This window comes from Ferrimicrobium sp. (assembly GCF_027364955.1).
Lineage (GTDB): Bacteria > Actinomycetota > Acidimicrobiia > Acidimicrobiales > Acidimicrobiaceae > Ferrimicrobium.
This window is the reverse complement of sequence record NZ_DAHXOI010000006.1, coordinates 69,451-127,121: the sequence shown is the minus strand read 5'-3', so window position 1 is coordinate 127,121 and position 57,671 is coordinate 69,451. Positions and strand designations below refer to the sequence as shown.

At 58.1% G+C, this 57,671-nt stretch carries 51 protein-coding genes, 1 tRNA gene and 2 pseudogenes (2 of these 54 only partly in view); 27 read left to right on the top strand and 27 right to left on the bottom strand.

The genetic code is table 11. The features are described from left to right. The 4 genes from M7Q83_RS14220 to sdhA form a co-directional block, all read right to left on the bottom strand. On the bottom strand, positions 1-144 hold the beginning of the coding sequence (locus M7Q83_RS14220; protein WP_366526378.1) for a recombinase family protein. 297 nt of this gene lie to the left of the window's left edge; only the first 144 of its 441 coding nucleotides appear in the window; its start codon is at positions 142-144; the stop codon falls past the left edge of the window. 97 nt (positions 145-241) lie between these two features. Further along, on the bottom strand, positions 242-580 hold the full coding sequence (locus M7Q83_RS06050) for a hypothetical protein (protein ID WP_298336401.1): 339 nt from the start codon (positions 578-580) through the stop codon (positions 242-244). Continuing rightward, positions 567-1,313 carry a succinate dehydrogenase iron-sulfur subunit gene (locus M7Q83_RS06045; protein WP_298336399.1) on the bottom strand — a complete coding sequence of 249 codons (747 nt, stop codon included), beginning with the start codon at positions 1,311-1,313 and terminating at the stop codon, positions 567-569. The genes M7Q83_RS06050 and M7Q83_RS06045 overlap by 14 nt, the downstream gene beginning before the upstream one ends. After that, complete coding sequence (gene sdhA, locus M7Q83_RS06040) at positions 1,314-3,065, bottom strand: succinate dehydrogenase flavoprotein subunit (protein ID WP_298336397.1); 1,752 nt, start codon at positions 3,063-3,065, stop codon at positions 1,314-1,316. It abuts the gene before it with no gap. Positions 3,066-3,133: 68 nt separating this feature from the next. Between sdhA and M7Q83_RS06035 the strand changes: the two genes are divergently transcribed. The 5 genes from M7Q83_RS06035 to M7Q83_RS06015 all read left to right on the top strand — a co-directional run bounded on the left by M7Q83_RS06035 (position 3,134) and on the right by M7Q83_RS06015 (position 9,477). Next, on the top strand, positions 3,134-4,519 hold the full coding sequence (locus tag M7Q83_RS06035; protein ID WP_298336395.1) for a sigma 54-interacting transcriptional regulator: 1,386 nt from the start codon (positions 3,134-3,136) through the stop codon (positions 4,517-4,519). Then, the gene (locus M7Q83_RS06030) at positions 4,512-6,464 is read left to right on the top strand and encodes a hypothetical protein (RefSeq protein WP_298336393.1); all 1,953 of its coding nucleotides are present in this window, start codon (positions 4,512-4,514) and stop codon (positions 6,462-6,464) included. The genes M7Q83_RS06035 and M7Q83_RS06030 overlap by 8 nt, the downstream gene beginning before the upstream one ends. 95 nt (positions 6,465-6,559) lie before the next feature. Further along, positions 6,560-7,453: an aldose 1-epimerase family protein gene (locus tag M7Q83_RS06025; RefSeq protein WP_298336391.1), complete on the top strand. Its 894-nt coding sequence runs from the start codon at positions 6,560-6,562 to the stop codon at positions 7,451-7,453. Continuing rightward, positions 7,450-8,868, top strand: coding sequence for a glucose-6-phosphate dehydrogenase (locus M7Q83_RS06020; protein WP_366526375.1), 1,419 nt, complete (start codon positions 7,450-7,452; stop codon positions 8,866-8,868). Before M7Q83_RS06025 ends, M7Q83_RS06020 begins: the two co-directional genes overlap by 4 nt. A gap of 207 nt (positions 8,869-9,075) precedes the next feature. After that, positions 9,076-9,477, top strand: coding sequence for a DUF488 family protein (locus M7Q83_RS06015; protein ID WP_298336386.1), 402 nt, complete (start codon positions 9,076-9,078; stop codon positions 9,475-9,477). A 95-nt stretch (positions 9,478-9,572) separates the two neighbouring features. Here M7Q83_RS06015 and valS read toward each other — a convergent pair whose 3' ends face one another. Then, on the bottom strand, positions 9,573-12,188 hold the full coding sequence (valS, locus tag M7Q83_RS06010) for a valine--tRNA ligase (RefSeq protein ID WP_298336384.1): 2,616 nt from the start codon (positions 12,186-12,188) through the stop codon (positions 9,573-9,575). Between the two features lie 78 nt (positions 12,189-12,266). Here valS and cysS point away from each other — a divergent pair, with 78 nt between their 5' ends. Then, entirely contained in the window at positions 12,267-13,661 is a 1,395-nt protein-coding gene (gene cysS, locus M7Q83_RS06005; RefSeq protein WP_298336382.1) for a cysteine--tRNA ligase, read from the top strand. A gap of 57 nt (positions 13,662-13,718) precedes the next feature. Beyond that, complete coding sequence (locus M7Q83_RS06000; protein WP_298336380.1) at positions 13,719-14,933, top strand: acyl-CoA dehydrogenase family protein; 1,215 nt, start codon at positions 13,719-13,721, stop codon at positions 14,931-14,933. An 11-nt stretch (positions 14,934-14,944) separates the two neighbouring features. Here the strand turns inward: M7Q83_RS06000 and M7Q83_RS05995 are convergent, their stop codons facing one another. Further along, positions 14,945-15,364, bottom strand: a complete 420-nt coding sequence (locus M7Q83_RS05995) for a DCC1-like thiol-disulfide oxidoreductase family protein (protein ID WP_298336378.1) — start codon at positions 15,362-15,364, stop codon at positions 14,945-14,947. On the opposite strand from M7Q83_RS05995, the gene M7Q83_RS05990 reads away from it, so the two are divergent. From M7Q83_RS05990 to M7Q83_RS05965, 6 genes are all read left to right on the top strand, one after another. Continuing rightward, entirely contained in the window at positions 15,365-16,561 is a 1,197-nt protein-coding gene (locus tag M7Q83_RS05990; protein WP_298336376.1) for a PDZ domain-containing protein, read from the top strand. A 9-nt stretch (positions 16,562-16,570) separates the two neighbouring features. Then, a complete protein-coding gene (locus M7Q83_RS05985; RefSeq protein ID WP_298336374.1) occupies positions 16,571-18,883 on the top strand; it encodes a hypothetical protein in 2,313 nt (770 codons plus the stop codon). Between the two features lie 10 nt (positions 18,884-18,893). Continuing rightward, a complete protein-coding gene (locus M7Q83_RS05980) occupies positions 18,894-21,758 on the top strand; it encodes a UPF0182 family protein (protein WP_298336372.1) in 2,865 nt (954 codons plus the stop codon). A gap of 30 nt (positions 21,759-21,788) precedes the next feature. Continuing rightward, positions 21,789-21,865: transfer RNA gene (locus tag M7Q83_RS05975), tRNA-Met, on the top strand. Positions 21,866-22,121: 256 nt separating this feature from the next. Then, positions 22,122-22,583, top strand: coding sequence for a MarR family transcriptional regulator (locus M7Q83_RS05970; protein WP_298336370.1), 462 nt, complete (start codon positions 22,122-22,124; stop codon positions 22,581-22,583). Next, positions 22,580-23,395, top strand: coding sequence for an NAD-dependent epimerase/dehydratase family protein (locus tag M7Q83_RS05965; RefSeq protein WP_298336367.1), 816 nt, complete (start codon positions 22,580-22,582; stop codon positions 23,393-23,395). The genes M7Q83_RS05970 and M7Q83_RS05965 overlap by 4 nt, the downstream gene beginning before the upstream one ends. A 35-nt stretch (positions 23,396-23,430) precedes the next feature. Here the strand turns inward: M7Q83_RS05965 and M7Q83_RS05960 are convergent, their stop codons facing one another. Both M7Q83_RS05960 and M7Q83_RS05955 read right to left on the bottom strand, forming a co-directional pair. Beyond that, entirely contained in the window at positions 23,431-23,652 is a 222-nt protein-coding gene (locus M7Q83_RS05960; RefSeq protein ID WP_298336365.1) for a hypothetical protein, read from the bottom strand. A gap of 62 nt (positions 23,653-23,714) precedes the next feature. Beyond that, positions 23,715-23,951, bottom strand: coding sequence for a hypothetical protein (locus tag M7Q83_RS05955; RefSeq protein ID WP_298336363.1), 237 nt, complete (start codon positions 23,949-23,951; stop codon positions 23,715-23,717). A 335-nt stretch (positions 23,952-24,286) separates the two neighbouring features. Between M7Q83_RS05955 and M7Q83_RS05950 the strand changes: the two are divergent. Beyond that, positions 24,287-25,487 (top strand): annotated as a pseudogene (locus M7Q83_RS05950) (IS110 family transposase). Positions 25,488-25,516: 29 nt separating this feature from the next. Beyond that, positions 25,517-26,236, top strand: a pseudogene (locus M7Q83_RS05945) (Fic family protein); the annotation flags it as partial. A gap of 82 nt (positions 26,237-26,318) precedes the next feature. Here M7Q83_RS05945 and M7Q83_RS05940 read toward each other — a convergent pair. After that, the gene (locus M7Q83_RS05940) at positions 26,319-27,242 is read right to left on the bottom strand and encodes a cation diffusion facilitator family transporter (RefSeq protein WP_298336361.1); all 924 of its coding nucleotides are present in this window, start codon (positions 27,240-27,242) and stop codon (positions 26,319-26,321) included. A 477-nt stretch (positions 27,243-27,719) separates the two neighbouring features. On the opposite strand from M7Q83_RS05940, the gene M7Q83_RS05935 reads away from it, so the two are divergent. The 7 genes from M7Q83_RS05935 to M7Q83_RS05905 are packed head-to-tail and all read left to right on the top strand — an operon-like array spanning position 27,720 to position 35,174. After that, a complete protein-coding gene (locus tag M7Q83_RS05935; protein WP_298336360.1) occupies positions 27,720-28,127 on the top strand; it encodes a metalloregulator ArsR/SmtB family transcription factor in 408 nt (135 codons plus the stop codon). A 7-nt stretch (positions 28,128-28,134) separates the two neighbouring features. Beyond that, positions 28,135-28,617, top strand: a complete 483-nt coding sequence (locus M7Q83_RS05930; protein WP_298336358.1) for a hypothetical protein — start codon at positions 28,135-28,137, stop codon at positions 28,615-28,617. Next, positions 28,614-30,557 (top strand): proton-conducting transporter membrane subunit, encoded by a 1,944-nt coding sequence (locus M7Q83_RS05925; protein ID WP_298336356.1) that lies wholly within the window; start codon positions 28,614-28,616, stop codon positions 30,555-30,557. The genes M7Q83_RS05930 and M7Q83_RS05925 overlap by 4 nt, the downstream gene beginning before the upstream one ends. Beyond that, on the top strand, positions 30,554-31,492 hold the full coding sequence (locus M7Q83_RS05920) for an NADH-quinone oxidoreductase subunit H (RefSeq protein WP_298336354.1): 939 nt from the start codon (positions 30,554-30,556) through the stop codon (positions 31,490-31,492). Before M7Q83_RS05925 ends, M7Q83_RS05920 begins: the two co-directional genes overlap by 4 nt. Next, complete coding sequence (locus M7Q83_RS05915; protein ID WP_298336352.1) at positions 31,489-32,136, top strand: hypothetical protein; 648 nt, start codon at positions 31,489-31,491, stop codon at positions 32,134-32,136. The genes M7Q83_RS05920 and M7Q83_RS05915 overlap by 4 nt, the downstream gene beginning before the upstream one ends. Continuing rightward, the gene (locus tag M7Q83_RS05910; protein WP_298336350.1) at positions 32,133-33,599 is read left to right on the top strand and encodes a proton-conducting transporter membrane subunit; all 1,467 of its coding nucleotides are present in this window, start codon (positions 32,133-32,135) and stop codon (positions 33,597-33,599) included. The genes M7Q83_RS05915 and M7Q83_RS05910 overlap by 4 nt, the downstream gene beginning before the upstream one ends. Before the next feature lie 3 nt (positions 33,600-33,602). Continuing rightward, complete coding sequence (locus M7Q83_RS05905; RefSeq protein ID WP_298336348.1) at positions 33,603-35,174, top strand: NADH-quinone oxidoreductase subunit C; 1,572 nt, start codon at positions 33,603-33,605, stop codon at positions 35,172-35,174. A 150-nt stretch (positions 35,175-35,324) separates the two neighbouring features. Here M7Q83_RS05905 and M7Q83_RS05900 read toward each other — a convergent pair whose 3' ends face one another. From M7Q83_RS05900 to M7Q83_RS05870, 7 genes are all read right to left on the bottom strand, one after another. Continuing rightward, positions 35,325-35,618 (bottom strand): DUF167 domain-containing protein, encoded by a 294-nt coding sequence (locus M7Q83_RS05900; protein WP_298336346.1) that lies wholly within the window; start codon positions 35,616-35,618, stop codon positions 35,325-35,327. 160 nt (positions 35,619-35,778) lie between these two features. Next, positions 35,779-36,135 (bottom strand): hypothetical protein, encoded by a 357-nt coding sequence (locus M7Q83_RS05895; protein ID WP_298336344.1) that lies wholly within the window; start codon positions 36,133-36,135, stop codon positions 35,779-35,781. 36 nt (positions 36,136-36,171) lie between these two features. Next, a complete protein-coding gene (gene arsA / locus M7Q83_RS05890; protein WP_298336342.1) occupies positions 36,172-37,965 on the bottom strand; it encodes an arsenical pump-driving ATPase in 1,794 nt (597 codons plus the stop codon). Then, positions 37,958-38,413, bottom strand: a complete 456-nt coding sequence (arsD, locus tag M7Q83_RS05885) for an arsenite efflux transporter metallochaperone ArsD (RefSeq protein ID WP_298336340.1) — start codon at positions 38,411-38,413, stop codon at positions 37,958-37,960. Before arsD ends, arsA begins: the two co-directional genes overlap by 8 nt. 461 nt (positions 38,414-38,874) lie before the next feature. Then, positions 38,875-39,858 carry a malate dehydrogenase gene (locus tag M7Q83_RS05880; RefSeq protein ID WP_298336338.1) on the bottom strand — a complete coding sequence of 328 codons (984 nt, stop codon included), beginning with the start codon at positions 39,856-39,858 and terminating at the stop codon, positions 38,875-38,877. Positions 39,859-39,953: 95 nt separating this feature from the next. After that, positions 39,954-41,150 (bottom strand): NADP-dependent isocitrate dehydrogenase, encoded by a 1,197-nt coding sequence (gene icd / locus M7Q83_RS05875; RefSeq protein ID WP_298336336.1) that lies wholly within the window; start codon positions 41,148-41,150, stop codon positions 39,954-39,956. Positions 41,151-41,280: 130 nt separating this feature from the next. After that, positions 41,281-42,714, bottom strand: coding sequence for a zinc-dependent metalloprotease (locus tag M7Q83_RS05870; RefSeq protein ID WP_298336334.1), 1,434 nt, complete (start codon positions 42,712-42,714; stop codon positions 41,281-41,283). Between M7Q83_RS05870 and M7Q83_RS05865 the strand changes: the two genes are divergently transcribed. The 3 genes from M7Q83_RS05865 to M7Q83_RS05855 are packed head-to-tail and all read left to right on the top strand — an operon-like array spanning position 42,705 to position 44,379. Further along, positions 42,705-43,214 carry a molybdenum cofactor biosynthesis protein MoaE gene (locus tag M7Q83_RS05865; protein ID WP_298336332.1) on the top strand — a complete coding sequence of 170 codons (510 nt, stop codon included), beginning with the start codon at positions 42,705-42,707 and terminating at the stop codon, positions 43,212-43,214. The two genes, M7Q83_RS05870 and M7Q83_RS05865, sit on opposite strands and share 10 nt — an antisense overlap. Then, positions 43,207-43,398 carry a hypothetical protein gene (locus M7Q83_RS05860; RefSeq protein ID WP_298336330.1) on the top strand — a complete coding sequence of 64 codons (192 nt, stop codon included), beginning with the start codon at positions 43,207-43,209 and terminating at the stop codon, positions 43,396-43,398. The genes M7Q83_RS05865 and M7Q83_RS05860 overlap by 8 nt, the downstream gene beginning before the upstream one ends. Continuing rightward, a complete protein-coding gene (locus M7Q83_RS05855) occupies positions 43,399-44,379 on the top strand; it encodes a rod shape-determining protein (RefSeq protein WP_298336328.1) in 981 nt (326 codons plus the stop codon). It begins immediately after the preceding gene. Here the strand turns inward: M7Q83_RS05855 and M7Q83_RS05850 are convergent. The 4 genes from M7Q83_RS05850 to M7Q83_RS05835 are packed head-to-tail and all read right to left on the bottom strand — an operon-like array spanning position 44,370 to position 47,256. After that, positions 44,370-44,951 carry a HEAT repeat domain-containing protein gene (locus M7Q83_RS05850; protein ID WP_298336326.1) on the bottom strand — a complete coding sequence of 194 codons (582 nt, stop codon included), beginning with the start codon at positions 44,949-44,951 and terminating at the stop codon, positions 44,370-44,372. The two genes, M7Q83_RS05855 and M7Q83_RS05850, sit on opposite strands and share 10 nt — an antisense overlap. Further along, complete coding sequence (gene rlmB, locus M7Q83_RS05845; RefSeq protein WP_298336324.1) at positions 44,941-45,675, bottom strand: 23S rRNA (guanosine(2251)-2'-O)-methyltransferase RlmB; 735 nt, start codon at positions 45,673-45,675, stop codon at positions 44,941-44,943. Before rlmB ends, M7Q83_RS05850 begins: the two co-directional genes overlap by 11 nt. A gap of 10 nt (positions 45,676-45,685) precedes the next feature. Next, on the bottom strand, positions 45,686-46,765 hold the full coding sequence (ispF, locus tag M7Q83_RS05840) for a 2-C-methyl-D-erythritol 2,4-cyclodiphosphate synthase (protein ID WP_298336322.1): 1,080 nt from the start codon (positions 46,763-46,765) through the stop codon (positions 45,686-45,688). A gap of 11 nt (positions 46,766-46,776) precedes the next feature. Beyond that, entirely contained in the window at positions 46,777-47,256 is a 480-nt protein-coding gene (locus M7Q83_RS05835) for a CarD family transcriptional regulator (RefSeq protein ID WP_298208510.1), read from the bottom strand. An 85-nt stretch (positions 47,257-47,341) separates the two neighbouring features. Between M7Q83_RS05835 and M7Q83_RS05830 the strand changes: the two genes are divergently transcribed. Next, positions 47,342-48,115, top strand: coding sequence for a Crp/Fnr family transcriptional regulator (locus M7Q83_RS05830; RefSeq protein ID WP_298336320.1), 774 nt, complete (start codon positions 47,342-47,344; stop codon positions 48,113-48,115). Here the strand turns inward: M7Q83_RS05830 and disA are convergent. From disA to M7Q83_RS05815, 3 genes are all read right to left on the bottom strand, one after another. Next, entirely contained in the window at positions 48,023-49,126 is a 1,104-nt protein-coding gene (gene disA, locus M7Q83_RS05825; RefSeq protein WP_298336318.1) for a DNA integrity scanning diadenylate cyclase DisA, read from the bottom strand. The two genes, M7Q83_RS05830 and disA, sit on opposite strands and share 93 nt — an antisense overlap. 4 nt (positions 49,127-49,130) lie before the next feature. After that, entirely contained in the window at positions 49,131-50,405 is a 1,275-nt protein-coding gene (locus M7Q83_RS05820; RefSeq protein WP_298336316.1) for an ATPase domain-containing protein, read from the bottom strand. Between the two features lie 84 nt (positions 50,406-50,489). Then, positions 50,490-52,979, bottom strand: coding sequence for an ATP-dependent Clp protease ATP-binding subunit (locus M7Q83_RS05815; RefSeq protein WP_366526377.1), 2,490 nt, complete (start codon positions 52,977-52,979; stop codon positions 50,490-50,492). Between the two features lie 534 nt (positions 52,980-53,513). Between M7Q83_RS05815 and M7Q83_RS05810 the strand changes: the two genes are divergently transcribed. After that, positions 53,514-54,548: a polyprenyl synthetase family protein gene (locus M7Q83_RS05810; RefSeq protein ID WP_298336312.1), complete on the top strand. Its 1,035-nt coding sequence runs from the start codon at positions 53,514-53,516 to the stop codon at positions 54,546-54,548. Between the two features lie 109 nt (positions 54,549-54,657). On the opposite strand, the gene lysS is transcribed toward M7Q83_RS05810, so the two are convergent. The 4 genes in view from lysS to M7Q83_RS05790 are tightly spaced (at most 16 nt apart) and all read right to left on the bottom strand, a layout consistent with a single transcriptional unit that may run on beyond the window. Further along, positions 54,658-56,121, bottom strand: coding sequence for a lysine--tRNA ligase (gene lysS / locus M7Q83_RS05805; RefSeq protein WP_298336310.1), 1,464 nt, complete (start codon positions 56,119-56,121; stop codon positions 54,658-54,660). 16 nt (positions 56,122-56,137) lie between these two features. Beyond that, on the bottom strand, positions 56,138-56,959 hold the full coding sequence (locus M7Q83_RS05800; RefSeq protein WP_298336308.1) for a type III pantothenate kinase: 822 nt from the start codon (positions 56,957-56,959) through the stop codon (positions 56,138-56,140). Positions 56,960-56,974: 15 nt separating this feature from the next. Then, positions 56,975-57,505, bottom strand: coding sequence for a 2-amino-4-hydroxy-6-hydroxymethyldihydropteridine diphosphokinase (gene folK, locus M7Q83_RS05795; protein WP_298336306.1), 531 nt, complete (start codon positions 57,503-57,505; stop codon positions 56,975-56,977). Continuing rightward, positions 57,502-57,671 carry the 3' end of a dihydroneopterin aldolase gene (locus M7Q83_RS05790; RefSeq protein WP_298336304.1) on the bottom strand. Its footprint extends 220 nt past the window's final position, so only the last 170 of its 390 coding nucleotides appear in the window; the start codon falls outside the window, past its right edge; its stop codon occupies positions 57,502-57,504. Before M7Q83_RS05790 ends, folK begins: the two co-directional genes overlap by 4 nt.

Sequence of the window (57,671 nt, the reverse complement as noted above, 5' to 3'; positions counted from 1 at the left end):
TCTCGCTACCTGTCTGTCTAGGTCTTGTTTTTGGTCAGAAGACGAGACTCGTGCATGGATCACCGATGACCCATGTTTCGGTTCTTCGGACTCCAGAACACCAACCAGAATTAGCTTTCCAACCTTACGGGCAGGGACGGGCATCTTCCCTGTTCGATACCACCCATACGCCGTCTGAGGATGCATACCTTGGGAAAGCGCCCAATCACGTAAATTCATTACTACTCGTTATAGCACATCCCTACGACAACTGTTGTAACCCCCTCGCGGCAACCGCCTCGCGCAGGAGCCTTGACTGTTCTTGGAGCAGCGAAGCACCCTTGAGAATACGGATATCACCCTCTCGCAGTAACGCGTCTACCGTTAGCGTACTCCCCCGTGGCGCCAGAATCTCTACGGTCGACACAGGATCGACCTGTTCAGCATCCAACGACGGGAGTTCGATGATCGACGCATCCTCACGTAGCCCCAGAACTCTGTCGACATCGGCGATCGACGAACGCAACACCAGAAACAACACGATATCGACATCACCACTGGCGCGCTGATCCCGGAGCACCCTTGTGTCAGGATCGGTCATACAGAATTGCTCTCTTCACCTCTTCAATCGCCTCCGTGACCTTGATGCCTCGCGGACATGCTTCCGTGCAGTTAAAGGAGGTTCGGCACCGCCATACCCCACTCTTTTGGTTCAGAATGTCAAGACGCTCGTTCTTCGCCTGATCACGCGAATCGAAGATAAATCGATGAGCATTCACAATGGCCGCAGGGCCGATATAGGTTCCATTCGCCCAATAGACAGGGCACGAGGTGGAGCAAGCCCCGCAGAGGATGCACTTGGTGGTATCGTCAAAGCGCGCACGGTCCTCGGGGGATTGATAGCGTTCCTTGTAGCCAGGATCGTCATTGGCGATGAGATAAGGAAGGACGCTACGATACTGAGCGAAGAACGGCTCCATATCGACGACAAGGTCCTTGATCACCGGTAGGCCGCGAACCGGCTCGATGACCAGATCAGTGCCAATCGTCGAGATCAGGTTCACACACCCCAAACGATTCTCGCCATTGATCATCATCGCGTCAGAGCCACAGACTCCGTGAGCGCAACTACGCCGAAAGCTCAGCGTGCCGTCGATCGTGCTCTTCACCGCAATCAACGCATTGAGCACCGTATCTGAGTTCTTGAGCTTGAGATCATATTCACGCCAATGCGGACGCACATCGGTTTCTGGGTTAAAACGTTTGATGGTGAGGTGGACATCCACCTCTTTGATCAGAGAGATCTCTTCTGCAGGTTGTACGGTAGTCGTCATTTAGTACTTTCTCTCCATCGGCTCATAGCGGCCCTGAACCACCGGCTTGTAGTCCAGGCTAATTGTGCCCGACTCATCCCGATAGGCGAGGGTATGCTTCATCCAGTTTGCATCGTCCCGGGTCGGGAAGTCGTCACGCCAATGCGCACCTCGGCTCTCTTTGCGTGCATCTGCTCCCAAGACAAGAACCTCGGCGATATCAAGGAGACTGCCCAGTTCTAATGCCTCGGTGAGATCGTAGTTGAAGACCGAACCCTTGTCATCGATGGTGACCTTCTCGTAGCGGTCCCTGAGCTCGTGAATCACCCGTAGCGCCTCCTGCAATGATTCGCCCGTTCGCACAACCGAGGCGTCGCGCATCATGGCCACTTGGAGCTCTCCGCGGATCGCGCCGACCTTCTCACTACCGGTCGAGTTCATCATCATATCGATACGCTCTCGCGTCGGGTCGACAACTGATCGTGGAAGATCAGGATGATCGACTCCCTGGACATACTCGACCATCGCTCGTCCACCACGACGTCCAAAGACATTGATGTCAAGAAGGGAGTTCGTGCCCAACCGGTTTGCTCCATGGACCGAGACACAGGCACACTCGCCCGCCGCATAGAGTCCGGGGAGCACCGTATTGTCTCCATCGATCACTACCTCACCGTGGATGTTGGTGGGGATGCCACCCATCGCATAATGGGCCGTCGGCTGGATAGGAATCGGGTCAGTCTTTGGCTCAAGCCCAAGGTAGGTCCGCACGAAACCACTGATGTCAGGGAGCTTCGCATCGATCTGTTCTGGTGGAAGATGCGTGAGATCAAGGTAGACGTAGTCCTTATCGGGGCCGGCCCCTCGACCTTCCTTGATCTCGGCATGAATAGCTCTCGCCACCATATCACGAGGAGCTAGATCTTTGACCGTAGGCGCAACACGCTCCATGAAACGTTCCCCAAGGCCATTGCGTAGGATCCCTCCTTCACCTCGCGCGCCCTCCGTCAGGAGAATGCCGATTCCATAGATGCCGGTGGGGTGAAACTGATAGAACTCCATATCCTCTAACGGAATACCACGATGGAACAGGACTCCTGGGCCATCCCCGGTGAGCGTATGGGCATTCGAGGTGATCTGGAAGATGCGCCCGTAGCCACCAGTCGCGAAGAGGACGCCCTTGGAGATAAATACGTGCAGATCGCCGGTTGCAAGCTCGTACGCCACCACTCCAGCAGCACGACGCGAGGCACCCTCTCCGTCAAAGAGCACATCAAAGACCTGGAACTCATTGAAGAAGTTCACGTCAGCGGCAACACACTGCTGATAGAGTGTCTGCAAAATCATATGACCGGTTCGATCAGCCGCATAACAGGCCCTGCGCACCGGCGCTTCGCCGTGATTGCGCGTGTGCCCACCGAAACGGCGTTGGTCAATCCGACCCTCAGGAGTCCGAGAGAAGGGCAGGCCGAAGTGTTCCAGGTCGATCACGGCATCGATCGCCTCGCGACACATGATGTCGATAGCATCCTGATCGCCAAGGTAATCGCCCCCCTTCACGGTATCAAAGGCGTGCCACTCCCAATAATCTTCCTCGACATTTGAGAGGGCTGCGCACATTCCACCCTGGGCTGCTCCCGTATGGGAACGCGTGGGGTAGAGTTTGGTGATCACCGCGGTGCGCACCTTGCCAGCCGTTTCGAGGGCGGCCCGAAGGCCAGCGCCACCGGCACCTACGATAACTGCGTCATAACTGTGGTAGTGAACGTTCACACCTAACAGTTTTGCATGAAATCTGCGAGTTCATGAAATTTCGCGCGATTTCCCTCTAGCATTTTCCTATGGACTTCCCAACAAACCTCGGTGACCTGGTGGACAGTGGCTACAAGCCAAGAACCGTGCGAGAGGAGATCCGAGCGAACGTCTTTGCGAGACTTCGGGCACATGCGCCAGTGATCGATGGGTTATTTGGCTACCAAGACACCGTCTTGCCAGAGCTTGAGCGCGCGCTCGTCATCGGACACGACATCATCTTCCTCGGTGAGCGGGGTCAAGGCAAAACCCGGATGATTCGAACGCTCTACGAACTGCTCGACGAATGGATACCGGTGGTAGAGGGTTCGGTACTCAATGAGGATCCTCTCCATCCGATCCTGCCAAGCACGAGAGAGCACCTCAAGCACGAGGGGCCCAAAGCCCCAGTCGCATGGATCAACAGAGCCACACGCTTTAGCGAAAAGCTAGCCACCCCCGATACCACGATCGCCGACCTCATCGGCGAGGTTGACCCGATCAAAGTCGCAGAAGGGCGGTATCTCGGCGATACCGACACGATTCACTATGGGCTTGTCCCGCGCACCAATCGGGGTATCTTTGCCATCAACGAGCTTCCTGATCTCCCAGAACGCATTCAAGTCGGCCTGCTGAACGCTCTCGAGGAACGTGACATTCAGATCCGCGGCTACAAGATCGCCCTCCCTCTTGACATCCTCTTTGTCGCGTCAGCCAACCCAGAGGATTACACGAGCCGTGGGCGATTGATTACCCCTCTCAAGGACCGCTTCGGTACCCAGATCACGACGCACTACCCGGAGGTGGTCGAGGACGAGATCGCCATTGTGACTAGCGAAGCCAGACTGCCATCCGACCTTGTGGTCGTCTCTCCGCCACCGATCCTGCTGATCATCGCCACCATGGCTCAGCTTGCCAGACACCATTCAAGTATCTCCCAACACTCGGGAGTCTCAGTTCGTGCATCGATCGCGGCCTATGAGGCGGTCACCGCAGCCGCACTCGTACGATCGATTCGCAATCAAGAGTCGCCAGCGGTGATCCGCGTGACCGACCTTGAAGCCGCCCTTCCAGCTTTTGTCGGGAAAATCGAGGTGGAGTCGCTTGACCCTCGGGAAGGCATGAAGATCGGCGTTGCCCTCCTACGCCAAGCGATAGGCGCCGTGTTCACCCAATACTACGGAAGCCAGGATGCGACTGCCTTGGTCGAAGAGGTGAATCGATCACCGCTCCAGATCGAGGCTGACCAGTCAGCCACTGCGTACCAAACCCTGCTAGCCAGCTATCCAGAACTCCTCGCGTTTGTCGGGTCCTCACCAACGAGTGAAGAACTCCCTTGTTATGTTGACCTTGTCCTTGAAGGTCTTGTCGCGACGCGACGGCTCTCGCGCCACACCTCCGTCGACCGCACTACCTTCGGGTCGAGCCGTGCCTAAGCGTTATCGCTATCATGACTATGATCCCGCGCTCGACACGACGACCCAAGCCGACGAGATTCTGGATGCACTCGCCGACTCACTCACCTATCACGGCAATGTCTCTGAGGCGCTCCGGGAGTTACTCGCACAAGGTTTTGGAGCGACACCAGGGCTCGCAGAATTGTTGGAGCGGCTGCGGAGACGTCGCGATGAACTGCTTGCCCATTACGATCCCAACGGTCTCGTTGCACAACTCAACACCGAACTCGATGCCATTATCAGCCAAGAACATACCACGCGTTCCCAAGCGTATGCTGCCAGCGGTGACGAGCAGCACCTCCTCGCGGGGCTTGAGCTCGATGCTCTCCCAGCGGGGCTTGGCGACCGTATCCGAGAACTAACCAACTACGAATTTCTTGATGAAAGGGCCAAAGAGCGTTTTGGTGACCTCGTCGAATCGCTTAGGTCCTCCATGTTGCGCGAACAGGTGCAGCAACTACGAGATGCGCTCACCACTGCCGATCCCGAGTTGACGGCACAGATGATGAACGAGTTGGCAGAGCTCATAGAGCGCTTTCGCAACGGTGAAGACGTCGAGGCCGACTTCGCCAGTTTCAAACAACAATACCCAGGTATCGCCGGTGATGACGAGGAGTTTGAAGACTTCTTGGCACGGATGGTGGAATCAGCCAGGTTGACGCAGTCTCTCCTTGGCTCGATGGATGCGGCGACCCGTGCAGAGCTCATGGACCTCATGTCCGTCCTCTCGGAGTCACCTGAGCTCGGCCAAGCGATGTCACGTCTTGGCTCCGCCCTTGGCCCCTGGACAAATACCGACGCGGCGGGTTATGGCTTTCACGGGGATGTTCCCCTTGGTCTTGGGGAGCTTGAGGAGGTCATGAGCACCCTTGGTCAACTCGACGAGCTCGAAGGTGCCCTAAAACAGGCCTCAAGCCCCGAGCGACTCTCCGAGCTCGATAGCGCCCAACTTGAGGAGTTACTCGGTTCCGATGCTGGTGACGCCGTCAGTCGCCTCAAACAACTCGCCGACCAACTCAGCGACGCCGGGTTGATCGACCGTGACGGTGGAAAACTCGAGCTCACCGGCAACGCCATCAACAAGCTCGGCGACATCGTCCTCCATCGGCTCTTTCCCGCGGGACAGGCGCGCCTCCTTGGCAATCATGAGTCACGACGGATCGGCCATCAGGGAACGGATCTGAGCGGCGAGACGAAGCCATACGAATTTGGAGACCCGTTCCGACTCGCTCTACGCGAGACCATGACCAATGCACTCGCGCGGCAGGGTGGAGGAACTCCGCTGCAACTTGCACCCGAGGACTTCGCCATCGAACTGACGGAGGAGCGGACGCGGGCCGCCACCATGTTAGCGCTCGATCTTTCGCTCTCCATGCCATTGAACGATACCTTCCTCCCCGCCAAACAGGTCGCACTCGCACTCTCTAGTCTGATCCACTCCCGTTATCCACGGGACTACCTCGGTTATGTCGTCTTTTCCGAGGTGGCGCGCGAGGTCGATCTTGCTCACCTACCTAGCGCGCAGTGGGACTATGTCTATGGCACCAACATCGAGCACGCACTGCTCCTGTGTCGTACTAGATTACGGAATCAACCTGGGTACCGACAGATCTTGCTGGTGACCGACGGAGAGCCAACCGCGCATATCGACCCTGATAATCATGAGGTTTTCTTCGCGTACCCACCGTCACCCGAGACAATCCAACGGACACTCGCCGAGGTCCTGCGGTGTACTCGAGAGGGAATCACGATCAATCTTTTCATTCTCAACCCAGATACTGGATTACGCAGCTTCGTCAACAACGTACTGGCCATCAATCATGGACAGGCGTTCTACTCCTCAGGGACCACGCTCGGCTCCACGCTCGTACAGGAGTACGTCGATGACAGAGTGCAACGAGCCAGTCGTCGCCCTACTTCATGACAGCACGATACCCAGTCCTCGCACCGGAGAAGCTCGTCTGAAGAGCTCGAATGGGCGGGGTGCACAAAGCCTGCTAACCTCAGAGACAAATGCAGATGATCCCGACCGAGCCTCCTTCGGGGAAGCAGTATCACCTGGCCTTCGAGGGGTACCACGCCGTCATCGTGGAAGTCGGTGGCGGTATCCGGTTCCTTGAACACCGTGACCGGCCAGTACTAGAGTCCTATGATGAGAGTGCCATCTGTGACGGTGCCCATGGGGCACATCTCTTGCCATGGCCAAACCGCGTATTCGGTGGAAGGTATCGATTCCACGACCAAGACTATCTGTTGCCCTTAACTGAGGTCGAAGCGGGCAACGCAATACATGGTCTCATACGTTGGCACCCGTTTGACGCCACACGACTCACACAGAGTTCTGCAACGTTGCAGACAACCCTGCACCCTGCACCGTGGTATCCATTCCGTCTCTTCGTCCAATTGCATTACCAGCTGTCGACCGAAGGACTCACGATCACCACCGAGGTGTCCAATCGTAGCTCCGAAGCCTGTCCGTTTGCCCTCGGTCATCATCCCTACCTCTCCCCGGGCAAAGACGAGATCATCGACCGAGCGATCTTCTCCGCTACGGCTTCTGATATCGAGAGTCTTGCCAACGATGAAGATAGCTCCGCTGCAAATCTTGCGCTGCCACGGCCCATCGGGGAACGCGTGCTCGACACGACCTTCGCCGTTCACTCAACTGATGATGCCACAAGTTGGGCGCGTCTACAGGGGACCGACGGCCGAACCGTCGAGCTTTGGGCAGACCAAAGCTACCGCTACCTCCAAGTCTTTACTGGCGATACACTACCGAGTTGGCGCCGTCGTCGAGCACTAGCGGTCGAACCGATGACCGCGCCACCCAACGCACTACAGAGCGGCCAGGATCTGCTAATCCTTGAACCGAAAGAGACACGTACAACACAATGGGGAGTTCAACTGCAATGACCACGACATCTACAACCACAGGCGGACACAACGACGATCAATCGGTGGAGGTCTTCGTCATCTTCGGCATCAGCGGTGACCTCGCCAAGAAGATGACGTTCCCATCGCTCTATCGCCTCGAAGAGAACGACAAACTGACCTGTCCCATCATCGGTGTCGCCATGGACGACTGGACCACCGACGGACTCATCAAACACATGCGAAGCTCGATTGCCAGCACCATCAAGGATCCTGACACCAAGGTGATCGACCGACTCGCGAACCGACTGCAGTATCTGCGAGGAGACTTCACCTCGGACAGCACCTACCATGCACTCGCTCAGCTGATGGGCTCTGCCCAGCGCAAGCTTTATTACCTTGAAATTCCTCCCGTTCTCTTTGCGCCAGTCGTCGAGGCGGTGGCAAAGAATGGGCTGGCCAAAGATGCCTTTTTCCTGATCGAAAAGCCATTTGGCCATGATCTCGCCTCGGCGAAGGAGCTCAATGATCGCCTACATGCTGTCATCGATGAGCAACAAATCTTGCGGATCGACCATTTCCTTGGCAAACAACCGGTGCTCGATCTGTTCTATTTACGATTCGCCAACTCGCTCCTTGAGCCTCTCTGGAACCGCGACCACGTCTCCGCTATTCAAGTCAACATGACCGAGGACTTTGGGGTAGAGGACCGGGGTGCCTTCTACGACCCGGTTGGTGCCCTTCGCGATGTGGTCCAAAACCATCTGCTGCAGGTCCTCGCGCTCGTGCTGATGGAGGCGCCGAGCCAGGCCGGTGATCGTGCCCTCTGGGATAAAAAAGCCGACGTTTTTCGCGCCATGGCGACGGTTGACCCTTCGCAGGTGATCCGTGGTCAGTATGAGGGATACCAGGACGTGCCGGGGGTCCAACCAGGATCCAAGACGGAGACCTTCGTCGCACTGCGCCTCAGTGTGAACAACTGGCGATGGGAGGGCGTGCCGATCTTCCTCCGCGCCGGCAAAGCACTCAAAGCCACCGCAACCGAGGTCCGACTCATCTTCCGCCATCCGCCAAAACTCAACTCGCTTGAATTGCCAACCCATGTCGCACCAAACCAAGTCATTCTCAGGATCGATCCTGAGCCAGGGTTGCGGATGACGCTCTTCTCGAAGGCGGCCGATAGCACCGGTTCCGACGAGGTCCACCTTGATCTGCCCTTCGCTAAGGAACTGGGGCGTGCTCCCGAGCCTTACCAACTGCTCATCAGCCATGCACTCGAGGGCAATCATTCACTCTTTACTCGCGAGGATGTCGTCGAGGAGACCTGGAGAATCCTCGATCCACTTGTCCACAGCACCACGAAACCAGAGACCTATGCGCGCGGCACATGGGGACCAGACTCCGCGGTCGATGTCGTTCGAGGTCATCTCGCCTGGCAGGTTCCTTGGACCGATTGACCACAAAGGCTGCAAGGCTCCTCGACCCAGGAAGTTAGGAGGTACCGATGACACATGACGAAATCGACCCAATTGACCCTGTCGGCGACCCTGCGTGCTGGCTCTCTCGTGTCTGCCCCGCCTGCGGAGCAATCGCCTCCGAAGATCAAAGCGATCACTGCCGAATGCCGAATCCCGTACCAGCAGATTGTATGAGGCTCGCACCCGATGACAGAATCCGTCGATGAGCTGACGATCGCTGCCAATATCGTCGTCCAGCGAATCTATGCTGCGCCATCGCTACACCCAGGCTACCGAGTCCTTGTGGATCGTCTTTGGCCTCGCGGCGTCTCCAAGGAGGCACGCTCTTGGGACCGATGGGAGAAGGAACTTGCACCGAGCACACCGCTTCGGCGATGGTATCACCATGAGCCCGAGAGGTTCGACGCTTTTAGCGAACAGTATCAACAAGAACTGCTTCTGCCGAAGCGACAGACCGCGCTCAATAACCTGGCTGCCCAGGCGCGGAACGAGCGTATCCTCGTCCTCTTGACAGCTACGCGCGATCTTGCACATTCCGCCGCACTCGTTCTCGCCTGCACGCTTGCACAGATCGGCTACTCGGAGTAGGACGACAAGGATTATGGCGCGATGCCAGGGCAGCTCGGTGCAAAGCCAGCTCGGTGCAAAGCCAGCTCGGTGCAAAGCCAGCTCGGTGCAAAGGCTCAACCCACCTCCGGATCCATCAGCACTTCGATGGCGGGTACTGATCCCTCTTCTTGCAACGCAATACTTCGCACAACTCCGGCCGCCGCAAGATCGCCGAGCGCGGCGCCCAGGGAGCGAAGCCGATCCCCGGTATCACGAATCACCACCTGCTCCACCGGTGTCTTGGGCGAAACCTTGTGCTCGCTCTTGATCTTTCGCACCTCCGTCAAGACCTCCTGGGCGGCTCGAAAAATATCCACTGCAGCCTCTCCCTGTACCGCCGAGGAATCTGCCGTGAGCCTGCGCAGACCCTCGCCCGGCTGGGGCCAGGCATTACGGTGGATGGACTCATCGTGTGACCACGACCACGCCTCCTCGGTCACGAAGGGCTGGTACGGCGCCAAGGCTCGTAACAAAAGCTCGTTCGCGATTCGAAGCGTCGCCAACGCCGATGCCCTGCCTGCCTCCGACAGGGTCACGAGAGGAAGTTCAACCTCTGTCGGATCACCGTAGGCACGGACCTTAACGAGCTCAAGATAGTCATCACAGAACTCCCAGAAACAACGCTCTATCGTCTCAAGCGCCCCGGTGTAATCGTTCTGTTCAAGCCGAACGGTAGCCTCATTGAGTGCCTCGTCCAACACCGCCAGAAAGCTGAGATCGAGCGGGTGCGGAGCGACCATCTCTGGTGGACTCTCGGTCCGAGCGAGGGTACCGAGCACAAACTTGGTTGCGTTGGCTATCTTGATCGCCAGACGACGACCGATTTTCATCTGTCCTTCATCAGCCGCGGTATCGACCCCAGGTCTTCCCCCTGCCGCCCAGTAGCGCAAAGCATCTGACCCAAAGCGTTCAACGAGGGGGAGGGGCGTGACCACATTGCCCTTCGACTTGGACATCTTCTTACGATCGGGGTCGAGCACAAACCCCGATATCAGCGCGCGCTTGAAGGGTAATGCGCCAAAGCCAAGTTCACTACGCACGATCGTATAGAACAGCCAGGTACGAATAATCTCCTGCCCCTGGGGCCGTAGATCCATCGGGAAGACCTTCGCGAATCGTTCAGGGTTTTCAAGCCAGCCCCCCGCAAGCTGGGGGCTCAAACTCGAGGTCGCCCAGGTATCCATCACGTCAGGATCGGCCGCAAATCCGCCTGGCTGGTTCCGCTGACTCTCCTGGAACCCATGAGGAGTCTGGCTATGCGGATCGATAGGAAGATCCTCCATCGCCGGGAGAATTGGCCGATCGTAGTCAATCTCGCCGGCTGCATCGATTGGATACCAGACAGGGATTGGGATCCCAAAGAATCGTTGCCTCGAGAGATTCCAATCCGCGTTGAGTCCTCGTACCCAATTCTCATAGCGAACCCGCATGTGCGGTGGGAGCCAGTCCAGCTCCTCTCCCCGAGCGATAAAGGCAGCGCGATGTGACAGGAGCCGCAAGAACCACTGACGCGAGGCGACGACTTCCAGTGGCCGATCACCCTTCTCGTAGAATTTGACGGCATGCTGGACATTGGTCGGCGTTCCCAAAAGATCTCCCGATTCGAGGAGCAGCTCAGTGACACGCTCGCGCGCAGCAACACTACGTCGTCGAGCAAGCTCGCCATAGAGGGCATTGGCACGCTCAGGGTCCTCTGAAGGGAATTGATCAGAACCAAAGACGATGCCGTCGAGAAGGCGTCCGTCGCGCCCCATAATGACCCGTAGCGGAAGCTGTCCCTCACGCCACCAGGTGACGTCCGTGAGGTCACCAAAGGTGCACACCATCGCCGCGCCAGTTCCCTTCTCGGGATCGGCGAGCGGATGCGCGATCACCCTAACCGGGACTCCAAAGAGTGGCGTCAACACCCTCTGCCCCACGAGCGACTGATACCGCGTATCGTCAGGATGTACCACCAAGCCGACACACGCCGGAAGGAGCTCCGGCCTGGAGGTTTCGATCTCTACTTGCCCACCCCCTGCCACCTGGAAGCGCACGCGATGATACTTGCCAGCGACGGGACGATCCTCAAGTTCTGCTTGTGCAACGGCTGTTTGGAAGTCGACATCCCAAAGGGTCGGCGAGGAGTTTTGATAGATCTCACCCTTTGCGAGCAACGACAGAAATGCTGCCTGCGAGACTTTGCGAGATCGCGAGCCGACGGTGGTATAGGTGAGTGACCAATCGACAGAGAGTCCAACTCGGCGCCATAGCATCTCGTAGACCTGCTCATCGAGTTGGGTGAGTTGTTCACACAGTTCGATGAAGTTAGCCCGGGAGACAGGGCGCAGCTCCTTCGCGGACGAATCGGGTACAAGATCCGGCTCGTATTGCAGCGAGGGGTCACACCGAACGGAGAAGTAGTTTTGCACCCGCCGCTCCGTTGGCACGCCGTTATCATCCCATCCCACTGGGTAGAAGACTTCATGTCCCTGCATGCGTTGATAACGAGCAATGATGTCCGCATGGGTGTAGGAAAACACATGGCCAATATGCAACGAACCACTCACCGTTGGAGGAGGCGTGTCGATTGAGTAGATGGCTTCGGCGGGAACGCTGTCATCAAAGCGGTAGATCTCGCGCTCTTCCCAGATAGCAGACCATTTTTGTTCTAGCCCATCAAGGGTGACCTTGTCGGGGACGCTGATCACAGCAACCAACTCCTCTCGCGGCTTGTGCGCCGTGACTTCACTCCCGCCGCAAGTAGCGGCTCGTATACTGAAAGAGCGATGACCACACTCTTTGACACCATGACCGGATCAGTTACCCAGCTTATCAACCCGGGTCAGGACACCTTCTCCCTCTACGTCTGCGGCCCTACGGTGCAGGACCGCCCTCATCTTGGACATGGTCGTATCGTGGCCACCTATGATCTGCTCCGTCGCCACCTTCAACACAAAGGGCTGAACGTGAACCTGGTCATGAATGTGACCGATATCGACGACAAGATCATCACACGAGCCTTACAGGAGTCGACAAGCGCCGAGGAGATTGCCAGCCGCTACGAGGCGATCTGGTGGGAGACCATGGACCAACTCGGGGTTGATCGGCCAGACGCCACCCCACACGCCACTGACTGGGTTCAAGCCATGATCGTCAAAATTGCGATGATGATCGATGCCGAAGCTGCGTACGTGATCGATGACGGAGTTTATCTGCGCATCGCAAGCGTTCCCCACTATGGAATCCTCACCAAGCAGGACTTTGACCAGCTTCAACCCGGCAACCGCGTTGAGGTCAACCGATCGAAAGAGTCGCCGCTCGACTTCGCGCTCTGGAAGCGAGTAGGGGCGGATGAGGTCGGTTTCGAGTCACCCTGGGGTTATGGCCGCCCAGGATGGCACACCGAATGCGTGACCATGTCGATCGAGCTACTCGGCTCGACCTTTGATCTCCATGGTGGCGGCATGGACCTCATTTTCCCCCATCATGAGAATGAACTGGCCCAAGCACAAGTACTCGGTGCACCCTTTGCTCGCCACTGGGCCCACGTCGGCTTCGTGGAGATGAACGGCGAGAAGATGTCGAAGTCGGTCGGCAACACGCTTGATCTCACCGAGGCTGTGAGGGGATTTGGAGGGCGCGCCGTCCGCCTCGCGTACCTGCGCGCTTACTATCGCTCACCGCTTGAGATGTCCGAAGCCACACTCAACGATGCGTTAGCATCGCTCAATCGCATCGACAACTTCCTCGAGCGTGGCCCATTCGGTCAGGTCGAAGCCGATACCCTCGCCACCTTTGTTGATGCTCTCGACAACGATCTTGACACACCTACTGCGTTTTCACTCCTCTTCGACCAGGTAAGAGAGGGTAATACCCGCTATGACCATCGCCAATCTGGTCCAGCGGCTGACAAAGCAGCCACGGTGTATGCCATGCTTGACTGGCTCGGGCTTGCGCCAGCAACCGAAGACCTCTTTATCCCTCCGGAGATCAGCGAAGCTGTCGAAGCTCGGCAACAAGCCAAACAACGCCGCGACTACGCGCAAGCCGATGCGCTCCGGGCGGTCATCGAAGCCGCCGGCTTCGCCATCTTTGATACGAAAGATGGAACCGAACTACGCAAGGATCGTCGCCTTGCAACCGACGAGTCCCTCAACGAGACGTCATCGCTCGATAAATAGAGACGGCACGGAGCATATGTTACCGAGCGGTAATATAATGGAAGGATAGGAGGAATTATGGATCCATACTCGCTTTCACTGACAGAGGACCAAATCGAACTACAGCAATGGGCGCACGATTTTGCCGAAAAGACGATCCGGCCAGCGGCTCACGAATGGGACGAGCGTGAAGAGACACCGTGGCCGATCATCAAAGAGGCAGCCAAGATCGGCCTGTACTCCTACGACTTCCTCGTGAATGCCTACGCCGACAAAACCGGCCTCACCCTGCCGCTCGTGATGGAGGAGCTCGCGTGGGGCGACGCTGGCATCACGCTCGCCATCTTCGGCTCCACACTTGCGGTGGCCGGTATTCTCGCGAATGGCACCGCCGAGCAGGCTAACGAATGGATCCCACAATGTTTTGGCAGCGCTGATGATCCCAAACTGGCCGCTTTTGGCGTCACCGAGCCGGATGCGGGGAGTGACGTCTCGTCGCTACGGACGCGAGCGGTCTACAACGAAGCCGACGACACATGGACGCTCAACGGAACCAAAACCTGGATCACCAACGGTGGTATCGCCGATATCCACGTTATCGTAGCGAGTGTCGATCCTGAACTCGGATCGCGGGGCCAAGCGAGCTTCATCATTCCCCTTGGTACGAGCGGGCTTCGCATGGGGCAAAAGTTCAAGAAAATGGGGATTAGGGCATCGCACACTGCAGAGGTTGTCCTCGAAGACGTCACTGTCCCTGGTCATCTGCTACTCGGCGGCAAGGATCGGCTTGATGAACGTCTGGCCCGCGTGAGGGAAGGGAAGCGAGCCTCGTCGCAGGCAGCAATGGCGACCTTCGAGGCCTCCCGTCCCCTTGTTGGAGCCCAAGCGCTTGGCATCGCTCGAGCGGCCTATGAGTATGCGCTCGACTACGCCCGAGAGCGTCGCCAGTTCGGACGAGCGATCATCGAAAACCAAGCGATCGCCTTCAAGCTCGCCGACATGGCCACGCAGATCGATGCGGCCCGACTACTTGTCCATCGCGCCGCATGGATGGCCGCTCAGGGCCACTCCTTCTCTCACGGGGAGGGGTCGATGTCAAAGCTCTTTGCTGGCGAAGTTGCCGTCAAAGCGACCGAAGAGGCGATCCAAATCCTCGGCGGGTATGGGTACGTGCGAGAGTACCCAGTGGAGCGCTGGCACCGAGACTCCAAGATCTACACAATTTTCGAGGGGACCTCTGAGATTCAAAGACTGATCGTTGCTCGGGCCATCTCAGGAGTCAAACTTCGCTGAGTGACTGGTTCTCAGATGAGATGTCGGTGCTTTGCCACCCATCGGTAGCACCGATCCGCGACCGCATACGGACGGGGACCGCGGAGCCAGACGCCGATCAGTCTGCCCCCCGCACCCGACAGCTGGAGCCACTCGATAACGGCATCGATGCCGACGAACTCGTGGCCGTCAATCGTAAGGACGACGCCACTACCGTGAATAACTGACGCCTGATCAGAACGCACTTCGATTGCTGGCGCAAGGCGACAGGCGATAGCTCCGCTGGCACGACAGAGTCGACAGGTGCCGTCGATCGAGAGAGTCGGTTGCTGAGATTGTTGGGGTAGCGTCCTTCCAGAGCGTCTCTCTCCAGGGCGGTCAGGTTTATGGGCAAAAGCACCTACCCACCTGGTGGGTTGTCGCGTGAGCCATCCGACGGACTTGGGTTGCATGTGCTTAGGCTAGCCGTATCGCGTAGTGATCATGGTGCACTCTCCGTTGACCTCGCCTATAGCGACCTCGGGCAGGCTGCACAATCCCCTCTCCGTGCGCGATCCCCACACCCGGGTAAGACGATACAACCACATTCGTCGTTCCAAATCCCTGTCCACTCCTCGCTACACTCAAAGGGTGTGAGCCACGCTCGATGGAATCTACTTCGCACCACCGCAATCCTGTGGGGCAGCCTGCTCCTCGCCGCCAGCTTGATCTGGCTTGACTTTGGTACGGTATCTGAGGTCGCCATCGGCCCAGGGGGTCTCGTCAATCTATCCCAAGCTGTTGGGTTGAATCATCACCATCCCCGTCATCTAGCCCTGTTCGATGCACAACTTTCCGTCACTACGCTCACCCCACTCCAGCTTGTCATCGATCACCTCAATCCCAATCTGGAGTTCATCACTCCCTTACGCAATGAAAGGACACCCTTAGACAACGCCAGCTCCAGCAACCTCCAGGCGGTGCTATCCGCCGGAGTTGCGGCCTACCGGTATCTCGGGCTACCGATTACCAACACGCATGGGCTCATCGTCCGCGATATCCTCCCACATTCTCCAGCCCAGGGGGTCATTCACCTCGGCGACCTCATCACCACCGTCAACGGACTAAGGGTCTCGAATCTATTGAACTTTGAGACAGCTTTAACCTCGAAGCCGCATAGTCCAACTGTTACGCTTGTTCTCGAACGCCAACAACTGGGTGCCCCAACACCCAAGCGCAGCAAAGTACGAGTGCCCTTTAACGAAGGGAAGTTGGGGATTGTCATTGCCGCTGCCAGCCTCTACGAGCTCCCAAACGCACTCAGGCTGCAAATCCCTCGGGCGCTCGACGGTAGCGAAGGACTCGCAGAAGCTCTCGCGATCATCGATAGCGTCCGTCATCTACACCTCAAATACCCTCTTTCCGTGGGTCTCATTGGCGTCGTCAAACCTGACGGAGCAATACAGCCAGTGTTTGGGATCGCACAAAGAGTCGCTGCCATGCGGGATGGGCATCTACGCTATGTACTTGTGCCATCAGTACAGCGCCAGAGTGCCCAGCGGGCTTCACACGGGATGATCGACGTGATCGGTGTAACCTTTCTCTCTCAGGCGGTACGAGAGGTTGAGCGGCTCGGAAGGGCAAGGACTCCAAAGGAAGTAGTCCGATAGGAGGCGAGAATGTGGCGGCCAGAGACTAACGATACACACGAAAGCTTCAACATCGTCAGAAAAGGTTACGACCGCGAAGCGGTTGATCGTCTGCTCGCTGCGCTTCGTCAAGAGCTATCGCAAGCCTCAGAGCGAATCGCCAAGCTAGAGGTCGAACTCTCCCAATCCCGACAGGCCCACGAAACGCTGCGGGAGGATACGCGTCTCGCGCTCTCCGACCCAGAGCGGGCCAGCAAGTTGCTCGGCCAGGAGGCCTCTGAGGTGCTCAAAAGTGCGAACGATGCCGCACTCGGACTCCGACGCAAGGCGGAGTCGACGGCAAAGGATCTCCTGGAACGAGCACGGCGCGAGGCAGAAGAGATTACCAGGCAGGCCAAGTTAGCCGCCGAAAGTGAGATCGAGGAGGGGCGTCAAGTTGCTCGCGCCCATCTCGAAGAGGTGCGACAGCAAGGACGTGAGATCCTTGCTATGGCCGACTCAACAGCGTCGAGCACGGTAGAGGCGGCAAAGCGCGAGGGGCGCTCCTTGGTATTTCGTGCCCGCGAACATGCGGCCAACTTGACCCAGCAGGCCGAAAACCGTGCTGCCCAGGTGCGGGAGGAGATCTCCGGTCTCGACCTTGATCGCCAACACCTGATCGGGATCCTCCGAGGCGCACAGGATCTGGTTCGCTCATCACTCGCTTCGCTCGACACACGGCCGCTCTTCCCTGATCACGCCGCCACCGATATCCCCAAGGAAGGGAACGAGCCCGACACCGCACCAACGAGTGATGAACTGCCAACGAGTGAAGAACTGCCAACGAGTGAAGAACTACGGAGCGCCGACATCGAGCTTCACGATCAGCCAACCGCAGGACCCGTTGATGGGGATGCGCTCAGCCACATTACCGAACCAACAAAAAACACAGATACCACCCCCGTTGAGGCGGGTGTCGATACCGCACAAGCTGCGTTGACACTCGCCGACGTTACCAAGCTCATCGAACTCGCTGCCGAACAGACGGCGGCATTTGAACTCGACGACGAGGCGGACTACCTAAGCGACCGTGCGATCGATGATGCCGGCACCCTGCGCGCTGATGATCTGGCCGAGCAGGCAACGGAACCTCCTTCGAGCGGCATCCGAGAGCGGAAAAACACTCGAGCATGGAACGACAGTGAAGTAGCGGCGCTAGACCCTCGCGCCTCCGCACCAGAACCCTCGACGTCCGAAGACGATCATCGGACTCCGCTTCATGAGATCGATGAGGCCAATGCCAGTTCCGCTGATGCTACCTCCACCCCCTCGGGTGCGTCCGACGCGGAAGCGGGGCAAGAACCTCGAGAGCTCCAAGATGCAACGGAGTTCGAGGATGCAACGGAGTTCGAGGATGAGATCGTCGTCGTGGAGCGGTATCGTCAACCACGCCCTGAGGCCGCCACAACAGACAACTCCAAGTCTCGTCTGCAACGCCTCGAGGCACTCTTTAGCGAACTCCGCGAAGAGGACACTGACCACGGTGTTGCCACTTCACGAACCATGAGCCAACCGAGTACTGTTCCAGCGGCTACGTCTGATCACTCCGACACCACAGTCACAGGCGACTCCATCGTCGACCCCGTACCCGGGAGTGCCCAGAGTCTCCAAGATTCCGAGACTGACCACCTAGCCCAAAAAATTCGAGGTGCGCTCAAGGATCTTTTCGACCCCCGTGCGGTTGACCTTTCGCGACGGATCAAACGAATCACCCAGGATGATCTCAACAAAATTCTTGCGACGCTTCGTTCGAGCGGTCGCGATAGCGCTATCTCCCTCATCGATCAGATCGTCAACGACAGCCAAACGCGAGCCGGGGATGTGCGACTACTCGTGGCTCGCATTCTCCATGCAGGATCTGACTTCGGCGCCCTCCTTGGAGACCAGCGCTTCGATCCCTCAGGCCAGCGCTTTGACGAGCTATCTCAAGAGATGGCGATCGATCTCACCGACACCCTGGGACAGGCGACTCTGGTGCGCGCGCTTGAAATACTCGAGCGCGGCTCCGAGCTGGACGAGATGGAGCTCGTTGGACGCACTAACGGGGTCTATCGTGAAGCTCGACGCAAGCTCGACGAGCTCATCAGCGACACTGCCTATCAGATTTTCTGTCGTGGTGTTCGCCTCGTTCCGGGGGCAACCGGCTATCTTTGGGTCACATCGTCGGCCACGCAACCCTGTGCGGACTGCGAAGACAACATGCTCGCTGGAATCAATCCCTTAGCTGAAGCGTTCCCTACAGGACATGAGAATCCGCCAGCACACCCCGGTTGCACCTGCGTTATTGTTCCTGTCTTCGCCTAGGGTATAGTGGATGCGCGTTCCACAAGATATCACCCGTAACCGACGGGGGCCGTCGCGGGCACAGCTCATTCTGATCGGGGTCGTCGTACTCCTGATTGTCGTTCTGTTTTCGCTCAAGGGCATTGCTGTCTTTTACACTGACTTCCTCTGGTTTTCGAACTACCATCTTGACGAAATCTGGAAAGGTGTTCTGCTCGCTAAGGTAGAGCTGTGGGTCGTGTTTGCAGCGATCTTCGCTGTCGCTTGTTACGTCTCCTTGACCATTGCAAACCATCATCTCCCAGCGATCACCCCCCAAGATGATGACCTCATTCAGCGTTACCGCGCCACGAATGAACAACACCCGAAAATTGCCAAGATCGCCATCACGGTTGTCGCCACACTCATCGTCGCCTCACAGGCACCAAGCGAGTGGAAAAACTGGTTGCTCTTTCGCAACTACGTGCCTTTCCCAACGAAGGACCCGCAGTTCCATCTGAACGCCGGGTTCTTCGTCTTCCGGCTACCCTTCATCCAGTTCCTCATCTCATGGAGCTTCCTCGCTGTTGCTGTCACCTTCGTCCTCACGGTTGGTGTGGCCTATCTCAATGGTTCCCTGCGACTCCAGGGGCGGGGAACTCGTGCTACCGCGCACCTCAAGGCTCATATGTCGGTCCTACTCGCCGTCATGGCGCTCATCAAGGCCGTCGGCTACTACTTTCAGCGCTACCAGCTTGACATGTCGACCAGAGGATACGTCGAGGGGGCAAGCTACACCGATGTCCATGCACAGCTCCCTGCCATCAACCTGCTGATCTTCATCTCTGTTGTCGCCTGCGGATTGTTTGTCTTCAATATTTACCGACAGGGTTGGGTCTTGCCCGTCTTGGCGCTCGGGCTATGGGCCTTCATCTCCATCGTGCTCGGTGCCATCTATCCCGCCCTGATTGAGAAGTTCGTGGTAGCACCGGCGCAGGAGCAGAAAGAGGCTCCTTACATCGAGCGCAACATCATCGCGACGCGCTATGCAATGGGTCTGAACTCGATCTCGGCTGCTCCCTACGAAGCTGCAACCAATACGTCCTCTTCCGTAGCTCTCACCAATGACAACGCGCTTCAGTCGATCATCCTCTGGGGCTCCACCCAGCCGTTGCAGACCTTCGACAAGCTGCAAGATATCCGGTCCTACTATCAGTTCAACTCCTTGTCGATTGAGACCTACAAAGTGCACGGGGTCACCACACCCGTGCTCGTCGGTGTGCGTCAAATCAACTCGAACAACTTGCCAGCTCAGTCCTGGGTCAACGAACACCTCCAATTCACCCACGGATACGGTGCCGCTCTCGCCGAAGCCAACACTGTCTCCAACGGAGGTAACCCGATCTTTGACATCGGCAACCTCCCGCCGGTCTCCAAGGGTGGGGTTCCTGTGCTCCAGCAGCCCCAGGTCTACTATGGCGAAGATATGAGCGGTTACGTCATCGCCAACACCAAGCAGCCCGAGATCGACTACCAGCTTCGATCGGGCGCCTCAGTGGAGACGCACTATCATTCAACCGGCGGCGTACAACTCACATCGATCGTCAAACGAGCTGCCTTCGCACTGCGCTTTGGTGACATCAACATCTTGGACTCCTCCCTGCTGACCCCACAATCGCGTATTATGTTCGAACGAGGCATCGTTACGCGCGCACAGATGGCCATGCCCTTCCTTAAGTACGGATCCCACCCGTACCCAGTCATCGCTAACGGTCGCGTCTATTGGGTGCTCAATGGCTACACGACGAGCCCGAACTACCCGTACGCGCAGGCCGCCAATACCAGCGCCGTCCCCTCGGGCAGTCAACTCGCCAACGGCAACTACAACTACATACGGAACTCCGTCAAGATCGTCATCGATGCCTACTCTGGCGCAATGCACTTCTACGTATCTGATCCGTCCGACCCGATGATTCAGGCCTACGAGAAGGCCTTCCCTCACGTCTTCCAGCCACTCTCCTCGATGAATCCAGCGATCGAAGAGCACCTCCGCTACCCAAGCGATCTGTTATCGGTACAGGCGCAAATGTATGGGCTCTACCACGTCACCAGTGCCTCGAACTTCTACTCAGCGGGTAATGCATGGGAGGTCTCAGCGAGCCCAGCGATTGGCCAAATCCCTTCAGGAACCAGTGGTGGCTTTGCCTCGCTCTCCAGCTCAAGCAACTCCCCAATGTTGCCTGTTTACGAGATGATGCAGCTGCCAGGGTCTAAGTCGACCAATCTCAGCCTTGTAGAAGCCTATGTTCCTTACTCCCCATCAGGCTCGACACAGAACCTCACCGGCTTCTTGGTTGGCCAATCGTCTCCCTCTAATCCCTATCAACTCACCACGTTGATCACGCCGAACGGCGAGCAGATCGATGGGCCCAATCAGATCACCTCTCGTATGACATCACAGACGGCGGTATCACAGGAACTCACCCTTCTCGATCAACACGGATCCAACGTTGACTTCGGGTCGACCTCTGCGATACCGCTTGGCCAAAACCTCCTTTGGGTCACGCCTCTCTACGTCTCAAGTACCTCCAACCCCATTCCTGAGATCAAAGAGATCGTCGCGGCCTATGGAACCAACATCGCCATCAGCCCAACGGTCGCTGGCGACCTCCAGCAGATCTTTGGGGTGATTCCGAATGGAGCCGAAGGAAGTCAAAAGGTCGCGACCTCCGTTCCAAGCACGGTTGTCTCATCACAGGCGTCAAGCATCATCGCAAAGGCCCAAGCTCTCTACACCAAGGCACAGGCTGCACTCAAGTCCGGGAACCTCTCACAGTACCAGCAAGACATCAACCAAATTGGCGCGCTGCTCAACGAGATTTCTACCAAGGTTAAGGCTTCCGCGGTTAAGAAGTAGCCAACGGTCCAGCTATACTGGATAGAACAACGCGGGGTGGAGCAGCTAGGTAGCTCGTCGGGCTCATAACCCGAAGGTCGTAGGTTCAAATCCTACCCCCGCCACCAAGGAAAGTGCAGGCCAGGGCCGGTCTCTAAGGACCGGCCCTTCTGCTGTCCGCAGATCCATCTCATGGGCCTTCCTATCAATGCGGCTTCTTCGAATTTCGGCAGGTGGGACGTTCGACAGCTACCGCCAAATAGGTCTGCCGGCATCGAGGAGCACCCAGACCCTGCAGTTGCGGATCGACGTGGAATCGAACGCTGCCAAGTTCCCGTGAACCATTGGCTTGGTATCTGTTAGCTACCGAACTATATTGGTAAGGTGGCTAACGAAGTAACGGACCCTCAGCACGAGTCGGCCGGGGCGTGGGCGAAGAAGTATTGCCTTGCATCGCGGCTGGTGATGGAATCTGTGCTGCGCCCCCACGATCTCGGCCCCACACAGTGGTATGTGCTCTACCACGTTGCAACGGTGGGCGAGATCTCACAGCGTGACCTCGCAGCCCTGCTCCAGGTTGAACGAGCAACCCTCACCGGCGTGGTCGCCGCCTTGGTCCGCAAAGGGTTGCTCGTACAGGAGCCGAGCCGTACCGATCAGCGACAGAAGATGTTGAGGCTTACTCCGGCCGGTGCCGCGTTGTGGCCAAAGCTGCCCGACCCGATAGCCCTGATTCTGGGTACCGCGTTTGATGACATCGCAGCGTCTGAGGTGGAAACCACTGTCCACGTTCTTCGTACCGCCACTGGCAAGCTCCATGACCTTCTATCGAAAGGAACACCATGACCATTCTTATCACCGGTGCCACCGGATTGGTCGGCTCTCGCCTCATTCCACGCCTGGTCGACGCGGGGTACGAATGTCGTGCACTCGTGCGACCCGGTGGGCCCCTCCCCGACGGTGTCACGTCGGTCGCCGGAGACCTCCTGGATCCGATTACCCTCCCGGAAGCCGTGGAGGGAATCTCCGCCGTGATCCACCTAGCAGCCGTTCTGCGGACCCCAGATCCGGAGCAGATACGGCGAGTCAACGTCGACGGCACCCACAACCTCATCACAGCGGTCCGGACCCATGCCCCCGAGGCACGAATGATCATGGCTAGCACCAATCTCGTCTACGACGAACATCTGCCTTGGCCAGCGCGCGAAGACGATCCTGTTGACCCGACCCGGCCCTACCCGGCCAGCAAGGTCATCGCCGAGCAGGAACTTCGGCGCAGCGGCCTGACGTGGAGCATCCTGCGGTTCGCCTTCGTCTACGGCGACGGCGACGGCCATCTGCAATCGGCGCCCGGACTCTTGGGGTCATGGGGGTGGCATCCCGCCGCCACGTTGAGTTTGATCCACCATCGTGACATCGCTACCGCCATGCAACTCGCTCTCACCGGAGTTCTAGATCGGCGGATCGTCAACCTTGCGGACGACGCTCCCACCTCGGTATACGAGATCGCCCGCATCGTCGGCACCGGCTACCCCACATCGGCTCAGCCCCTTGAAAACCCCTGGAACGGACACGTCGATGGAACCCTCGCCAGAAGTCTCGGCTTCGCTCCCATGGTGCGTAGCGTCTACCAAGCTGCCGACGAGGAGTCTCTCTAGGGCGGCTCATAACCCGAAGGTCGTAGGTTCAAATCCTACCCCCGCCACCAAGGAAAGTGCAGTTCAGGGCCGGTCTCTAAGGACTGGCCCTTCTGCTGCCCCCAAAGATCCCCAAAGACAACCCCCAAAATATCGCTGCGCTTGCTTTCGTGCGTGGATCGAAGCGTGAGATCAAGCGAGGCGTCTGGGAGCTGCGGGTCTTCCTCGGGAAGGACCCAGTCACCGGGAAGTACAAGGTGCACTCGAAGACGTTCCACGGCTCGGCACGAGCAACAGAAGAAGCACTCCAGACCTCATCGACCAGCAAGCCCCCTCCGGCTCAGATGGGATCGGAGCGACCTTCGGTCAGCTCCTCGACCAATGACTTAAAAGGATTGAAGGACTGGAGGTCGGAGCACGACGTCTGCTTCATGCCGAGGTCGTCCGAGGAATGCACCAGGCGGCAGCCGACGTCACGGCAGCCGAGGTCCTCAACAACATCGACGCCATGGTATTTGCGGTAGAGAGCATCGATGCCGGCGATCCCATCACCGTGGACATCCTCCTCGACATGCACCGTCGTCTCCTTGCTGGCACACGACTTAAACAGTACGGAGGTATCGCCAGAAACCAACAAAACTGGATTGGTGGAAGCGCCTACAACCCGTGCGCTGCCGTCTTCGTCCCGTTACCTTTTAGGTAAGCCTCGATGGTCGAGGTTAGGTCACTGGGCCTGGTATGACTCAACTGCCCTGTCATTGATGATCCGGGGGGTGTTGTCGCCAGGCCCAGAGACGCTTGTAAAAGACTAATAGGGACATGGCTTTGGAGTGATTCTTAGGTCTCGTCGTAACGTGGGTGTCTAGAGCAGGTGTCTGACTGTGGCCTTAACGAAGGAAAGGATACCAGCTCATGGAATCACCGTACGACATCTATTGTGGTCTTGATGTGGGCAAGTTCTCGCACTACGCCGTTGCGATCGGCGTAGACGGGGAAAAGCTCGCCGATGGAGAGTTTCCCCAGGACTAAGTGAAATTACGGGAACTCTTTAGTCGGCTTGCAAGCCAGGGTCGCGTCCTGGTCGTTGTTGACCAACCCAACACGATTGGAGCTCTGCCGGTTGCACTAGCCAAAGACCTTGGAATAGATGTTGCCTACTTGCCGGGTCTCGCTATGCGCAGAGCGGCTGACCTCTATCCTGGCAACGCAAAGACCGATGCCCGTGATGCCTTCATCATCGCAGACACCGCTCGCTCGATGCCCCATACCTTACGAGCCATCGACAAGGAGAGTGAGGTGTTTGTGAGCTCTCAAAGTACTGGCTGGCTTCGACGAGGATCTCACGCATGAATGCACCAGGACAATCAACCGGCTTCGCAACCTCCTGCTGGGGGTTTCACCTGCTCTCGAGAGGGTTTTCTCTGGAACTCGCCTGACCCAACCCCTGGTGCTTGAGCTCTTTATCAAGTACCACGGCCCGATCGGACTTCGTGAGGCAGGTAAGGCAAAGGTCATGCGCTTTGCCCGCTCAAAGAGCACCCGCGATCCATCGCGGCTCATTGAGGAGATCTTCGAAGCTCTCTCACAACAGAGCATCAGCGTCAGTGGAGCAGCGGCGGTTGAACTTGTCATTCCCACGCTTGCCCTCAATATCAAGACACTCAAGGCCCAAAGGGCAGAGGTTGCTCAACAGGTAGAGAAACTCTTGGCAAAGCACCCTCTTTTGGAGGTCTTGATGTCCATTCCGGGAGTAGGCATCAGATGCGCAGTCACAATACTCCTCTGCATTGGCGATGGCTCCAGCTTTCCGACTGCCGCCCATTTGGCGGCTTATGCCGGAATTGCGCCTGTCACTCGGCGATCAGGATCCTCAATCAAAGGAGAGGGTCCCTCTCGAGGAGGCAATAAACAATTGAAGAATGCCTTATTCCGATCAGCGTGGGTGGCCACAACGTGTGATCCGGAATCGAAGGCATACTATGCAAGAAAGAGGGCGCAGGGCAAGAAACACAATGCGGCGATCATCTGTTTAGCCAGGAGAAGGTGTGACATGATTTATGCGATGCTAAGGGATGGGGCTTCCTATCGTCCGAAAGTCGCTCTATCGGCTTGACAAAGAGATAGGGACACCCCCCGCCTGAATTCGTCAACGAACTTCTTGAAGACCTATGCGCCTTTTGCTGCACGGACGATCTCCCACCTGTTGCGCAAGCTGCCATCGCACATGCCCAGTTTGAGACGATCCACCCGTTCGTGGACGGCAACGGAAGAACTGGTCGAGCCCTGATCCATCTCATCCTTCGACGTCGGGGACTCGCTCTTCGAACACTTCCTCCCGTGTCCCTGGTGCTCGCTACGTGGGCACAGAACTACATCGACGGCTTGACCCTCTTCCGCTACGTCGGATCACCAACGTCCCCTGCCGCCATCGACGGGCTCAACACGTGGATTGGCCGGTTCGCAAGTGCTTGCACGAGGTCTGTCGCTGACGCCAGCACGTACGAACGACGAGCGGCTGAGCTAGAAGTGGAGTGGCGTGAACGACTGGGATCTGTCCGTGCCAACTCCGGAACGGACGTCCTCCTCCGGGTACTTCCAGGTGCGCCAATCCTGACTGCGGACAGTGCCGCAACTCTCCTCGGACGTACCTACAAACCAGCAGCGGCAGCGATTCAACGTCTCGTAGATGCCGGGATTCTCCGACAGGTGAACATCGGGCGGCGTAATAAGGCATTCGAAGCACCAGAGGTCATCGCCGCCTTCACTGCACTGGAGCGCCAGCTCGCTAATCCCGAGGGAGACACTCGCATGAGTGAGCCCGCGCGTACCGAGCCTCGACACAGGGGGATCGCAGTGACATGAGGGTCGAAGCCCTAGCGTTGACTGTCGGCTGGACAACTGGTGTGCTGCTTGGCGGAGGCTCAGGACCAAGGAAGGCCAACAGTCATTGGTGAGTCGTGGGTTCGTGCAGCTGATGCCGTGCAGGCTCAAGTTGAAACGTGCAATGTTCGACATCAAAATGCCCAGAGAGACACTCCCCAAGTTCATCTAGTATCGTCGCCGCTCCACCACGATCGAAGACGATATCTTCGATCACAACATGCGCAGAAAGCACCGGATTACCGCTCGTAATCGTCCAGACATGAAGATCGTGAACCGCCAACACTCCTGGTGTCGACTTGATATGATCCCGAACCTCAGCCATGTTGATATCTTTTGGTGTCGCCTCCAAGAGCACATCCACCGTTTCACGCAACAACTTCATCGTTCTCGGCAAAATGAGTATCCCGATCAGGAGCGAGGCAAGCGCGTCAGCTCGTTCAAACCCGGTCGCTGCGATCAGGGCCGCCGCGATCAACACCGCAATAGCTCCAAGCAGGTCAGAGAGGGTCTCGAGAAAGGCCCCCCGTATATTCAAACTTTCTCCTTGGCCGGGACGCAGGATCACCAAACTCATCCCATTGCCGACCAGTGCTACCACACCAAAGATGGTCATGATACCCGCAGACGCCACCTCTGGGTGGATCAGACGCACGATCGCCTCGACGATAATGAAAATCCCGACTCCGAAGAGCAAGACCGCATTGATCACGGCCGCGAATATTTCCGCTCGTTGATAGCCAAAAGTTCGCGCATCATTCGAAGGTCGACGACCAAACCAGATACCGAGGAGTGAGAGACCAATGCCAGCGACATCCGTCGCCACATGGCCAGCATCAGCGAGGAGAGCGAGTGAATGGCCCAACAGCCCACCGACGACCTCGGCGGCCAGTACCGTCAGGCTGATACCAAGTACGAACTTGAGCCGACCCCGATTACGGCTACCGGCCGTTGCGGTGAAGGCGTGATGATCGTGTGCTTGTGTCACCTGTTTACGATCCTCGACAACGATGACCGACCGAACAGGAATCGGTAGACGGACTCCTACCAGCTCCCCAGGATCGGCATCTGAGCATCCGACTGGTTCCCAAGACCACATGCGCTTGGCACGCGCTGGGACTCGTTCCGGAGACGTTGACCACCTCAACCAGTCTACCGAGATCGCAACATGCAAAGCGCGCGAGCCCAATCGATGGTTGCTCCAGCTGCACGCTCCAACAGGCATCGCTGCCCCACTCCGAAGAACCTCTTCGTACGAGCAGATGTCGTGCTCCAGTTGCTCGGCCGCACTCACCCACCATCACCACGCAAGGGCGATCCCACGCCGCCAGGCTGGATAGGTAGGGCAACGCTATGGACGCGTAGCAGAACATGAGACTCCACCGCTAGCGGTAGTCACATGCATTATTTCGCAATTTCGCAATTTATGATAGTATTAAGCATTCCTGGCGGTAAGATCTCCACCATGGAACGAACCTCTCTAGCACCTGCGACGGCGGGTGCGACACCTCTCTACGAGCTCAAAGCGGAGTTTTTCAAGGCGATGGGCCATCCCATCCGCATCAGAGTCTTGGAGTTGCTCTCGGGGGGACCACTGAGCGTCAGTGATCTCAATGCCCAGATTGGGGCGAATGCACCCCACCTCTCACAACAGCTCAACGTGCTCAAACGTGCAGGGCTCATCAGCTCTGAGCGGAACGAGAAATACATCGTCTATTCACTCGCGTTCCCAGAGCTCATCGAGCTGCTCGCCGTTGCCAGGCGTATTCTGATCGACGTTCTTGCCCAGCGCAGCGATCTCCTGATCGATCTCCAAGCCTCGTACCCACTACCAAATCGCCCAAATAACGTCGCACAACCCCATAACTCGTAGCTCTCCAATGCTCAAACAACTCCTTCGCACCATCATCCACGCGGGAAGGGTCAGCGAGACTGAGCCCCCCGCAGAGCAGGCCTCGGAACAGCTATCGTTCCCTTCTGGCTCCGTGCATCTGCGCCACCTCGATGTGGGGTCCTGCAACGGTTGTGAACTCGAGATCAACGCCTGCTTCTCGTCGATCTATGACATCGAACAGTACGGCATCTCCATGGCGGCCTCGCCACGTCACTGCGATGGTGTTCTCATTACGGGAGTTGTCACCAAGAACCTGGTGGGTCCCCTCCATCAAACCATCGCGGCCGTCCCTGCCCCTAAACGTCTCATCGCCATCGGGGACTGTGCCATCGACGGGGGTCCCTTCCTCGCTAGCTACGCCGTCGAGGGAAGCCCAGCCGATCTCGTCCCTATCGATCTAAAGGTTCCCGGCTGTCCGCCTGATCCAGCTACCATCGTCGCAGCATTGCGAGAACTGAGTGGGAGATGACCGACCCAAGACCACGATCGTATCGCTGGTGGCTGGTCGGCTGCTCGGCGATCACCCTCGCGGTAGCGCTCGCCGGGGGACTCCTCTCCGTCGCAAGCCTCATGGGACACATTTTTGTTCTCAACACGACGGAGTTGCTGCCAATCGCTGGCCTTCATCTCAGGTTAGGTGCGCTGTCAGCTCTCTTTGATCTGCTCACATCGTTCGTCGCGATCGCCGTCGCCGCTTATATGGGCACCTACTTCTCACGGCATCAGGTGCCACGACTGACCCTGGTACTGATGCCGACCTTCCTCGCCGCGATGTTGTTGGTCCCCATGGCAGCGACCTACTTCGATTTCTGGTTCTTTTGGGAGACGATGGCACTCACCTCAGCCGCACTCGTCCTGGCGCACTACAGCGACTCCACCACTCGAGTGGCTGGCCTCTACTATATCGCCTACACCCAAGTTGGCTTCGCCCTCATCCTGGCCGCGACAGCGACACTGAGCGTCAACTCCACCTCCGCCTTTTTGGATGGCCCCACCGCACAGCTTCTGCCGCTCTCGAACCTTGTCTTCATCCTCAGTCTGTTGGGTTTCGCCTCCAAGGCGGGACTCCTCCCGCTGAACTCCTGGCTCCCTCTCGCCCATCCTGCAGCGCCGACTCCGGTCTCGACCTTGATGAGCGCGAGCATGGTCAATCTCGGCATCTACGGCATCATCCGCATCGACCTCATCACTCCTGGTCAGAGCTGGTGGGGGATACTGATGATGATCATCGGGCTCGCAAGTGCAACCTATGGAGCACTCCATGCCCTTGTCTCCTCCGACATCAAGCGACTCCTCGCCTTCTCGACGAGTGAGAACCTCGGTATCATTATCACCGCACTGGGAGCCTACGAACTCCTCCGGGCGACGCACTTTGTCGTCCTGGCAGAACTCGCCATGGCAGCCGCGATTCTTCATCTGATCGGACACGCTCTCTTCAAGTCACTCGCCTTTATCTCCTCCGGACGACTCATCGACGATGCCGGAACACGCGATATCGACCATATGGGTGCGATGATTCATCGCTCACCACTCGCCAGTACTGGTTTTGGGGTTGCCAGTCTCGGTGCCACCGGTCTTCCCCTTGGAGCTGGTTTCATCGGCGAGTGGCTCCTCCTGCAAGCACTCATCCACACGCCGCCAACCGCACCAATCCTTCTACGTGTGGTCATGCCGATTGCACTCGCCCTCCTCGCCCTGACCGTTGGCTTGAAGGTGGCGGCAATGACCAAGTCATTTGGCATCGGCGTTCTCTCCAGGCAACGGACACCCCAGGTGAACACGATACAGCGAAGGCGAGTGGCGGTTGTGCTCGACACCACCGTCATCTCCTTGCTCATAAGCGCGAACCTCGTCTTTGGGACCCTTCCCAACCTCGTGGACCCGCTCTATCAACGCGTCGCCATGCAGCTGCTGCCCCAGGGAGTGCCGACCCACATCGGACTCTTTGTGACCCTCGCACCGCTCAGGGGAGGCATCTCTCCCCTCGCGATCCTCGTCGAAGTTGCCTGCTTCACCATCGCCGTGGGCATCCTCGTCGAAGGTCGGATACGATCCAATGGGAGGGTGATCACCGCTGATCTTTGGAACGGGGGTGGAGGAGAGCCTCGCATCCGGATGCAGTACAACTCCACCTCATTCGCCCAACCCCTTGAGTCGATCTTCGCGAGTGCCCTTCGACTCCAAGAACGCACCGCCGCCGATCACGCAGATCCCGATCGCCTCATCGTTGCTACCGTCAGCTACGAACGTTCACGGGCGGATATTGTCGCCTCAACCCTTCATCGATTCGTGACCCAAAGCATGGGCCAAGCCGCACGACTCATGCGCCGTGCACATCCCGGTAACATGCGCCTCTACGTGCTCTATGGTGCCATTGGATTCCTGATCATCTTGCTGGTTGCTAGATGATTGTCCTACTCCAAATCATCCTTTTTCTCCTGCTGGGTCCCGTCACCATCGGTGTGATCCGCAAGATCCATGCCCTGCTTGAGGGACGCCGAGGGGCCCCTCTCCTCCAACCGTTCCGACACTTTCACCAGCTTTGGAACAAAGAGACGATCGAGCCCGTCGGGGCGAGTGCTATTTTCCGTTTTGCTCCCTATCTCCTCCTTGGGACCAGCCTCACCATCGCAGCGGTAGGACCCTTCATCGCCACCTCTGACGGCCTTGGCTCATCGTCCGATCTCTTCGTCGTCGTCGGGCTCCTCTTCCTCGGCAATATCGCCATAGCACTCGCCGGCCTCGACCTGGGAACCTCTTTTGGAGGCATGGGCGCCTCTCGCGAACTCACCGTATCATCCCTGGTCGAACCAACGTTGCTCGTTGCCATTTTCGCGCTGTCTATTCCTGCTCAAAGCAGCTCACTCGATCTCATCTGTCGTAACGCGCTCTCGAATCCAGGTCACCTCTTCGCACCTGCCGACCTGCTAGCGCTCGGTGCCTTTGTCGTGGTGGTGATCGCAGAGACGAAACGACTTCCCATTGACAATCCGACGACGCACCTCGAACTCACCATGATCCACGAAGCGATGCTGCTCGAGTACTCCGGACCTCGACTGGCGGTCGTAGAATGGGCCTCTGCTATCCGTCTTTCGCTCCTGCTCGGCCTTGTCGCTAATCTATTTTTTCCGATCGGGATCGTTGATCACCTGACCGACTTCAATACGCTGCTGGTCTCCATAGTCGCGCTCATCATCAAGGTGTTGGTCCTCGCAGCGCTTATCGCCCTAGCCGAGACGGCCCTCGCCAAGATCCGGCTCGGGCGAGTTCCCGAGCTACTCTCAGGATCATTCGTCCTGGCTTTTCTCTCGATCATGCTCTCATTCTTTGCAGGTGGACGATGACCATTCTGATCGAACTCTGCCCAGCGCTACTCCTGCTGGCCGGTATCCTTATCGCCGCTTTTCAAGATCTTCGCGCCCAGGTCTCGATCCTCCGCGTTCAAGGGGTCGTGCTCGGCCTCCTGCCAGGGTTACTCGCCATCGAAGCGCACTCCGTTGCGCTCGCCGTTGCAGGAGCTCTCGAACTTGGGATTCGGGGCATCTTGCTACCGGGGCTGTTGATGCGCACCGTCAAGCGCCTTCCTCCTGAGGCCGATCCAACCAAAGTTCGCAATACCACCAGCTCCTTTCTCCTCTCCGGCATTCTCAGCGTGATCGCCTACCTCGTGTTCCTCCCCCTCACCCGTGCAACGCATACCACCCTTGCCCAATCCAGCTTTATCGGCCTAGCTCTCATCTTCCTCGGCATGCAGGTGCTGCTTATGCGGCGCCGTGCGGTCGGCCAAATTATTGGCTTCTTGATGATCGACAACGGAATCGATGCCTTCGGGTTCCTGGCCACCCTTGGGGTTCCCTTCGTACTTGAGCTCGGCGGCAGTCTCGACCTGGTGTTTGTGATTCTGATCCTCGCAGCGCTTACCAACCGCATGGTGATCAAATTCGAAGGCACCGACATCGATGAGCTTTCGGCATTGAGGGAACAATGACCGCAGCCATCGCACTCTCTGCCGCCTTGGGCCTCCCCCTTGTCACACTCGGGCTCTCCAACCTACCCCACGCCCAACGAACACCGTGGATCGCCACCCTCGTCGCTGACCTTGGTATCATCGCCATCGGTGCCTTCGTCTTGCTCGTCCACTCGCACCGCGCGGTAGCGGCGGACAACTTTCGCCTCGACCCACTGGCTGGCATGATGTTGCTCGTAATTGGCTCGGTGGCAATGCTCGCCGCTGCTGCCAGTCGCACCTACCTCAACCATCAACTCGGAGATGATCCGATGGTAGAACAGAAGCGACGACTCTACTGGAACCTCTTCAACCTCTTCACACTGACCATGATTCTGGCCGTCGTCTCCAATAATCTCGGTATTACCTGGATCGCCGTTGAGGCCACAACCGTGGCCACCACTTTTCTCGTGGGCTTCAAGCGGACTCCCAAATCCCTCGAAGCCGCCTGGAAGTACGCCATCATCTGCTCCTTCGGTCTCTCTGTTGCCCTCCTTGGTGTCGTGGTGATCTACTTTGGCGCCACCAAGGTGGGTATACCCGGATCGCAGGCGCTGCTCATCAACATTCTGCTGCACCACGCCAAAGAGCTCAACCCTGAGATTATGCGTATCGGGATTGGACTTGGCATCGTCGGGTTTGGGGCCAAGGCGGGTTTGGTCCCCTTTCACACCTGGCTTCCCGACGCCCATTCTCAGGCTCCCGCCCCAATATCGGCGATGATGTCTGGCGTGCTTCTTTCCGTTGCAAGCTCGGTGGTTCTTCGCATCGCTGAGCTCTCGACGGCGATCCTCGGGCCCTCGTACAGTCGACTCCTCCTTCTCACGATTGGCATCCTCACCATGGGGGTCGCCGCGCTGTTGATCATCGGTCAATCAGAGCTCAAGCGCATGCTGGCACAGTCATCGATGGAGCAGATGGGCCTTGTCGCCATCGCCATCGCCATCAACACCGAACTCGCTATCGCAGCATTGCTGCTCCACATACTGGTCCACGGTATCGCGAAGAGTTCCGCTTTTATCACCGCGGGTCAGATGGAGGAGGCGACAGGCAAACATCGGATTGCCGATATCGGTGGAATGCTACGGACCCATCCCTCAGTTGCCCGCGGATTTATCCTTGCCGTGATCGCACTCGTTGCACTACCTCCCTTCGGCCTGTTCTGGAGTGAAGCCGGCATCATCACTGCAACCGTGCAGGCAGGCTACCTGCTTCCTGCCATCGTTATCGTGCTCCTACTGCTCCTCGCCTCCGTCGGTCTCGCCCGAGCAGGACTTTCCCTGACCCTCGCTGAACCCCTCCACCCCATCAGCACCGCACGGTCGGTAGGGTCATCACTGCCTATTCTCATCGCCACCTCCGTCGCGGTGATTGTCGGTCTCCTTGGCACACCGACCACGCAGGTCATCACCCATGTCGCCTCCATCATTGTCCAACGGGTCTGAGTCATGTCTGCCACGGTCCCCACAACAAGCCTCAAGCCGCAAGACGTCGCTCCAGCGCTCAGCGCCGCCCTCAAGGCTGGGGCACGAGTCGCCTTGGTGAGCGCCGAGGATCGATCGGCCGACGGGATTATCGAGATCGCCTACGTGCTGGTCAACACACCAACCGCACCCTTGGTTGAGTGGACCCTGCCGCTGGAGCGATCCGACCCGCAACTCCTCTCGATGGCCTCGCTCGACTTCTCGACTGGCCGATTCGAACGAGAGATCGCTGATCAATTTGGCGTCACGCTGATGGGACACCCTCAACCGGCACGGCTGGTCAAACATGCCCATTGGCCCAGCGAATACCATCCGCTCCTCCATGGGGCAGCCCCTAGTCCGGGGAGACTCACCGATGAGCGTGGCTATCAGTTTCTGGAGGTCGACAGCGATGCCGTCTATGAGATCGGCGTCGGACCCATTCATGCAGGGATCATTGAACCGGGTCACTTTCGCTTCTCAGCGGTCGGCGAATCGATCATCACCATGAAGGCACGCCTCTGGTTTGTCCATCGAGGCATCGAGAAGTTGTTCGAGGGATGCTCCTATTCTGAGGCCATCGTTCTCGCCGAGAAGATCTCTGGAGACACCTCGATTGGGCACTCACTCGCCATGGCCCAGGCGATCGAGGACGCGCTCGGGATCGAGATCGATACCACAAGTGCACTCCTACGCCAGCTCCTCCTCGGCTTGGAGCAGACCTACAACCTCATCAATGACATTGGGGCCATCGCCAACGACGTTGCCTTCTCCATCATTCATGCCTTCACCGGCGTCCAGCGCGAGCACGTCATGCGCGAGAACAGACGCCTTACCGGTCATCGGCTGCTGCGCGGAGCGGTGAGGCTAGGGGGCGCCGACCTGCGCGAGCGACCTGATCCCCAGTTCTTTGTGGAGCGATTGACGGCGATGAACGAGATCATCGACATCTTCACCTCCAACATCATGGCCATGGACAGATTGAAGGGTACTGGCACCCTAGACGCCGTGGACGCCAAAGCAATCGGATGTGTTGGCTATGTCGCACTCGCCTCCGGTCTGTCCATTGCGGAGGTAGGAGCCCCGCTCCGTGACGCCTCGTTGGGTCATGACGCCTCACTGGACAAAAACACACCATTGGACCATGACAAACCGGCGCTGATCCACTCCCAGGTGCAAAACCACTCCGGGATCACGCCCTTACAAACCGGTGACGTCGCTGCCCGCCTTGATGTTCGCGTTCAACAGCTGCGTGCGACCTTGGTCCATCTCGCAGAGGTATCAGCACAACTGATTGGGCATCCAATGTCCACGGTAACCGGCACCCAAGACTACTCGTTATCGAGAACAAGCGGAACAGCCTGCGTCGAGAGCTGGAGAGGCCGACTCACCCATCGTATCGTCGCTGAAAATGGATGCATCCTACGGGCAAAGATCGTTGACCCCTCCTTCTTCAACTGGCCAGCTGTCTCGATCTCTCTCCGTGGAGCGATGGTAGCCGATTTTCCGTTGATCAACAAGAGTTTCAATCTCTCCTACGCTGGCAACGACCTCTAAACGTTCGATGGACGACGACATAATCGATTGGCCCAACCCGTGAGCGATCCCGACGCAACAGCGCCTTCCAAGAGCAACCACTCACGCGACCCGTATCCATCACCAATGTACCGTTTGAAGCGCTCTGCCGTCAACGATACATCCAAGAGTTCACCGGAAATCGACAGCGGGGAGAACTGCATGGATCCGATCAGCGCAACGCTTTGGGACCCTTACCACCTTGTGCCGTGCGCTGGGTCCAGCTACCAGAACGACGGAAGACTTTGGGACACCGCCAACGTGGGCGATGAGCGCCGTAGTCGCTGCATTCGCCTTTCCCTCGATCGGTCGCGCCCGAACCTCGACGCTGAGGGATCCATCACTCAACCGACTGAGGCGCTCGATCCTTCGCCCGGGGCGAACCACGACATGAAGATCAACCATCTCCTCAGTACGATCCGCCATAGTGGCGAGACTAGCGTCGATCTCACTCAGGACCGTCAGCGAACCTGACCGCGGCGGATTCGCAGACCGACTCTTGACCGAGCAGCCATAGTCGGAGACGGCAACTCTTGTAGCGATTGACTATCGATCTACCCAGCCGCGCAGGACCTTGGCTCCCTCCCTAGAACCCGATGACTGTTGCACCCTCGAGCGCATACCTGACAAACGCGTCGCGGGCATACTGCAGCACAAAGCCACGCTTGCGCAACGCCTCTTCGGTACCTGCAGCCTCAGCGGCGTTGCGACAGGTCCCGACCGGGACCCCAGCTGCGATCAAGGCATCAAGTTGATCGTTGTACTCGGTGACCACAGCGTCGCCGTCGCTGCCACTGAGCGCCGCCTGTGCCGGGCCAAAACAATAGATCTCCAGTTCAACGTGCTGATCTGCGGCTACCTGGCGCACCCTTTCGGCGACATGCGATCCTGCTGACAACGAATCTGGGTCCCCATGGAATAGATGAATAACGACTTTAGCCATGAGCTATTTTCCTTCTTTCATACGATCTTGACTCGCCTACCGTAGCGCCATCGTGGTCCCAACGAGCAGATGGAACTCCTCAATGGTCTGTGGTGCCTCGCATACCATCGGGACCACCGCCACGCGACCACCTGCGCGCCGGGCGACTTCCTGGAGTATCTCTGTCTCACGCATCGCTCTGGCCCGAAGGATCGGGTCGGTGACCTTGGCCGCCAAAAGACTCTGATTCACGATCCAGGCCTTGGGGTGAATACCGGCACGCTCAAGGTCCTCCTGGAGTGAAGCCGCTTCATGCACGGGCGTAGCCTCAGGTAGGGTCACTACCAAAACCGACGTGTACGCAGGATCGGTCAGTCGCGCAAGCAACTGCATCACCTCAGGTGACTCCTCACCACCCTGGCGGGCTACCTCACGGTGATAGGTCTGCGCTGAGTCCAACAGGAGTACCGTATGGCCGGTTGGCGCGGTATCGGCGACCACAAAGTGATCGCTGGCATGGGCAACAATACGAGCAAATGCACCAAAGACGGCGATCTCCTCGGTGCACGGTGAGCGCAGATCCTCCTTGAGGACTGCGAGTGCATCATCTTCGAGGTCAGCGCCGGCCTTGGCAAGTACCTCTGCGGTATAAGAGCGCGTCACTACTTCAGGATCGATACGACCGACATGCAGTCGTTCGGCGACACTTTGGCCTGCATCAGCAAGTACCGCTCCAAGATGATCAGCTGGATCGGTAGTCGTTAGTTCAACCTCATGGCCCCGACGAGCGAGCTCAAGGGCGACCGCAACCGCGAGGGTTGTTTTGCCAACCCCACCCTTGCCCATCGTCAGCACAAGCCCATTGCCCCGATGCGCCAACTCGTCAATCAACTCGTCAAAGCCGAGCGCCTCCGGTATCGTCGCCTCGCTCGGGAGGGGAGCTCTTTGCCTGACACCTCCAACAAAGGCTCGCAGCCCATCGATGCCATTCAAGCTGAAATCGACGAGAGCAACCTCATCACGCTCAATCGCAGCCAAGGCCGGGGGGAGATCTCGCACGAGCACGTGCGAACGGGCGGCCATGGCGTCAGCGAGGGGATCGCCCTCACCAGTTGCGACAAACATCCCGTTGAGTACGAGACGTTGGTGCGCAATACCTAAGGCGCCAAGCTCCTGTGCCGCCCTCGCTGCCTCGTCGATTGCGATGGGGTCAGGTCGCGCGACCAAGACCAGCACGGTCTGTGCGCTATCAGCTAGGGTGGCTACCGCCCGACGATAGCGATCCTGCTGATTGCCCAGGCCGGCCAACGGACCAATGCAGGAGGTCCCGAGGGTATTGGTGTCGATAAAGTCGCTCCAAGCTCCCGGCAAGGCCAGGAGTCGTAATGTATGGCCGGTTGGTGCGGTGTCGAAAAGGACATGGTCGTACTGCTCGGTTGCACGAGGCTCGGCCAGCAACGAGGTGAACTCATCGAAGGCAGCGATCTCAACCGTGCACGCCCCTGATAGTTGTTCCTCAATGCTCTTGACAGCGGAGTCAGGAAGAAGCCCCCGGTACGGACCGACGACCCGCTCACGGTAGGCCGCCGCGCTCGCAACGGGATCGATATTCATCGCATCCAAGCCAGGGAGCACGCCATGAGGGGTCGATCCAAGAGTCGTCTCGAGCACCTCATCAAGGTTCGATGCCGGATCTGTCGAGACCAAAAGTACCCGTCGCCCCTGATCGGCCAAGGCCACCGCGGTCGCCGCCGCCGTTGAAGTCTTGCCGACACCGCCCTTCCCGGTGAAGAAGAGAAAGCGTGGGGGCGCACTCAATAAGCCAGAGAGAATCGCTGGTCGGTTAGCCACAACAACCGGATCCGTTCGGTTCCGTTCCTTGGGCACTCGTTGCACCCATCTGCACGAGTGTCGAGTCGGCCCCACCACAACAGCCAGCATCCGTTGCGGCACCTACCTCAGCCTGGACCGTAGCCGTTGGACCCTGCCCGGAGAGGGCACGGAGCGACCAAGTGACCAACTCATCGCGCGTCGGGTAGCGTCCATAGGAGAGCAGCTCTCCGGCGACAACGACTGCCGGTAATGCCCCCTCACCCTCCTTGGCGAGCAACGCTTGAATCACCGAGTTCTCCACAAAACTGCCGGGCTCCTGTGAGAGGTTGTATCGAACCACCGTCACCCCTTGACCACCAAGCCAGGTCAGGTCAGCTGCAAAAGTCGATAGTGCCGGGTCAACACTTGGCCCACAGACACCTGTCGAACAGCACATTGCGGGATCAAAAACCTCAACGATTGCCACTACTGCTACCTCCTTCATCATCAGCCCACGATCTCGATGACGTGAAGTACATCGCTTATCGTCGAACAACGATCAGTTTAGCACAATAACTGCAACAGCAAGCCATCGAGGGAAGACCGACCCAACGACGTCATTCATCAACGTAACGCACAGGCAAGAAGCCGGCCTCGGCAGCATCGGTCCTAACCGACTCCATCGAAGGAGTGACGAACTGGCACAAGGAAGGTTCATTGACACCAGGACGTCTGGGTTCTAACACGGTGGGTCAACTCACCCTCGCGTACCCTCGAACAACGCTTGGCCGCTTACCATCGACCACAGCGTCATCCGTTGCGTTGACGTTCTCCACCCGACGCATGTTCGTGAAAACCACACTCTGGCCCAGGAAATGACGACCACAACGCGCAGCCACCCAACAGAGTCAAACTGGCGGGGTCAAACTGGCGGGGTGCGTGGATCGCTCAAGGGAGCAGTTCGGTGACCTCTGATCGTTCGCCCAACAGCTCGTCCCTCGTCGTGGCGATCGCGTCCTGAGCGGCCTCGTTGTGATCGAGTCCTGTGACGACTTCCCAGGAGTTTCCATCCGAACGGATCGGGAATCCGAACTGGAGACCCTCGGGAATCCCGTACTCTCCGTGCGACATCACTCCGACTGAAAACCAATCGTTCGCCGGCGTCGGGGTGGCGATCGAGCGAACCGTATCGATCACCGCATTGGCTGCAGACGCTGCAGACGAGGCTCCCCGAGCTTCGATGATCGCTGCTCCACGCTTTTGCACGGTCGTGATGAACTCACCATTGAGCCAGGCGTGGTCACTGATCACCTTTGTCACCTCGGTGCCATCGATCTCGGCATGGTAATAGTCCGGGAACTGTGTCGCAGAGTGGTTACCCCAGACTGCCATCTTGGTCACCGACGTCACCGGCTTGTCAGCCTTTCTTGCCAGCTGCGTCATTGCACGATTCTGATCGAGCCGCATCATTGAGAACCATCGATCCGCCGGAACATCCTTGCCGTTCTCTCTCGCGATGAGACAGTTCGTGTTGCAGGGGTTGCCCACCACCACAACACGGACGTCATTCGCCGCCGAAGCGGCGATCGCCTGGCCCTGTGGTTTGAAGATCCCGCCGTTGATGCCGAGTAGATCTCGCCGCTCCATACCTTGTTTACGCGGAACCGATCCAATCAACAAGGCCCAACTCACGCCATCAAAGCCCACCTTTAGGTCGCTCGTGCTCACAATATTGACAAGATTCGGGAACGCACAGTCATCGAGTTCCATCACCACACCCTCAAGGGCGCGCATCGCTGGGTCGATCTCAATCAACCGCAGCTCCACTGGCACATCAGCACCAAAGACATCACCAGCCGCAATCCGAAACAACAACGAGTAACTAATTTGTCCCGCCGCGCCCGTAACCGCGACCTTGACTGGACTTTTCATCTCTTCATTTCCTTTCTCATCAACATGCTTAATCAATCCTGACCGGTCACTGTCGGCCGACAATCCGATGTGCCTCGGACCAGATTCAGTGTCCTCTAGATACGTTCCGCGATCGCATGGCCGAACTCCGAACACGAGACCTCAGTGGCGCCCTCCATGAGACGGGCAAAGTCGTAGGTGACGATCTTGGCCGCAATGGTCTCCTCAAGAGCACGGGTGATCGCATCAGCCACCTCCTGGAGACCGAGATACTCGAACATCATCACCCCCGAGAGGATCACGGATCCTGGATTCACCTTGTCTTGCCCCGCATACTTGGGAGCGGTCCCATGAGTCGCCTCAAAGACCCCATGCCCGGTCACATAATTGATGTTGCCTCCTGGGGCAATGCCAATCCCGCCGACCTGTGCCGCCAGCGCGTCAGAGAGGTAGTCTCCGTTGAGATTCATCGTTGCGATCACATCAAACTCATCCGCCCGCGTGAGGACCTGTTGGAGCGCATTGTCAGCGATAGCATCTTTGACCAACAGGCGGTCCCCAGAATCTCCGTGACACTCCTCCCAACTCACCGCACGGTCAGCGAACTCCTCTTTGACGAGTTCGTAACCCCAGGAGCGAAAAGCTCCCTCGGTAAACTTTTGAATATTGCCTTTATGCACCAGCGTGACACTACGACGATGGTGCTCGAGCGCATAGTTCAGTGCCGCCCTGATCAGTCGCTGTGAGCCAGTCTTCGAGATCGGCTTAATTCCTATGCCGGAGTCACTTCGAATCTCCCAACCGAAGCTGTCGTGAAGAAATTCACGGAGTTTGGCTGCCTCGGGGGTACCCTCTGCCACCTCAAGACCAGCATAGACATCCTCGGTATTCTCCCGAAAGATCACCATATCCACCAACTCCGGGCGACGCACCGGTGAAGGGACGCCCCGAAACCAACGGACCGGACGAAGACATACGTAGAGATCCATGATCTGGCGAATGGCGACATTGAGAGAGCGGATCCCACCACCGACCGGCGTCGTCAATGGACCCTTAATGCCAACGCGATAGTCCCGGAACGCTTCAATCGTCGCCTCGGGCAACCACTCGCCCGTCTCACGGTAGGCCTTCTCTCCCGCAAGCACCTCTTTCCAGGAGACGCGCTGCCCATGTTTTGCGAGCGCGGTATCAAAGACGTGCTGGGCTGCCGGCCAAATATCAATACCCGTCCCGTCGCCCTCAATGTAGGGCAATACGACGTCGTTAGGAACTACCAATTTGCCCTGCGCATCGAGGGTCAATTTCTCAGCCATACGCCGATTCTACTCTTGAGGAGCCCCCGGCTTCCAATCAAGGATCGGTGCAGGGGCCACAGCCGGCACCACGACCAAGCTAGGAGTTCACCAGCCGATCAGATCCATCGCTCAACGCCGCTCGTCATGATCAGCTGTCGACTGAGCGCCGTAGCCGCCACAGATTGGGATCGTCGAGCTCATCTGGGCTAGGGAAGAGGGATGCATCATGGAGCGCAGCGACGAGGGCCGCGATATCGTCCTCGGTGCCATCGACTTCACCCGCAAAGCGCTCAGCGCGCGCCCGCACTTCCGCCAACGTGACCCCAAAGACCGATGCCATCACCGACCGGGCCGGGTCCTCGTCGAGGTACTGATTCATCCCTTCGATCCAGGTCGTGCTCCCAAAGACTGAAGGGCCGATCTGGGCCATCACCAGCTCGACAAAGGCCTGTACTACCGCCATCGTCGTCTGCAATTCTGCCACGTTGGCGACTTGAGCAGGGCTCGTGGACTGCTCCAGCATCGCCGTGGGGTCAAAATTGGTGAGAAAGTTCGGGTCTGACATCGCACCCTCGGCAAAGCTCTCCATCATACGGGTAGTGTCAGCCTTGAGGTCGAGCAGATAGAGCCGCAGCTCGGTATCGAACCGATCGAGGATCACCGGCTGCGCCAGTACCCTAGCAACGATGAGTTCGCGCATGCTCCAGTAGAGCGCCACCTCGTCGAGCGGTACGTGAATCGCCGTTGCCACTCGCTCCAGGTTGCCTACGATCACGCCAAGATCCCCTGGCGGGGTGAGCGGCAACAGGAGATCCTGCGTGCCAAGCGCCGAGAGTGCGTAATGGCCGACCAGTGACCCAACCTGTGCATTGGAAAACATTGGCCCCAACGAGGCCGACAGCGACGCCGCGAGAGAAGCAAAATCCGTCTCAGCACCCACGGCTAAGTCCATTGAACCCGAGGGGACACTGCCCGCCAGCGCCGAAGCGAGAAGGTCGAGGTACGGTTTCAACCCTTCTAGACACCGCTCCGCAATGTCGACGGGACGCTCGACGAGAAGACGCCGAGGGGTCCAAGGTACGCTCGAGAGGAATCCCACCGCCTCGAGGTGTCGCGTGGCGAGATCGAAGAGGGACTCCACCCTCGTGCGCTCGCTCATGGCCGGGAGCGCGTTGGCAGACTCAGCGCCGAGCGCGAGACCCATAAACTGCCGGCGCAGACCCTGGGGGTCAATATTTGCCGATCCGATCGCCTTCATGATGTCATCCATCATGAATTGAAACGGGTTGATTGGCTCATCAGAATCGGCCACCACTACCTCCACAAAATCGACAGCAACGCCTCTAAGTGTAGCCGAGAAGAACCATCCGAGAACTTTGTCGTTCAGTGGAAGGACCCAGACCGGTCTCCCACCTCGTAGCCAGGCGTAACTGTTCAACCTCGGCGACTGAGATCCAGCTAAGAACTCGGTGTGAATCCCGGCGATTAGCACCGACTCATCGGCTCGGAAGCCTATCCTTTTAGGGGTAGGGCAACTGAGTCGATCAGGCAGCACGAGGAGGAGTACATCAAATGGAGGCACCACGGCCATCGTTACCGTGGCGAGTTCAAACGCCTCGGCGTTGGCTCGAGCTCACCGATGAACCTCTTGACGTGGGCTCGGTCTATGACTTTCTCAATCGAACGGATGCCGGTGGTGTCGTACTCTTCTCTGGAACCGTTCGCACCTACTCTTCCGAAATGGATCAAGTCTCAGCGATCCATTACGAAGCCTATCTCGACCTCGTCGTCGATCGCCTCGACGAGATCGCAACATCGATCGAAAAGACCTTCGAAGAGGTTCGATCGCTCGTGATCATGCACCGCCTCGGCGAGGTGCCGACAGGTGCGTCGAGCGTCATCGTAGGCTGTAGCGCTGGACACCGCGATGCTGCCTTCGGTGCAAGCCGCTACGGCATCGACACCATCAAGGTCGCCGTCCCGATCTGGAAACAAGAGAAGAACCAGCAAGGGGCACAGTGGTCATCATCGGCGACGCCCCTACAAGATATTCCAACCCCAATGAAAGGTTCCCATGGCTGAACTCTTATACGTTTTGATCCCCATCGCCTTTGTCGTTATCGTCGGTCTGCTCAGCTCGTTGCATCGGGCCAAGCCGGTCTCGATCGACGACGGCGTGCGCTCCTTCGACAGTATGCGTCGTGCTCTCGACAAGCGACACCGTAATGAACCCGCCTCTCCAGGCGCTGGCTCATCACGGGCCTAGATGGCGCTCATCACCCTCGACATCGGCGCAGCCTTCACGCGTATTCAGATCGGCAACGAACCGATCTTAACGGTCGCCTCTGAGGCTGCCTACGACCTCGATCGCAAAACGGTGAAGGTCATCGGCGCCAACGCAAGCCAAGAGGTGTTGCGCAGCGGCTCGAAGACCAGGTTGGTCAGGATTATGGAACGAGGAGCTCCGGCTGATCCGGGAGTCTTGAGTGGCTTTCTCCAACAGGCACTTCGATCGATCGGTGTACGCTCCTTCGGGCGCAGTGAGGTACTCGTTGCAGCCACGACTCACGCCTCTCCGCTCGATATCGCATCACTCAAGCGCTGCATCGAAAAGTTAAATGCCAAGACCGTCACCCCGTTGGAGACGCCGATCGCAGCTACCGCCGGTATTGATCAGGATGTGCTCGGCGAAGTCGGTACCATGACGGTGGTCCTCGGCGAATCGTTAGTCGAAGCGGGAATCGTGTCTTTTGGCAAACTCGCTGCGCGAGCTACGAGCCCAACCGGCGTGAGCACATTGCGCAGCGCCATTCGCGAATCGGTCAAGACCACCTGTGACCTGGTCATCTCGGAGGACGTCGCCAACGATATCTTGATTGAGCTGATCGATTTCCAGCGCGCCCATCGCGGAGTCCAGGCCAAGATTTGGGGTAGGAGCTTGGCCAACGGGGAGAGCGAGAGTGGCGTGATCACTGAGGACGTGATCTTCGCCGCCATTCTCCCGGGCCTAGAGCTCATCACCCAAGCGATCACCTCATGCATCTCACAGGCCCCAAACCAATTGGTGACCGATGTCGCTGATCGCGGGCTGTGGCTACTCGGTGGCGGTGCGCATCTTCCGGGCCTGGCACCCGAACTCGAACGACGCCTTGGCGTACCGGTGCATACCATCGCAGAACCCGAACTCGCCGTCGTCCGCGGACTCTCAGTGATTCATGCCGTGAACCCAACCAAGATCTACTGGTAAGGATCTCGCTCAAGATCGACAAATAGCTGGCGGATCTGCGCATCACGATCATCGCGGAGCGCCTCAACCGCGCGGTCGATCTCGGGTGACTCAAAGGCCACAGAGATCACCAATGCCCTTCGGCGTAGGTAGACGCTCTTGGCGCTTAGACCAGCGAGTACCACGGGTATCGCGCGTTGGTCTCCAATGGCGCCGAGACTCGCCAGCGCAGCCTCTCGCACCAGCGGTTCCTCGTGGTCCATAGCGAGTTCGATCAACCGTGGTACCAGCTCGGGGTCCTCCAATTCACCCGCGACAAAAGCTCCAAACTCGGTGACGAGCCACGAAGCATCCTCCATCCAACGCTTTGCATGCACGAGCGAACGCCGATCGCTGGGAACAGCCGTCACTGCAGCAATGCCGACCCGAGCGTCTGGATGAGCAAGTGCTATCTCCAAGACCTCCTCGTCTGGACCAAATCGTCGTTGGTAGGCTCGATGCCCCTGCGCCAAGAGTTCGGCGGGCAACACATCGAGCAGTGCTCGCAGCTCCTCACGACTCCCATGGAGGAGGACCGCAAGCTCATCCGCCACGACGAGCTCCAGCGATCGTAAAGAGGGCGACCGCGGTTGCGGCGCTGGCATTGAGCGACGCTATTGATGGTGCCATCGGGATCTTGACCAAGAGATCACAGCGCTGTCGCGTCAGCCGCGCAAGTCCGTCGCCTTCGGCACCGACGACGAGCGCAAGCGGTTCCGTGAGGAGGTTGGATTTGGCAAGGACGGTATCGGCCTCGGCGGCGAGACCAACGGTCCACACCCCATGTTTCTGGAGGAATGCCAAGGCGTTTGGGATACCGGCAACCACCGCAAAATCGAGGTACTCCACCGCACCAGAGGCAACCTTGGTCACCGCTGGCGTGACGAGCGCCCCACGGCGCTCGGGCAGAATGACCCCACTCACGCCAGCTCCGGCCGCACTGCGTAACATGGCACCGAGATTCTGGGGGTCTTGTATGCGATCAAGTGCAAGCAACAGGGCATCCGCTCCCACAAGCTCGTCAAGGGCCCGTGATCGCAAAGGCTCCGCAATCGCGAGGACTCCCTGTGGCTGGAAGGAGGAGGCCCGCTCTCTGAAAGTACTCTCGCCAACCTCACGCACCCGTACGCCGACCGAGGTCGCCACCTGGACAATCTCCTCGTCGACGGCCCTACGCTGGCACCACACCTCCTGCACCACCCGGCGCCGAGCCCGCAGAAGCTCAAGGACAGCCCGGCGACCCTCCACCTGGGTCCCCCCGACGTTACGTTCACTCATCAACACTCACTCATAGAACGGTGGCCACGACAAAGGTTGCGACACCGAGGCCAGCGCCAAGAGCGCCAAGACCCTCAGCACGCTTTGCTTTGACCAACACCGGGGCAGCCAGGAGCGTGCCAAGCGCGTGCCCTAGGGTGCCAAGCGACGGACCGAGGCGTGGGTGCTCTGCGATGATCGTGGCATCGATGGAGTGAATTTGATACCCTTTTGCGGCAATGGCGCCGAGGCATTCACCGAGAAGAACCATGGAGTTCGCACCACGCAACGCAGGGTCAGTATCGGGGAACAGATCTCCGATACCGCCGATACCAGCGGCGCCGAGGATCGCATCGGCAACAGCGTGGGCGAGACAATCTCCATCCGAGTGACCGACAAGCCCCGGTGGTCCAAAGTGCTCGCCCGCAAGGACCAGATCACCACCTCCGTCTGGATCGAAGGGGTGAATGTCAAAACCAAGCCCAACCCGTGGAATGCGCCATCGATCCAGATCACTGCGTAGGGTGATCTTGGCGGCGAGTTCCTCACCCGCAACGATCGTCACTGGGTAACCCAGCTGCTCGGCGATGGCCGCCTCGTCAGTCGCATCCTGCTCTGCCTCAACGACCTTGGCCAACACCTTTCGAGCAAAACCCTGTGGCGTCTGCACTCGGACGATACTGCTACGGTCAAGCGTCTGGCGAACCATCCCTTCTTCAACTACCTTGAGCGTATCGACGGAGCTGATGGCAGGCACCACCGCTGCGCAACCCCGGGCGAGCGCTGCCACCACCCGTTCAAACAATGCAGGCGAGGCAAACGGGCGGGCGGCGTCGTGCACGAGGACATACTCGAAGTCATCACCTAATGCTCGAAAGGCATTGGCGACGGAGCCTGTGCGTGTCGCGCCGCCAAAGGTATAGATCAGTTCCGGGGTAGATTCCGGGAGTTGATAGCCGATCGGTAAGGCAACCACGATCCGGTTTGAGACCGACTTTGCTTGGGCGATCGCTGAATCGAGCAGACTCACACCGCCGATGCGCTCAAATTGTTTGTGGCCTCCGAATCGCTCCCCAGATCCGGCAGCGACAATCAGGGTGCCAACCGTCAAGAACCGCTCCGCTACGCGAGTGCCTTGTCGAGTCGCCCCTCAGCATCCTCAGGAGTAACCGACAAGGCGAAGGTAAGTTCCGAGACCAGAATCTGACGCGCCTTGGCTAACATTCGTCGTTCACCCGCCGAAAGACCCTTATCATTGTCGCGGATGGTTAAATTGCGAACAACCTCTGCCACCTGATAGATGTCGCCTGACTTCAACTTCTCAACATGATTCTTGTAACGACGTGACCAATTTGTTGGCATTCGTGCATCCTTCTTTCCAAGGACGGCGAAGACCTCCTCCACCTCTTCATCGTTGATCACGTCGCGCAAGCCAACCTCTTCGGCCAGCTCAACTGGGACACGAACCGTCAGATCCCCATACGCAATCTTGAGGACGAAGTACTCACGTTCTTCACCAAAATCCTCACGCCGCTCCCGATCTTCGATGATGGCAGCACCATGGTGGGGATAGACGACCTTGTCGCCGACTTCAAATGACAATGAAACCGCCTTCCAGGAAGGACACACAGTAAGGATTAACTGAACTTTTCTATTAGTATACCAGGTCGGGTGCAGGGGGGTGGATATGCTCAAGTGGGCTGGTGTCGACGATACCGCTATGGCGGTCTCACTTTTGCGGGATCATTCTGTTTTTTCGCACTTCCCCGAAGCGCTCTGTGCTCCGCAATTTCTCGACGCGCATCTGTTGCGTCGTCACCGAGGTGAGACCCTCTACACAATTGGCACTCCCGGAGATGAGTGTTATCTCATCTGTTCAGGGCGCGTGGGCCTGCTCGCAGCCGGTCCCTGGGGTCGGCCAAGCCTGTTTGCCATCAAAGCCAGGGGTGCGGTGGTCGGCGATCTCAGTCTCTTTGACGATGCACCACGGACCTCAACCGCGCAGGTGCTAGAGACGTCGGTCATCCTCACAATCCCCTACCCATTGCTACGCGAGAGCATCGCAAGCGATCCCTCGTTAGCACAGAGAGTCCTCAGTGCCTACGCAGCACGAATTCGCGATAACGATGACCGTCTCGTCGAGGCGCTCAACCTAGATCTCATCAACCGCCTGGCACGACGCATCCTTGAGTTTGCCCAAGGCGAGACTGAGTTTACACTCAACCTTACGCAAGAAGACATTGCCAGCCTGGTGGGAGCTTCGCGAGAGCGCACCAACAAGGCCTTGGGCGTCCTCCAACGGTGCGGAGCACTGGAGATCCAAGGTCACCACCTCTACCGAGTCCTTGATCTTGAGAAGCTGACGCTCCTAGCGCTCCAGTGGGGCGACGATCGGTGTCACACCGAGCGCCTCCCTGATCACACGGGCCCAATCGGGCCCAATCTCGTCGAGCGCCCCTAGCTCCTGCTCGGAGGCCGAACGGATGGCATCGAGGGTTGGATAACGGTCTAAGAGCACCCGAACCGCTGCGGCAGGGATGCGCGAAATGTTGCTCAGGATACGAGAACCCCGCGACGGTAGCGTGAAGAGTGAGAGGTCACCCTGATGATCGACACTGACCTGACGAAGCGGCTCACAGATCGCTTGGCGCGCGACCCAACCCGCAAAAGTGCGCAGGTCGGTCACATCATCCGTCGAAAGTGACGCCAGCGAGTCACGGACAGCCTCGATCTCTATCGGATCGCTGTAGCCAAGGAAATCAAAGATCAGCGAATCAAAGCGCTCCTCGAAGTCGAGAGAGATCTCAGCCGACTGCAGCGCGAGCAGTCGTCCGTCGGTGCCCAATTCGAGTAAATATCCCTCGATCTCGGCACCGATCCGACGGACCATCTCGCCGCGCTGGAGTGCAAAGAGCACATCGCGAAAAGTGACTTGGCCATTGAGTTCCAGCGGTACCAGACTGGTCAGTACCGACTCAAACCGCTCCCGATAACGCTCAAGCGTCGACAGAGCTTGACTCGCCCGTGACAGCACCGCCGGGATCGGTTGGAGTGTCTGTTTATGATTGCGATAGTAGACCGAGATCACCGACAACTCCTCAGAGACGGCCACGACCACTGCGTCAACGCTCGACGCCACCCGCTCTGCCGTCCGGTGTCTTGTCCCAGTCTCGGTGGTGACCAGACGCGGATCGGGCACGAGGTGGACATTTGCTCTCACGATTCTGGTCCCATTCGCAGAGAGGATGATTGCTCCATCCATCTTGGCCAGCTCGAAGAGCTTTTGTGGCGAAAACGCCGCCTCGATAAGAAAGCCACCAGTGCAGATCTCTAGCACCTCCGCCGCATCACCGAGCACCACTAGGGCGCCGGTGCGGGCCAGAAGAATACGATCGAGCCCGGCACGTAACAGTGTTCCGGGAGCCACCCGGGCCAGTGCTGTTTGCTGAAACTCAGTCGTCGATGCACTCATTTGGCTACAAGCCTACCACCTGCAGACGCTCGGGCTTATAGAGGCCGAGTTCCTCAAGAACCTCGCGCAAATAGGGTCGCGTTCGGGGCGTAATGATCTCGCCAGGAGCTACCGGCAGCGACTGGGTCAGACCACGAATCGCATCGTCTGGGATCAGCTCGCCTAGCAATCCGATCTCAGCGCAGGCCAGCAGTGGCCGCTTGAGCGCGTGCCCCCGCCTCGAACTCACCAAGGCGATAGCAAGTGCCAGGTCGATCCGAGGATCGACGACGACACCACCACTGGGTATGGCAACAAGCACCTCGCGTTCCGAAAGATCGAGATCACAGTGCTTGTCAATCACCGACATCAGGTACCGCACCCGATCAACTTCAATCCCACGCGAGAGGAGTCTGCCTTTGGACTTCGCTCCTACCAGCGCATTTACCTCAACGACTTGCGCCAGACGTCCCACGCGCACCCCGGCCCAGGCCCGTCCCACCTCTGGGGTGCCCTCAAGGCGATTGCTCTCCTCGATCATATGGATACCGTTGGCCTCGAGCGAGAGGCGGCGAACGCCATCACTTGGGCCAAACCGATTCTTCCTCACCATCACGCGACGCACTCCGGGAGCACCAGTGGGTTCAAGCATCAACGAGGCATCGACCATGTGTTCCACATACCGGGGACCCAGAAGGTCTCCATCCTTGGTGACCTGGCCAATGACGACGACCACGAGCTCACGTTGCTTGGCCACTTTCACGACCGCGTCCACAAACTCCTTCATCAGGGTCACCCCGATGGCCAGGGCCTGTAGTGAGTCGATGACGATAAACCTCGCCTCGGTCGCCTCCATGGCCGCCAACGCCTGATCACTGTCGCGAGTGGCAAGCACGAGTAGTTGGTCATAGGAGCCAGCCAAACGTTCCGCTCGCTCGGCGAGCTGCAGACTCGTCTCCTCTGCCGAGATGTACAGGCTAGGGGTCGACTCCATGATTTTGGCCGACATGCCAAGAATGAGCGAGGACTTCCCCACACCCGGCTCGCCCGAGACGAGGACTACGGATCCGAGGACAAAGCCATCTCCGAGTAACTCATCAAAGCCCGGCACTCCGGAGGTCAAACGCCGTTCACGCCGACGCTCTACCCGCGAGAGTAACACAGGCGACTCATAGGCCTTTGTCACCGACGCGGCCATGGCTTCCTCAGAGATAAGACCCCACTGACCGCAGCCAGAGCACTGACCCATCCACGTGAGATGAACCTCACCACAACCGGAGCACCGAAATCTCTGCTTCATCTACTCCGGTCTAGTTCGAGGCTCAGACAACCACTTCCTTACCAACAATTCGCATTCGGATCCTGTCGGTCAGGTTCGCGAGGACTAATCAGCGCTTGAGGACTCAGCCAGCTCCATCGGCGTGGTGTCGACCCCTTCGATTACACGGAAGACGACGTCTTCCCCGTCAAGATCGACCACTACCATCTCGCCTGGATGGAACTCCTTGTTGAGCAAGCGTTCAGAGAGTGGGTCCTCAATCAGGCGTTGCAGCGTACGTCGTAGTGGGCGTGCACCGAGTTCGCGGTCGTAGCCGACCCTGGCCAAATGTGCACGCACCGATTCGGTCAGCTCGATGCCGATCGCCTTGGTCTCAAGCTGCGTCTGTATCCGCTTGAAAAGGAGATCAACGATCTGCTCTACCTCTGGCTGAGTCAACTCGTGGAACACGATGACCTCATCAATACGGTTCAGAAACTCGGGCTTGAAGTGCGACTTTAGGGCCTCGTTGAGCTTGATTCGCATCTTCTCATGGTTCACAGCGTCGGTATTCTTCGAGAATCCCACCTGACTCTTGTGAAGATCGGCGCTACCCAGATTTGAGGTCATGATCAAGATGGTGTTCTTGAAGTCCACAGCCCTACCTTGAGCATCGGTCAGACGACCATCCTCCAAGATTTGCAGCAAGGTGTTAAAGATATCAGGATGCGCCTTCTCGATCTCATCAAAGAGCACCACCGAGAATGGCTTCCTTCGCACCGCTTCGGTTAGCTGCCCGCCCTCGTCATAACCAACGTACCCAGGGGGAGAACCCACCAGGCGCGCCACGGTGTGCTTCTCCATGTACTCGCTCATGTCGAGTTGGATCAGCGCATCTGGATCGCCAAAGAGGAACTCTGCCAATGTCTTGGCAAGCTCGGTTTTCCCGACACCGGTTGGCCCAAGAAAGATGAAGGAGCCAGAGGGGCGCCTTGGGTCCTTCAACCCAGCGTGCGTGCGCCGAATCGAACGAGACAGTGCAGAAATCGCCTCCTGCTGCCCAACGATCCGACGGTGGAGCTCATCCTCCATGCGGAGCAGTTTGGCAGTCTCCTCCTCGGTCAAACGATTAACAGGGATACCCGTCCACATCGCGAGAACCTCAGCAATGACCTCCTCATCGACAACTCCGTAACGCTCCTTGCCCTCCTCTTTCCAGGATGCCTCAAGTTCACTCTTGCGCTGGGCCAATTCGCCCTCTTTCGTCGAAAGCCGCTTCGCCTCATCGAAGTTTTGGCGGGCTAACGCTGAGTCCTTGTCTTTGCGCGTACGCACCAGATCATCATCGATCTTGCGCAACTCAGGCGGCGAGGTGACCCGCTTGATACGCAGTCGGCTACCCGCTTCGTCGATCAAATCAATCGCCTTGTCTGGAAGGAAACGATCCGAGATATATCGATCGGCCATATTGGCGGCCGCTACGAGCGCCTCATCAGTGATGGTTACATTGTGATGAGATTCGTAGCGTTCACGGAGCCCCTTCAAGATCTCGAAGGTATCCTCGATTGAAGGTTCTCCCACCGTAATCGGCTGGAATCGACGTTCAAGCGCAGCATCCTTTTCGAAATGCTTACGATACTCATCGATCGTGGTCGCCCCGATCGTCTGCAGCTCACCTCGAGCCAGCATTGGCTTGAGAATCGAAGCAGCGTCGATCGCTCCCTCAGCGGCACCAGCACCGACGAGGGTATGGATCTCATCGATGAAGAGGACAATGTTCTCCTTGGTGCGCACCTCTTTGAGGACCTTCTTCAACCGCTCCTCAAAATCACCGCGATACCGGCTTCCAGCCACTAAGGCTCCGAGATCAAGCGTGTAGATCTGCTTGCCTCGCAAGGTTTCTGGGACGTCACCTTGCACGATCTTCTCAGCGAGACCCTCCACAATGGCGGACTTACCAACGCCAGGCTCACCGATCAGCACGGGATTATTTTTCTGCCGACGCGAAAGAACTTGCATCATCCGTTCGATCTCCCGATCACGTCCAACGACCGGATCGAGCTTGTGCTCTCGAGCCATCTGGGTGAGGTTGCGACCAAACTGGTCAAGGACGGCAGACCCTCCGGACTGCTCCTGACCGGTCGACGGACCCACCCCTGCGCCAGCCGGCTGCTTGCCTTCATACGTAGTAAGGATCTGCATGACCTGAGAACGCACTCTGGTCAGATCGATACCAAGGTTCATCAGTACCTTCGACCCAGTTCCCTCACCCTCACGGACGAGTCCAAGCAACATGTGCTCGGTGCCGATGTAGTTGTGGCCGAGCTGCAGCGCCTCTCGCAATGAGTACTCGAGCACCTTCTTGGCACTCACGGTAAAGGCTGGAGAGTTCGGTGTAGGACCAGACGAAGGCTCAGCAAGCTTGACAACCTCCTCCCGGAGGCTCTCCAGTGTCACGCCAAGTGACTCGAGCGCCTTTGCGGCGATCCCATCGCCTTCGTGCACAAGGCCAAGCAATATGTGCTCCGTGCCAATGTAATTGTGGTGGAGAAGCTTGGCTTCCTCCTGAGCGAGCACCAATACCCGGCGAGCACGATCCGTAAAACGTTCGAACAAGTTAACTGCCTCCTCATCGAGATTACTGGCCAGAGTCACCCGGCGACACAATCTCGATCTATGTTTTCATCAGTCTAGTCAACACCAACGACAAGCTTTCCATGCCCGCCTACATCTCCAATAGTGTGAGAACACCGTTTTCTCACTCTATCCCTTGGGTCCCCCCGTCATCCCTTGGGTCCCCCGTCATCCCTTGGGTCCCCCGTCATCCCTTGGGTCCCCCTATCTAACCTATCCCCATGCATCCTTGATCATACGACGGCCAACCGATCCCCCTTACGCAATCCCCAGGTTTCTCGCCGCCACCTCACCCGCCAAGCCTTCCTGGACACAAGGCCACTTAGGGCACGGTTGCCTGATGCCAAAACCGACGTCTCTCATCCCTGGCTGCTATCGTCCCGACTTGACCAAAACCCAACCAACAATTTGCTGGCTCCCCAAACACATCGCCTACAACCAGGTCAACCGCACATTGGTGGCGAGATATTGGTGACCAGTATTGTGCTTATCATTCGTGAGCCTCTAGGGTAGAGGATGGTGGAATACGAAATCAGTCTAACAGAGCCATGGATGAGCCATTCCCTAGCACTTCTTGAGGAGCAGCTACGCGAGGCCGCGGTTACCGGCGACCCAATGATCAGTGAAGCGGCGACCCATCTCATCGCAGCAGGAGGTAAGCGTATCCGGCCGATGATCTCGTTCGCGGTCGCTCATGCCCTCGGCTGGTCACCGGAGAAAATCGCCTCCTATGCGGGATCTGCGATGGTGCAGGGAGCCGTGGCCGTCGAACTCGTCCATCTGGCCTCGCTGTATCATGATGACGTCATGGACGAAGCAAGTGAACGTCGTGGCGTCCAGAGTGTCAACTTGAAGTTCGGGAATCTGATCGCTATCGTCACCGGCGACTTTCTGCTAGCCAAGGCCGCTGGTATCTCCGCGCGCCTAAGCCAGGAAACCGCAACACTTCTCGCTGATACCCTCGCGCGCATGTGTGAAGGGCAGATCCTTGAGGTCGCCGCCGCCCATCGCCTCGATCGCAGTCGTGCCGAGTATCTCGCTGCGATCGCGGGAAAGACGGCCTCCTTAATGGCGGCGTCGGCGCGCATTCCCGCCTTGATCGCTGGTCTGCCAGCCGATGAGATCGAGATGCTTACCGAGATCGGCGAATCCATTGGGATGGTCTTCCAGATTAGGGATGACATCATGGACATCTTCGCACCCAAGGAGATCTTGAAGAAGGAACCTGGACAGGACCTCCTTGAGGGGGTCTACACCCTGCCGGTCATCCTCTTCCTCGCCGACCCGGCGGATGGCCAAGCGTTAGCCCGGTTGCTACCCAACGCCAATACCAGCAGAAACCTCCGGCAAATCGCCGAGTTACTCCGTAGTTCGGGAGCACTAGATGAGTCGCTTGCGACCATGGATCACTACCGGGAGCGTGTTGGCGAACTCACCACCCACTTGCATCAGTACGACTTCCGTTGGGTCACGAATCTCTTCACTCAACTCATCGATTCCACTCGGGTCGCAGTTGAACAGGGTACAGGGTTCCTCCGACTAGCTACCTAGCAGCACTTCGCCCTCAACGAGGCCATGCACCGCCACCTCGCGCCCAGCCAATTGGGGTCCTCTCTCTGGTCCCGGCACAAGCTTCACCCAACAATATTTCCACTCGGCATCACGACAATTCCGGACGAAGCGCCGGGAACGCAATCACCTCTTTGATATGTGGAGCGTCTGTTAGCAGAACCACAAGACGGTCGATCCCGATGCCAAGGCCGCCGGTTGGTGGCATGCCATGCTCAAGGGCCCGTAGAAAGTCCTCGTCAAGCACCATGGCCTCGTCATCTCCTTGCAATCGAGCCTGTGCTTGCTGAAGGAAACGTCGACGCTGCTCATCTGGATCATTCAACTCCGAGTAGGCCGTGCCAACCTCTCGACCCATGATCACGAGATCAAACTGCTCCACACGGCCAACCCTGGCGGGATCACGGTGATCCCTTGCCAGCGGCGAGACCTCTTTGGGAAAGTCAAGCACAAAGGTCGGCTCCACCAGCGTAGGCTCCACCAGCTCCTCATACAACGAGAACAGAATACGCCCAGGGCCGTCGCCTTCCTCCACTTTGACCGCATGGTCAGCGGCCAGCTGTGCAAGCTCTTCCCGCCCTTGCTCGAGCCGGATCGTCTGGCCGGTGGACTCGCTGACGAGTTCCTCCATCGTCGCACGGCGGAATGGAGGCGTCAAGTCAATCACCTGACCCTGGCAGGTGATGCGCAAGGAACCTCGCGCCGACATCGCTGCATGTGAGATAAGTGCCTCGGTAAGGTCGATCATCCCATAGACATCCGTATATGCCTGGTACACCTCGAGCATGGTGAACTCAGGGTTATGCCTCGGTGAAAGCCCCTCATTGCGAAAGTCACGACCAAGCTCAAAGACTCGCTCGAAACCTCCGACCACAAGCCGCTTGAGGTAGAGCTCTGGAGCAATCCGGAGGAAGAAATCAGCGTCAAGTGCATTGTGATGGGTGACAAATGGCTTCGCAATCGCACCAGAGGCGACCGGCTGAAGAATAGGTGTCTCTACCTCGATAAAACCGCGATCGGTCAGGTCTCTGCGCACCTGTGCGATGATACGAGACCGGGTGAGCAGTCGTTCACGTACCTCTGGATTGGCCCACAGGTCAACATAACGTTGGCGATACCGGGTATCGGGATCAGTAATACCACGCCATTTATCTCCAAAGTTACGACGGGCACGCGCAAGAAGCTGCCAATTCGTCACCTCAACGGATAGCTCGCCACTGCGCGACGTCATCACCTCTCCAGTGACGCTGACCCAATCGCCAAGCACGCGCTGATGGACAAAACGTTCAAAGTCCTCCGTGGCCTCACGACGCAGTAATAGCTGGATCTTCCCACTCGAGTCAACAAGATCGCCAAAGGCAAGCTTGCCTTGACGTCGGAAACGCATCAGACGTCCTGCAATCGTTACCACCCGACCAGTCTTGCTATCTGCTCCTAGGTGCTCGAAGGACGCGCGAACCGGGCCAATCGGCTCCACCGCCGCCACCTCATAGGGAATAACCTCATCGGTCAATGCTTCAGTCGCATCGGTCAATGCTTCAGTCTCATCGTTCACTGGGCAACCCCCGTCGCTACTTATTCGTCGTCGGTGGACGATTCAGTTCCCAGGTGAGTCTAAGGCCGTGCAAGGTGAGCCATGGCTCGACCTGGGTGATGACGGGAATAAAGGGTGCCAATAACTCAGCGAGACCACCCGTTCCAATCACCGTCGCTGGACCGATGAGTTCCTCGGTATCGGCAACAATCTGGGTCACCTGTCCCTTAATCCCGTAGAGCACACCCGCCTGGATCGACTCGACCGTCGTCTTGCCGATGACCGACCTCGGCGCTACAAGCTCGACTTTGCGCAACGCAGCGGCCCGAGAGATGAGCGCATCGAGCGCGACCATGACACCCGGACAGATCGCACCCCCTAGATAATCACCCTCAGCCGCGACCACATCGAAGGTGGTAGCGGTTCCCAGATCAACGATGATCGCTGGACCCCCATAGAGATCATGGGCACCGACTGCATCAGCAAGTCGATCTGGTCCAACCTCTGCAGGGTTGTCATAGCGGATCGTAAGACCGATATCAAGCCCTCGACCAAGCACCAGCGGCTCAATCGCCAACCACCGACGCGACACATCGATCATCGCCTGGGTTGCACTTGGCGCAGAGGAGGAGATAATCACCCCAACCATCCCATCCGACAGTGCCAACCCACGAGCATCGATGAACTGGCGCAGCAGCAGGTAGATCTCATCGACGGTGCGATCAATCCTCGTCGCCAAGCGCAGATGGGCCAGCAGTCCATCCTCGGCTCTGCGACCAACACCTGATAGGCCAAGCTCGTAAAAACCAAAGACGGTTTCCGTATTGCCGATATCGACTGCGAGCAGCAGCTCAGTCACCGCGACACCTCCTGTTCATCCGTCAAGCTCATGCTCTCTGTCGCCCCTGTGCGTCGAACCACGCTCGTTGGCACTCCAACGGCCCGCCACGCGATCGAATCGGGCAATCCTGACCACTTCTTCGGGGATGGAACTGTCGAAGCCGAAGGCTCTTGCCATCTTGGGGTCGATTTCAGCCAACGGCACCAACACAAAAGCCCGCTCCGCCATTCGAGGATGCGGAACGCGAAGATCGGCGCTCGTAATCGTCAGGCCAGGGATAGTGAGGATATCGATGTCGAGCGTGCGCGGACCAAAACGCACTAACCGTTCCCGTCCAAACGCTGCCTCAAGGCGATGAATGAAGGCCAGTAGCGCAAAAGGTGACTGGTCCCACGTCAACGTCATCACGGCGTTAAGATAATCAGGCTGGTTGGCCGGTCCGCCAACTGGTGCTGTACGGTACAGCGATGACACCGAAAGCGACTCCCCCAACTGCACCAGCGCACTCTCCATCTGGCGCTGAGGATCGACAAGGTTTGCACCTAGTCCAAGGTAGACCTTCACTGCTGAGTCGCCACGGAGCCGTCAGAGATTGACGTGACCAACGTCACGATCACCCCGTCTGAGACGAGCGAGATAGGAGGTCGACACTTGGTAACCGAGACCTCAATCGACTCGATACGTGAGCACTCCGCAACATCGAGGATACCAATGGTGATACGCTCTGCCA

What these genes read in the sequence shown, in the direction of transcription:
- M7Q83_RS06050 (WP_298336401.1), bottom strand. Translation starts at nt 580, where the DNA reads ATGACCGATCCTGACACAAGGGTGCTCCGGGATCAGCGCGCCAGTGGT.
- M7Q83_RS06045 (WP_298336399.1), bottom strand. Translation starts at nt 1,313, where the DNA reads ATGACGACTACCGTACAACCTGCAGAAGAGATCTCTCTGATCAAAGAG.
- M7Q83_RS06035 (WP_298336395.1), top strand. Translation starts at nt 3,134, where the DNA reads ATGGACTTCCCAACAAACCTCGGTGACCTGGTGGACAGTGGCTACAAG.
- M7Q83_RS06025 (WP_298336391.1), top strand. Translation starts at nt 6,560, where the DNA reads ATGATCCCGACCGAGCCTCCTTCGGGGAAGCAGTATCACCTGGCCTTC.
- M7Q83_RS06020 (WP_366526375.1), top strand. Translation starts at nt 7,450, where the DNA reads ATGACCACGACATCTACAACCACAGGCGGACACAACGACGATCAATCG.
- M7Q83_RS06015 (WP_298336386.1), top strand. Translation starts at nt 9,076, where the DNA reads ATGACAGAATCCGTCGATGAGCTGACGATCGCTGCCAATATCGTCGTC.
- cysS (WP_298336382.1), top strand. Translation starts at nt 12,267, where the DNA reads ATGACCACACTCTTTGACACCATGACCGGATCAGTTACCCAGCTTATC.
- M7Q83_RS06000 (WP_298336380.1), top strand. Translation starts at nt 13,719, where the DNA reads ATGGATCCATACTCGCTTTCACTGACAGAGGACCAAATCGAACTACAG.
- M7Q83_RS05995 (WP_298336378.1), bottom strand. Translation starts at nt 15,364, where the DNA reads ATGCAACCCAAGTCCGTCGGATGGCTCACGCGACAACCCACCAGGTGG.
- M7Q83_RS05985 (WP_298336374.1), top strand. Translation starts at nt 16,571, where the DNA reads ATGTGGCGGCCAGAGACTAACGATACACACGAAAGCTTCAACATCGTC.
- M7Q83_RS05980 (WP_298336372.1), top strand. Translation starts at nt 18,894, where the DNA reads ATGCGCGTTCCACAAGATATCACCCGTAACCGACGGGGGCCGTCGCGG.
- M7Q83_RS05965 (WP_298336367.1), top strand. Translation starts at nt 22,580, where the DNA reads ATGACCATTCTTATCACCGGTGCCACCGGATTGGTCGGCTCTCGCCTC.
- M7Q83_RS05935 (WP_298336360.1), top strand. Translation starts at nt 27,720, where the DNA reads ATGGAACGAACCTCTCTAGCACCTGCGACGGCGGGTGCGACACCTCTC.
- M7Q83_RS05930 (WP_298336358.1), top strand. Translation starts at nt 28,135, where the DNA reads ATGCTCAAACAACTCCTTCGCACCATCATCCACGCGGGAAGGGTCAGC.
- M7Q83_RS05925 (WP_298336356.1), top strand. Translation starts at nt 28,614, where the DNA reads ATGACCGACCCAAGACCACGATCGTATCGCTGGTGGCTGGTCGGCTGC.
- M7Q83_RS05920 (WP_298336354.1), top strand. Translation starts at nt 30,554, where the DNA reads ATGATTGTCCTACTCCAAATCATCCTTTTTCTCCTGCTGGGTCCCGTC.
- M7Q83_RS05915 (WP_298336352.1), top strand. Translation starts at nt 31,489, where the DNA reads ATGACCATTCTGATCGAACTCTGCCCAGCGCTACTCCTGCTGGCCGGT.
- M7Q83_RS05910 (WP_298336350.1), top strand. Translation starts at nt 32,133, where the DNA reads ATGACCGCAGCCATCGCACTCTCTGCCGCCTTGGGCCTCCCCCTTGTC.
- M7Q83_RS05905 (WP_298336348.1), top strand. Translation starts at nt 33,603, where the DNA reads ATGTCTGCCACGGTCCCCACAACAAGCCTCAAGCCGCAAGACGTCGCT.
- M7Q83_RS05900 (WP_298336346.1), bottom strand. Translation starts at nt 35,618, where the DNA reads ATGGCGGATCGTACTGAGGAGATGGTTGATCTTCATGTCGTGGTTCGC.
- M7Q83_RS05895 (WP_298336344.1), bottom strand. Translation starts at nt 36,135, where the DNA reads ATGGCTAAAGTCGTTATTCATCTATTCCATGGGGACCCAGATTCGTTG.
- M7Q83_RS05880 (WP_298336338.1), bottom strand. Translation starts at nt 39,858, where the DNA reads ATGAAAAGTCCAGTCAAGGTCGCGGTTACGGGCGCGGCGGGACAAATT.
- icd (WP_298336336.1), bottom strand. Translation starts at nt 41,150, where the DNA reads ATGGCTGAGAAATTGACCCTCGATGCGCAGGGCAAATTGGTAGTTCCT.
- M7Q83_RS05865 (WP_298336332.1), top strand. Translation starts at nt 42,705, where the DNA reads ATGGAGGCACCACGGCCATCGTTACCGTGGCGAGTTCAAACGCCTCGG.
- M7Q83_RS05860 (WP_298336330.1), top strand. Translation starts at nt 43,207, where the DNA reads ATGGCTGAACTCTTATACGTTTTGATCCCCATCGCCTTTGTCGTTATC.
- M7Q83_RS05855 (WP_298336328.1), top strand. Translation starts at nt 43,399, where the DNA reads ATGGCGCTCATCACCCTCGACATCGGCGCAGCCTTCACGCGTATTCAG.
- rlmB (WP_298336324.1), bottom strand. Translation starts at nt 45,675, where the DNA reads ATGAGTGAACGTAACGTCGGGGGGACCCAGGTGGAGGGTCGCCGGGCT.
- M7Q83_RS05830 (WP_298336320.1), top strand. Translation starts at nt 47,342, where the DNA reads ATGCTCAAGTGGGCTGGTGTCGACGATACCGCTATGGCGGTCTCACTT.
- disA (WP_298336318.1), bottom strand. Translation starts at nt 49,126, where the DNA reads ATGAGTGCATCGACGACTGAGTTTCAGCAAACAGCACTGGCCCGGGTG.
- M7Q83_RS05820 (WP_298336316.1), bottom strand. Translation starts at nt 50,405, where the DNA reads ATGAAGCAGAGATTTCGGTGCTCCGGTTGTGGTGAGGTTCATCTCACG.
- M7Q83_RS05810 (WP_298336312.1), top strand. Translation starts at nt 53,514, where the DNA reads ATGGTGGAATACGAAATCAGTCTAACAGAGCCATGGATGAGCCATTCC.